Genomic DNA, 56,112 nt, shown 5'->3' with positions numbered 1-56,112 from the left:
GTGATCTTCGGCTTCTTCCTCGGCATCGCCGGCACGACGTTCGCGGTCGGCATCCCGATGGTGAAGGCCTGGTACGAGAAGCCGAGGCAGGGGTTCGCGACCGGCCTGTTCGGTGCGGGCATGGGCGGCACCGCGCTGTCGTCGTTCTTCACGCCCCGCTTCGTCGACTGGTTCGGCTACATGGTGACGCACGTGATCATCGCGGCCGCGCTGCTGGTCACGGCGGTGCTGTGCTGGGTCGTGATGCGGGACTCGCCGCGCTGGACGCCGTCGACGCAGGCGGCGACACCGAAGCTGGTCGCGGCGCTGAAGGAGCCCGTGACCTGGCAGATGTCGCTTCTGTACGCGATCGCGTTCGGCGGCTTCGTCGCGTTCTCGACCTACCTGCCGACGTACCTCGGAGACGTGGTGACCTACGGGTACGACCTCACGGCAGCCGGTGAGCGTACGGCGGGCTTCGCGATCGCCGCCGTGGTTGCGCGCCCGATCGGCGGCACGCTGTCGGACAAGTTCGGACCTCGCCTGATCACTCTGGTCTCGCTCGGGGGCACAGCCGTGATGGCGGTCGTGCTGGCGCTGCGACCGGAGCCCGAGTGGCCGGCAGGGATCTCGTTCGTCCTGATGGCGATGTTCCTCGGCCTCGGTGCGGGCTCAGTGTTCACGTGGGTCGCGCTGCGGGCGCCGGCGGACAAGACGGGCTCGGTGACGGGCATCGTCGGAGCAGCCGGTGGGCTCGGCGGATTCTTCCCGCCGCTGGTCATGGGCGCGACGTACAACGAGGACGACCGGACCTACACGACCGGTCTCCTGCTGCTCTGCGTCACGGCCGCGCTGGTGTTCCTCTACACGTTGTTCGGGCTGCGCGAGCGCCCAGGCGGACGCCGCAAGGCCACCTGACGCTCGTAGGCGGCGCGGCCCCGTGCCGTCGGTGGGCCAGCGTCTTCCGCACCGCCGAAAGGCGACCCGCGAGGGCTAGGCGCTGCGGACCTGCTCGAGGATCACCCGCGTCACCAGCTCCGGCTCGTCGATCATCGGCACGTGACCCGCGCCGGGGAGCGGGACGTGGGTGACGTTCGGCAGCAGCGTGCGGGCACGCGTGGCCTGCGACGGGAGGAGGATGCGGTCCTTGGTGCCCCACGCGATCGTCGCGGGCACCGTCGGGTGCGTGCGGTACGCGTAGCGGGCGCCGGCCCTCAGCACGCGGTTGAACGCGGTGCACTCTCGCAGCGCGCGAAGGTCGGCGAGGAACGCGTCCGGGGCGAGGCGCCGCCCGTGCGTGTGCAGGCTCGCCATCGCGAGACCCCGCGCCCAGCGCCGTCGCGCGATCTGCTGCGCCACGGCGGACGGCATGAACGCCGAGAGGCGGATCGACATGAGCACCGCGAACGCCCACAGCCGCCCTCCCTCGGTCCAGAAGCCCGCGGGGGAGAGGGCTGTCGCGCTGCGGACCGAGCCTCGCGCCGCCAGCTCCAGCGCGATCGCGCCGCCGAGCGAGTTGCCGACGACGTGCGGTCGGTCGATCCCGAGCTCGGCGAAGAACGTCTCGAGCGCGTCGGCAAGGTGGTCCATGCGGTCGCGTCCGTGCCGGGGTAGCTGGCCTGAGGCGCCGAAGCCCGGGAGGTCGAGGACGATGACGTCGTGGTGCGCGGCGAGCCGGTCGGACACGGGGTTCCACGCCTCTTTGCGGTGGCCGATGCCGTGGATGAGCACGAGGGGATCGCCCGTCCCCTTCCGGCTGTAGACGATCTCGCCCATCTCTCTCTCCCGTCACTCCTGATGTGACATGCAGCATGTCATGTCTCGCCGGATCGTAGCCCACCTCGCCGCGCTCGGAGAAGGGTTGACAACCCTGACAGTGCTACTGTCACAATCGGGGCGTGACCCACACCACGTCGTTCCCGGACACCCCGGCCCGCGGTCCGCTCGCCGGCCTTCGCGTCGTCGAGATCGCGGGCATCGGCCCCGGCCCGTTCGCGGCGATGCTGCTCGCCGACCTCGGCGCCGACGTGCTGCGCGTCGACCGGGTGACCCCGGGAGGCCTCGCCGTCGTTCCGCAGGACAAGGACGTCCTCGCGCGGGGCCGTCGCTCGGTCGCGGTCGACCTCAAGCGTCCCGAGGGCGTCGCCGTCCTGCTCGACCTCGTGGAGCGAGCTGACGTGCTGATCGAGGGCTTCCGCCCCGGTGTCGCGGAGCGTCTCGGCTTCGGGCCCGACGCGTGCCTCGCCCGCAACCCGCGTCTCGTCTACGGACGGATGACCGGCTGGGGGCAGGACGGTCCGCTCGCCACCAGCGCCGGGCACGACGTCAACTACATCTCCGTCGCGGGCGCGCTCGACCCGATCGGCCGCGCGGGCGGTCCGCCACAGATCCCGATGAACCTCGTCGGCGACTTCGCCGGCGGCTCGCTCTATCTCGTCGTCGGGGTCCTCGCCGCCCTCGTCGAGGCCCGCGACTCGGGCCACGGCCAGGTCGTCGACGCCGCGATCGTCGACGGCACCGCCCACCTGCTCTCGATGATCACGAACCTCCAGCAGGTCGGCGCCTGGAGCGACGCCCGCGGCACCAACCTGCTCGACAGCGGCTCCCCGTTCTACGACGTGTACGAGACGGCCGACGGGCTGTGGATGTCGGTCGGCGCCCTGGAGCCGCAGTTCTACGACGAGATGGTCAAGCTGCTCGAGCTCGACACGGTGCCTGGCCAACCGCTGCCCGATCGCTACGACCTCGCGGCCTGGCCGCAGCTGCGCGAGCGACTCGCGGCGCGCTTCGCCGAGCGGACGCAGGCCGAGTGGGCCGAGCTGTTCGCCGGGACGGACGCCTGCGTCGCTCCGGTCGTGCCGATGCGCGACGCCCCGCAGCACCCTCACCTCGTCGCCCGCGGGACCTACGTCGAGCACGAGGGCGTCGTCCAGGCGGCGCCCGCGCCCCGCTTCTCGCGCACGCCCGCGACGCTGGGCCGTACCCCCTCCAAGTCCGGCGCCGACACGCGTGAGGCGCTCGCGGCCTGGGGGATCGACGACGTCGACGCCCTCATCGCCTCCGGCGCCGTCGTCCAGCGCGAGGACAAGTAGACGTCATCCCCGCCGGTCGAGCCCTGTCGAGACCCCGCACTTCGAGGAGCACCATGCAGCGCAACATCTTCACCGCTGACCACGACGCGTTCCGTGACGCGTTCCGGACGTTCGTCGACAAGGAGATCCGCCCGCACCACGACCAGTGGGAGAAGGACGGCATCGTCTCGCGCGACATGTGGCTCGCCGCGGGCAAGCAGGGTTTCCTCGGCTTCATGATGCCGGAGGAGTACGGGGGCGGCGGTGTCACCGACTTCCGCTACAACGCCATCGTCGAGGAGGAGCTGGCGCACGCGAGCGCGACGGGCGTCGGCTTCGCGCTGCACAACGATCTCGTGTCGGGCTACCTCCTGTCGTACGCGACCGACGAGCAGAAGGCGCGCTGGCTCCCGAAGTTCTGCACGGGCGAGACGATCACCGCCATCGCGATGACCGAGCCCGGCACCGGCTCCGACCTGCAGTCGATCGCGACCACGGCAATCGACCAGGGCGACCACTACCTGGTCAACGGCCAGAAGACGTTCATCTCCAACGGCATCCTCGCCGACCTCGTGATCGTCGCGGTCAAGACCGACCCGAGCGCCGGCGCTCGGGGCTTGTCGCTGATCGTGCTCGAGCGCGGCATGGAGGGCTTCGAGCGCGGACGCAACCTCGAGAAGCTCGGCCTGAAAGCACAGGACACCGCCGAGCTGTTCTTCACGAACGTCAAGGTGCCCAAGGAGAACCTGCTCGGCGAGGAGGGCAAAGGCTTCATCTATCTGATGGAGAAGCTGCCGCAGGAGCGCCTCACGCTCTCGGTCACCGCCGCCGCCGCGTGCCGTGCGGTGATCGACATGACGCTCGAGTACGTCAAAGAGCGCAAGGCGTTCGGACGTCCGATCGGCTCCTTCCAGAACAGCCGCTTCGTGCTCGCCGAGCTCGAGACCGAGGCGCAGATCGCCCAGGTCTTCGTCGACCGCTCGATCATGGAGCTCAACGCTGGCACGCTCTCGGTCTCCGACGCGGCGATGGGCAAGTGGTGGACGACTGAGCTGCAGAAGAAGACGGTCGACAAGTGCCTGCAGCTGTTCGGCGGGTACGGGTTCATGTCGGAGTACCCGATCTCCAAGGCGTACGCGGACACGCGCATCCAGACGATCTACGGCGGCACGACCGAGATCATGAAGGAGATCATCGGCCGCACGATGGGGATCTGACGCGGCCGTACGGATGGTGTGGCTTTCGGGGTCGCTTGCGGCTCGCGGACCCGACAGGATGGCGCCATGAGCGAATCTCCTCAGAAGACCGGCACGATCCTCGTCGGCAGCGACGGCTCCGCAGGCGCTCGGCGCGCGCTCCACTGGGCGATGACCGAGGCGGATCTGCGCGGCGCGGCCGTACGGGTCGTGGTCACCGTCGACTCCACGCGCTCCTCGGTCGAGACGATCGCCGACGGTGAGCGGATCGCCGCCGAGACGGCCGAGGTGGCCGCGCTCCACGACGGCGACGCCGAGGTGACCGTCGGGGTGCACGAGGGCATGCCGGTCGACGTGCTGCTCTCGGAGGCGGCCGGCGCGCAGATGCTCGTCATCGGGAGCCACGGCACGTCCTCGATCCGGCACAACGCGCTCGGCTCGGTCAGCGACGTGCTCGCCCGTACCGCGCCGTGCCCCGTCGTGATCCTGCCCATGGGTGCTGCCTGACGGATCGCGGGAAGCGCGGCCGGGACGTCATACGGATCGAGGGCTGGAACCCCCGATCCGTATGACCTAGCGGCGAGGGCTGGGGGACGCCGAGTTCCGGTGGGCGCCGGTCTGAGTCGCGCGGTCTAAGGTGCGGACATGTCCCAGTCAACGTCTGAGCGGATGACGGTCGAGCAGCTCGCCGACCGGGTCGGCATGACTGTCCGTACGATCCGCTTCTACGCGGGCCGTGGGCTCATCCCTCCGCCCGTACGAGAGGGCCGCAACGGTTTCTATGGGCCCGACCACCTGGCCCGCCTCGAACTGGTGCGCGAGCTCCAGGCGCACGGCTTCACGCTCTCGGCGATCGAGGGCTACCTGGAGCGGCTCCCTGCGACGGCCTCGCCCGCCGACGTCGCCCTCCAGCGGACGATGCTCGCCCCGTGGTTGTCGGACCTCCCCGAGACCGTTGCGCGCGAGGTCCTCGAGGCCCGCGCCGGTCGCCCGCTCAGCGACGACGACGTCGAGCTGCTCGTCGCGCTGCGCGTCGTCGAGCCCACCCCGGACGAGGACGTCTTCCGGGTCTCACCTGCGCACCTGTCGGTCGGGGTGGCGATGATCGACCTCGGGCTCCCGCTCGACGCGGCGGTCGAGGCCGAGCGTCTCTTCGAGTCCCACGCCCGTGACATCGCCCAGGAGCTGACCGACATCTTCCGCCAGAAGGTTCTGCCGCACTATCGCGCGAGCGGCGAGTCCGCCGAGGCGATCACCGCGATGGTCGAGCGCTTCAAGCCGCTGACCGTGCAGGCGTTGGTCACCGCGTACGAGAGTGCGGTCAACGAGACCAAGCGCGAGACGGTGCGTCGCCGCACGTAGGGTGTCGGCGCAACCATCTGCATGGGTCGTTCGTCGTTGAGGAGGCGTCATGTCCGGGGTGCCCCGCTGGTTCGCCGAGGCGGTCGCGACGCCGTACGACGAGCGTGAGGTCAAGGTCGAGGGAGCTCGGATCACGTACCGGGCATGGGGGAGGGCCGGGGCGCCGGTCGTCGTCCTCGTGCACGGCGGTGCAGCGCACGCCGGCTGGTGGGACCACGTCGCCCCGTTCCTGACCGCCGCCCACCGCGTGGTCGCGCTCGACCTGTCGGGGCACGGCGAGTCCGACAGGCGAGCCTCGTACGACCTGGAGACGTACGCCGCTGAGGTGCTCGCGGTCGCCGACGCCGAGGCGGCGGGCTCGGGCGAGAAGCCCTGCGTGATCGGGCACAGCATGGGTGGCTTCGTCGTGCTGACCGCCGCGCGCGAGCACGGCGTGCGTCTCGCGGGAGTCTGTGCGATCGACTCACCGGTCCAGCAGATGTCTCCCGAGGCACGTGCCTGGCGGGCGTCCGGCAGGCACGCCCCAGGCAACAAGGTCTATCCGTCGCGCGAGGCCGTCGTTGCACGCTTCCGGCCCCTCCCCGAAGACGGTCCGGCGCTGCCGTACGTTCGCGACCACCTGGCGCCGGCCTCCGTCCGCGAGGTCGAGGGCGGCTGGACCTGGAAGTTCGATCCGAACGTGTTCTTCGGCGCCCAGATGGAGCCCGAGGACCTGGCGAAGACCGTGTGCCCAACCGCGCTGATCCGGGGTGAGCGGGGGCTCGCGACCACGGACATCACGTCGACCGTCGCCGAGCGTCTGGGCGGGCATGTTCCGGTCACGGTGGTCCCAGATGCGGGGCACCACATCATGCTCGACCAGCCGGTCGCGCTGATCACGGCGCTCCAGAGCCTCATCGGCGAGTGGAGCCGTCCGGCCCGTCCCTGAGTGGCCTCCCGGCGTCTTGGCACCGTGACAGTCGTGCTGTCATAGTGGTGTGGGTATCATTGACTTACTCGTTACTCGCAAGTAACTTTCTTTGGACACCTACTTTGCCGGGTCGTCAACGAACGAAGGACCGCCATGACTGAGGCATTCATCTACGACGCGATCCGCACCCCGCGCGGGCGCGGCAAGAAGACCGGATCCCTGCACGAGGTGAAGCCCATCAGCCTCGTGACCGGCCTCCTCGAGGAGGTCCAGAAGCGCAATCCGACGCTGGACGCCGGACAGGTCGAGGACGTCGTCCTCGGCTGTGTCACGCCCGTCGGTGACCAGGGCGCCGACATCGCGAAGACCGCCGCGCTCGCTGCCGGCCTCCCCGACACCGTCGCCGGTGTCCAGCTCAACCGCTTCTGCGCCTCGGGTCTCGAGGCCGTCAACCAGGCCGCGCAGCGTGTGCGCTCCGGCTGGGAAGACCTGATCCTCGCCGGCGGTGTCGAGTCCATGAGCCGCGTGCCGATGGCCTCCGACGGCGGCGCCTGGGCAATGGATCCGCAGACCGCGTTCGACACCGACTTCGTGCCGCAGGGCATCGGCGCCGACCTCATCGCGACGATCGAGGGCTTCACTCGTACCGACGTCGACACGTACGCGGCCGAGTCGCAGGCGCGTGCCGCCAAGGCGATCGCCAACGGCTACTTCGCCAAGTCCGTCGTCCCGGTGACGGACATCAACGGCCTCACGATCCTCGACCACGACGAGTTCGTCCGCCCCGGCACGACCGCCGAGTCGCTGGCCAGCCTGGCGCCGTCGTTCGAGGCGATCGGCAACTTCGGCGGGTTCGACGCCGTCGCGCTCGAGAAGTACCACGAGGTCGAGAAGATCAACCACGTCCACCACGCCGGCAACAGCTCGGGCATCGTGGACGGCGCGGCGATCGTCGTCATCGGCAACGAGGAGGCAGGCAAGCGCAACGGCCTGACCCCGCGTGCGCGCATCCTGGCGACCGCCGTCTCCGGCTCCGAGCCGACGATCATGCTCACCGGCCCCGCGCCGGCGACCCGCAAGGCGCTGGCCAAGGCCGGCCTCGAGGCGAGCGACATCGACCTGTTCGAGATGAACGAGGCGTTCGCCGCGGTTGTCCTGCGCTTCATGAAGGACATGTCGGTCCCGCACGACATCGTCAACGTCAACGGCGGCGCGATCGCTCTCGGTCACCCGCTCGGCGCGACCGGCGCAATGATTATCGGCACTCTCGTCGACGAGCTCGAGCGTCGCGACCAGCGCTACGGCGTCGCGACCCTGTGCGTCGGTGGCGGCATGGGCATCGCCACTGTCGTCGAGCGTCTCTGACCCCCTCGCCCACCGACTCACACACGGAGCAGATTCACATGACTGACAACACTGTGCCGTCGGCGGCCGAGGCCGTCCGTTACGAGCGTGGCGAGGACGGCATCGTCACCCTGGTCCTCGACGACCCGAACCAGAGCGCCAACACGATGAACGCGGCATACCAGTCCTCGATGGCCAAGGCCGTCGAGCGGCTCGTCGCCGAGAAGGACGACGTCGTCGGCGTCATCGTCGCCAGCGCCAAGAGCACCTTCTTCGCCGGCGGCGACCTCAAGCTCATGACGCAGATGACCCCGGCCGACGCCGAGGCCGTCTTCACCGAGGTCGAGTCGATGAAGGCGACGCTGCGCACGCTCGAGACGCTCGGCAAGCCCGTCGTCGCCGCGATCAACGGCGCCGCCCTCGGTGGCGGTCTCGAGATCGCGCTGGCCACGCACCACCGCGTCGCGGTCGACGGCCGCTACGAGATCGGCTTGCCCGAGGTCACCCTCGGCCTGCTGCCCGCCGGTGGCGGCGTGACTCGTACGGTGCGCATGTTCGGCCTCCAGAAGGCGCTCATGGAGGTGCTCCTCCAGGGCCCGCGCATGAAGCCGGCCCGTGCCAAGGAGACCGGCCTGGTCGACGCGCTCGTCGCGACGCAGGACGAGCTGATCCCCGCCGCCAAGGCGTGGATCCTCGCGCACAAGGACGACGCCGACGCGTTCACGCAGGCGTGGGACAAGAAGGGCTACCGGATGCCGGGCGGCACGCCGTCCTCGCCGAAGCTCGCGCAGTTCCTCCCCGCGTTCCCGTCGAACCTGCGAAAGCAGACCAAGGGCGCGCCGATGAAGGCGCCGCGCAACATCATGGCGGCCGCCGTCGAGGGTGCGCAGGTCGACTTCGACACCGCATCGCGGATCGAGTCGCGCTACTTCGTGGACCTGGTCACCGGCCAGCAGTTCAAGAACATGACGCAGGCGTTCTTCTTCGACCTCAACGCCATCAACGCCGGCGGCTCACGTCCGGCGGGCATCGACAAGACGAAGGCCACCAAGCTCGCCATCCTCGGCGCGGGCATGATGGGCGCCGGCGTGGCATACGTGTCCGCTCGCGCGGGCATCGAGGTCGTGCTCAAGGACGTCACGATCGAGGCCGCCGAGAAGGGCAAGGCTTACAGCACCAATCTTCTCGACAAGCAGGTCGAGAAGGGCCGCCTGACCGCGGAGAAGCGTGACGAGATCCTCGCGCGCATCCACCCGACCGCCGACTACGCCGACCTCGAGGGCTGCGACTTCGTCATCGAGGCCGTCTTCGAGTCGGTCGACCTCAAGAAGCAGGTCTTCGGCGATCTCGAGCCCGTCGTGAAGTCGGACGCGCTGCTCGGCTCCAACACGTCGACGCTGCCGATCACGATCCTCGCCGACGGCGTGAAGCGTCCCGAGGACTTCATCGGGATCCACTTCTTCTCGCCGGTCGACAAGATGCCGCTGGTCGAGATCATCGTGGGCGAGAAGACTTCGGACGAGGCCATCGCGCGCTCGCTCGACTACGTCAAGCAGATCAAGAAGACCCCGATCGTCGTCAACGACAGCCGCGGGTTCTTCACCAGCCGCGTCTTCGGCACCCTCACGATGGAGGGCGCCGAGATGCTCGCCGAGGGCCTCGACCCGGTCGCGATCGAGCGCGCCGCGACGACCAAGGGCTTCCCGGCCCCGCCGCTGGCGATGATCGACGAGGTCACGCTCACCCTCCCGCAGAAGATCAACGCGGAGGCCAAGGCTGCCGCCGAGGGCGAGGGCAAGGCGTTCCCGGACAGCCCCGCGATGGACGTCATCAACGCGCTGGTCTCGCAGGATCGCAAGGGCAAGGCCGCCGGCGCCGGGTTCTACGAGTACCCGGCCGACGCCAAGAAGCACCTCTGGTCGGGTCTGTCGCAGTTCCGCAAGGACGGCGCCGAGATCCCGTGGGAGGACATGCAGGAGCGCTACACGTTCATCATGGCCATCGAGACGGTCCGCTGCCTCGAGGAGGGCGTGCTCCGTACGGTCGCCGACGCCAACATCGGCTCGATCTTCGGCATCGGCTTCCCCCCGCTGTACGGCGGCGCGCTGCAGTACATCAACGGGTACGAGGCTGCTGACGGCCGGATCGGCGTCGAGGCGTTCACCGAGCGTGCGCAGGAGCTCGCTGCGTCGTACGGCGAGCGCTTCAGCCCGCCGGCGCTGCTGCTCGAGAAGGCGTCGAAGGGCGAGAAGTTCGCCTGATCAGCTGACCGCCACAGGGCCCCGGGACCGCACGGTCCCGGGGCCTTCGTGCGCCCGTCCGTGCTTGGTACGCCAGGTGAGGAGCAGAGCAAGGGCGAGCAGCAGCTCGATGAGGTCGCCGCCGAAGTACATGAGGTTGCCCGCCGCCCGCATCTCCGCGACCGGCTCGCGGACCTGCACCAGAAGACCGGCGTAAAGCAGCTGCGCGACCAAGGCGTGGACGAGGATCGCCAGCCCGAGAACCACGAGCCGTACGGGCACGGACGCCCGCCGCGGTGCCGGGTCGGGGCCCGCGATGACCCAGGCGAAGAGCAGGCCCGCCAGCACCATGTGGAGGTGCACGAGACCGTGCACGAGCCCGTTGCGGGTGCTCAGGTCGTACAACGGGGTGAAGTAGAGCAGGACGAGCCCGCCGCTGCTAAGGGCGAGGGCGACGACGGGACAGGTGAGGAGACCGACCGGCCGGGAGCGGAGCATCCGCCCCACCCGCACAGCGCCGCGATGGGGCAGGGCCCTGAGGAGAAGGGTGACCGGAGCGGCGAGGACGAGAAGCAGCGGGGCGAGCATGGCGATGAGAAGGTGCTGGGCGGCATGGCCGGCGAAGCTCGCGTCGGCATAGCGGTCGAACCCCGGGGACAGGGCGACCAGGAGGACCGCCGACCCTGCGACGAACGAGACGGTCCGCATGCTCGCCCACCCGCGGCGGCCTCCCTCGGCGACGGCAGCCACGACGTAGGCGAGGGCGAGGACCGTCACGACCGCGAGCGGACCGAACGTCGTGACCGCCTGGAGGACCTGACGACCGGCCCCCTCCTCGTCCGAGGGGTCGTGCGCACGCACGCTCGCCCCCAGCGTCCCGGTCCACGGCATCCCGCTCACCTGCATCATGTCCGGTCGGCCGCGCCTCGAGCGCCGGTGTCAGAGAACGTGGCGCCGCGCTGGAGCAGCCACCCGACGAGCACCAGAATCGCGCCCAGGGCGAGGAATCCGAGGTCCCACTCGAGCTCGTGGGGTCCGCTCCGCACGTGGTGGATCCCGAGGAGGTGGTGGTTCACGGTCCCCTCGACGAGGTTGAAGACGCCGAACCCGACGAGCACCCAGCCCCACAGCGCACGCGAGGCCCACACGCGCCCCCGCGAGTGCTGGACCCGCGAGTAGAGGAGGGCGAGGCCGGTCAGGACCAGCAGCCAGGTGGTGGCATGGAAGATGCCGTCCCAGAGGGTGTTGATCTCCAGTCCGTGCACCGTGTCGGCCGGGTACGGAGGGAGGTCGATGTTCGCGGTGCCCGTCGACGTGAGCATGTGGTGCCACTGCAAGATCTGGTGCAGGAGGATCCCGTCGACGAACCCTCCGAGCCCGGCCCCGAGGACCATCCCCGGCAGGACGAGCGACGGAGGACGGTCTGCCGGGATCTGTCGCGCGTCGCGCGAGCTGGTGGACGTGGTCATCGAGAACTCTCTCCTCCGTCGGCGGCACCCGATCTGGTACCCGGGCGAGGTGCGGCCATGCCCGGCGACCACTCCACAGAGCCCCGGGACCGTACGGTCCCGGGGCTCCGTGCGTCGTTGTGGAAGGATGCGGGACGTGTCAGATCACGACCCCGCTCCCGAGGACGAGTCCGTCGTCGACCCGCGGTCGTCGTCGGCGACCTCCACGACGAGCATCGAGGCATGGGCGAAGGTCTTCGACCTGATGTCGGACCCGACGCGTCTGCGCCTGCTGCTGCGCATCCACTTCGCCGGCCCGATCAGAGTCTCCGACCTCGCCGACCAGACCGGCATCCGCGAGGGCACCGTCTCTCAGGCGCTGCGGGTCCTGCGCGCTGCCGAGGCCGTCTCGACCGAACGCGACGGGCGCAGCATCTACTACTCGCTCGCCGACCCGGTCATCCATGACCTCCTCCACCGCCTCGTCGGCGACGACCCGCACGCGCGCTGAACCAACCACGTCGACCGGCGAGCCCGTGCCCTCAGGCCGGTATACCCTCAGCGGCATGTCTGATCTCACCCAGTCTCGCCCCCTGCGTGAGGAGGTCCGCGACGAGCTCCGCTCGCGCATCACCAGCGGCGCGTACGCTCCCGGCTTCCGCCTCGTCGAACGCACCATCGCCAGCGAGCTCGGCGTCTCGCGCGTGCCGGTCCGTGAGGCGCTCCACGCGCTCGTGCTCGAGGGCTTCGCCGAGGACCGCCTGACCCGAGGCATCGCCGTGCGCAGCTACGACGCCGCGCAGATCGCCGATCTGGCGCAGGTCGGCGGGGCGCTCGAGGCGGTGCTCGTGCGCAGGCTCGCGACCTACGCACGGCCGTCGGATCTCGAGCCGCTTCGCGAAGTGCTCGCCGAGGCAGCAGCTTCCATCGCCGCGGGCGACGTGCCTGCGGCCGTCGTTGCCAATGCACGCTTCCACGAGGTTCTCGAGGAGCTCGGCCGCGGGACCATCGTGGGCGAGGTGCTGGTGACGATTGGTGAACGGCGGCGCTGGCTCATGCGCCAGCACACCGATCCGGCGCCCATCCACGCCGAGCACGCGGCCCTGTACGACGCGCTGGTCGCGGCCGACGTCGAGGGTGCGGTCGCCCTCGTCGTGGCGCACGCGCGCGGCGCCGTTATGCACGCCGTGACCACCCAGGATGCTTCTATGTCGTGTCAAGCCGCTGACGCGAGGACCTCCGGCACCGGGTGAGCGGCGGCCAGGGTCCGGAAGATCTGCCGCCCGACGTAGCGCTTGAGGCAGCGCCTGATCTCCTTGGTCCTCTTGCCCTCGGCCAAGCGCCGCTCGATGTAGGCCCGCGTGTTGGGGTCGGTCCGCATCCGGGTCAGAACGATGGTGTTCAACGCTCGGTTGAGTTGGCGATCGCCGCCGCGGTTGAGGCGATGGCGGACTGTGTTCCCTGACGACGCTGGGATCGGCGCGGCGCCCGCGATCTGCGCGAAGGCCGCCTCGCTGCGGATCCGGCCGGGGTGGGACCAGACCGTCAGCACGACCGCAGCGGTGATCGCTCCGACTCCGTGCTGCTCGAGAAGTTCGGGTGCTTCGACAGCTACGAGGTTCGTGATGGTGGCGCGGTTCTCGGCCAGTTCCTCGTCGAGGCTCACGACTCGCTTGGCCAGACGGACGGCCTCAGCTCGTGCGGTCGCGACACCGAAGGGCTCCTCGCGGCGTCGCCAGCCCGCGATCGTGGCGATCTGTTGCGAGGTCAGGGACTTGCGGGCGTCGATGCCAAGGTCGTGGCTGCGCACGAGCGCGGTCGCGCGTTGATGCACCGGACCCGCTCGACGTTGATGTGGTCGCGCGCGACGGTCAGCACGCGCAGCGCCATGTGTGCCTCGCCGGCGCGGCGGTCACGCAGCATCGTCAACGGCATGACGAGGGAGGACCGATTCAATCGCGTAAACGGCGTACGGGACAGTCAGCGCGAGAGGTGGAGCTCAGTCTGTGTTCGCAGGCTCTGCGGTAGCGGGCTCGAGACATTTGCGCACCGCAGTCCTGGCTCGCGCGTAAGGCTCCGGATCGTTGTGCAGGAGAGATGCGGCATTGGCAGTCTCCAGAAAGGCGATCAGCTCGAACGCGAGTTGGTCGGCGTCCGTGTCGTCAGGGAGTTCGCCGAGCTGGCGGGCGTCGTGGATGGTGCGTGTGACCAGGTTGCTCCAGTCCAGACTGGCAGCGGCCACGGTGTCGCGTACCCGGCCAGATCGAGCGTCGTACTCGGCAGCAACGGCGAAGAAGAAGCACCCGCCAGGGAATGTCCGTCGTTCTGAATAGCTCAGCCAGTTCTCGCACAGTCGGCGCACCCGCCCCACGCCCGGCGGCACGGCCAATGCGGGCTGGATAACCTCCTCGAGGTACACGCCTGCCGCGGCGCGGATCGTGGCGAGCTGCAGTTCCTCCTTTGAGCCGAAGTAGCCGAACAGTCCGCTCTTGCTCACGCCGAGGTCCGTGGCGAGCCGGCCGATCGACAGCCCGTCCAACCCGTCTTGGGAGGCGAGGTCTGCCGCCCTGCGCAGGATCGCAGTCCGCGCTTGGTCATTTCGCGGTCGCCCCACCTTCTCCACCTCCTTGCGCACGAACGTTCGGTAAATGATACCCGACGCCTCTCCTGTCTGTGTTAGCGTGCGTTTCTAGTACGAACGTTCGTGCTTGGAAAGGATCATTGTGACGAGGCAAAGAACCGCGGACGTCCGCGACCTGGACCGCCAGGCGTTGGCGCTGGCCAGTGGAGTGATCGCGCAGGTCCAGGGCGCAGATCTTGTGCGACCCACACCCTGCGCTTCCTGGAACCTGGCTGAACTACTACGACACATTGTTGGCGAGAATCGCGGCTTCGCCGCCAACGCCATGAGTGCACCGGTAGACCGATCCATATGGGACAGCGGCGACCTCCGCACCGACGCGTATCGCGCCTTCCAGGACTCTGCGGACGCGGTCACGGAGGCGTTCGCCGCCCCGGACGCCTACGACCGTCAGGTCGAAGTGCGCGAGTTCGGCATCTTCCGGGGCCGGGTCGCTCTGAGCATGCACTTCGTGGACGTCCTCGTTCACGGATGGGATGTCGCCGCGACCATCGGTGCGCCCTACCATCCCGACCCGGAGTTGACCGCCGCTGCGCTGACGATCGCGCGCCAGTGGCCGGATACACCGAGCTCCCGCGGTCCCGGTGCCGCGTTCAGCCCTCAGGTCCCGGTGTCCACCGATGCCGCCGACTTCGAGCGACTGCTTGGGCTCCTGGGCCGCTCCCCACTGTGGACTCGACCATTTTGAGAACCCGGTGGACGCCCGGCCCAGCCGCCAGCACCACAGGCCCAGTGCTGATCAGCGTCACCGACTTCCAGGCCAGTCGCCACCTCGACTTGCCTGGCATCTACCAGGCCGGCTTCACGCTGCGCCGATCCTGGCCCCTCCATGCGGGCGCGGTCGGCATGTGGCTATGGACAGCCCCCCTGCAGGCCAGGTGCGGCTCGGTGTCGATCTGGCAGGACGAGGAGGCCCTGCACCGGTTCGTGGCCTGGCCTGACCACGTCACGATCATGCGCCGCTATCGCGGACGGGGAAAGGTCAGGTCTGCCACCTGGGCCGGCACCCAGCCTGACCCCGCTATCTGGGTCCAGGCGCGGTCATACCTGGCCGGCGGCGAACCCGGCACAGCAAGCCACGGCCAGTAGGGCGGTCGGGTCCAGCATGTCAACTACCCGCCATCTGAGACAGAACCGTCATAGCTGCGGCGGGATCAGCGATACGAGACGAGAGAGCACATGCAAGAAGAATTGATGACCGGGGACGGCTGCCACGAAGTCCTGCGCGTCCTAGCCGACCGCGTGCGCCACGGAAGCCGTCCCGGCGAACGCCAGGACGGCCAACGGGTAGCGCTGGCCATCGAGGGCGGCGGCATGCGCGGCACAATCTCCGCCGGGATGGCCCTAGCCCTGCACGAGATGGGGGCGGCGCACGCCTTCGACGCCGTCTACGGCGCCTCTGCGGGCGCGATCACTGGAGCGTGGCTGCTGAGCGGAGCCCCTGAGAACCTGACCGGATGGGCTGAACCGGCGTATGTGACAGCGATGATCCGTCCGTCCAACGTTTGGCGCGGCCGGCCGATGGTCGATGTGCAGAACCTCGTCGAGTACCTCTATTGCGAGGTGGCCCGAATGGACTTCAACGCCATCCTGGCCAACCCCGTCGAGTACCACCCACTGGCGACCGACTTCCACACTGGCCAAGCCACTGATCTACGCCCTCATCTGACCAGTCCGGCCGAACTGCGACTGGCCCTGCGCGCCAGCGCTGCACTGCCCTTCCTCGCCGGTCCACCGATTGAGCTAGCAGGCCGGCGCTTCTCTGATGCCGGCCTCTCCGAGTCCATCCCCTACCGCACCGCCCTCGCCCAGGGCGCCAGTCACGTTCTGGTTCTGCGGTCCCGGCCAGCGCCGCCACTCGCCGCCGGTAAATCTGACCCCGGCCCACGCACGCGCCCGTCATACAGGGCGCGCCTAACCTCCGCGACCGCGCTGCGGATCTATCCCGACCCCGTGCGGCACAGCTTCCTAGCACGGGACCGCCGCCTTCTGGAAGACGAAGCGTTGCTCGCGCAATACGACCAAGCCGTGCTGCCGGGGGGGCCAACATCCGTCGACCGGCGGACCAAGGCCAAATCCGCAGTGCTGTCCGTGCGCCCCGGACCGGACTCGCCGCGAGTCGGGCGCCTCACTCGCGACGCGAAGATCCTCAAAGCCGCGTTCGAAGCCGGGCGGACGGCGATAGAGCGTACGCTAGACCCTCTCAGCCTGCAGACGGGTCTGCCCCCTGCCGAGTGAACCCTTCCTTGGTCTGACGCGAGGCACTGCAGACCGGTCAAGATGCGGTGGCGAAGAACTCCGTCATTCCGGCATAGGGTGAGTCCCCAGGAGTGGTGGAAGTAGCTGGCCCAGCCTGGGATCGGAACTCTCTACCGCCACACGGGCCGTCCGTCCACCGCAAAGGTTGGCCTGTTGGTCGGCCCGGCACGGCACGCCACGTCGATACCCAAGGTCATCGTCATCTCTCGTGCTCCCGTCAGTCATTGGTTCGGATCAGAAATGACTGAGCGGCACGGCCACGGTCCAGACATTCTCTAAGCAGAAGTCTCGCGACCCTGTGGGGTCACGGACTCCAAGTTCCCGAACAGGACCACCGCATCGACCGGACACCAGTCCGCGGGCGACTCACTCAGCGGTCAGAGATCACACCGTGTCCCGGTCGGTGGCCCGGAGCACACCCGCGAACCTTGCTGCCAACCAAAATGTCGGTGGCTCCACTCATGCTGGTGATGAGAGGAGGTGGCGACATGGCCAGCAGCAAGCCGAGAAAGGCCGCGCTGTCGAAGGCGGGCAAGACCCTCGCGTCCGACGGATCGTCCAAGGGCGCAAAATCGAAGGCCGGTAGCACCCTCGGTAAGGGCTGATACCGGAGCGGCCACTCTCCCGCTCGACTGGGGAGAGCGTCCGTCTGCCTGCGTCTTTTCGGGCCCTAGCGGCTGCTGGGTCGGGGCCGAGGACGGCGGGTTGGGGGGTATCCGCTTGGGCTCTCGGTCGGTGGCGGGGGACCTCGACGAGCCGGACCTCGAGGGCGCCCTTGCGGGCGCCGAGCCGCTGCAAGGCGGCGTCGTTTCGGCATCGGGTTGAGCACCAGACGGGACGTCGGCCGACGCCGCGGTAGCCGACGGCTCGGCCGAGCTTAGGTGCGCGGACCTGCGCCATGCAGTAGGGCATCGATGATGCGGGCGGCGAGGGTGTCAGTGTCGATGTCGGTATCGTCCGGGCTTCCGCGCAGGGATTCCCCGAGGAGCGCGTAGTAGACCCGCCGCACCCAGTCGAGGTCAGCCGTCTCGTCGATGAGCTTGTCCGCCCGGGCTCGTTCCAGCACTGTGATGCAACGCTGGCCGATGTCCTCGTGAAGGGCCGCCGCTTCGCTGTCGGGATGGGCAGGTAGTCCCAGCGCGAACGCCCAGGCGCCTTTCACCTCGAGCACATTGGCCGTGATCCGGTGCAATGCCACCAGGGGAGGGGCGGTGTCGGGCCGGCCGTCCTCCACGGCTTGGACGAGCTGGCGGGCGGCCGAAGATGCCAAGGCATCGATCAGTGCCTGCCGATGGGCGAACCGCCGGTGGATCGTTGTCCTGGCCACCCCCGCCGCAGTCGCGATCTGCTCCATCGACGCGCCGGGATCCGTGGAGAGCACGCGTTCGGCTGCCTCCAAAATTGCGCGCACACTGCGCTCCGCGTCCGCCCGCAACGGCCGTGCCGCTGTCTCACCCATGGCGCCTCCCACCTATCTGCTCAGCCCCAAAACGACACGGAACTGCGCTGCTCCCGAACTAACTGCATCGTCAGTGTTGCATTTACGGTCATTATGAGCAACGCTTGTGTCTTAGTTTACTGCCACTCAAGGAGAAATCCATGCACAGTACAGCGCTCATCACCGGGGCTTCATCCGGACTCGGGGCAGAGTTCGCCGCACAACTCGCCGCCCGCGGACACGACCTGATCCTGGTGGCGCGTTCCGAGGGCAGGCTCACCGCTCTCGCAGAGCGCCTCGCCGCGGAGCACGACATCCGGGCCCACGTCCTAGTCCAGGACCTCTCCGACCCCGATGCGGCCCGGCAGATCGCTGGTCAGCTTTCCGCCCGTGACCTCCGCGTCGACCTGCTGGTCAACAACGCCGGCTTCGGCACTTGCGGTCGCTTTGAGGAGATCGCCGCAGAGCGTGACCACGATCAGCTGATGGTCAACGTCGTCGCGCTCGTAGACCTCACCCACGCGCTGCTCCCCGACATGCTGGAGCGCGGCACGGGAGCAGTCTTGAACGTCGCTTCCACCGCGGGGTTTCAGCCCTCCCCCTACTTCGCCGTCTACGGGGCGGCCAAGGGCTTCGTGCTGAACTTCGGGCTGGCCCTGCGCCAGGAGTACCGCGGTCGCGGCATTCGCGTACTTACTCTGTGCCCCGGCCCGGTCGACACCCCCTTCTTCGAGGCCATCGGCACCCGCAAGGCGGCCGTCAACGGCTCGATGACCACGCCCGAACCGGTTGTACGCGCCGCTCTACGCGCGCTCGACCGGGACCGGGGATACGTCACTCCCGGACTCGGCAATGCTCTGTCCGCGCATCTGCTGCCGCGCCGGCCGCGCACCCTGGTTGCCGCCATGGCCGAGCGCGTTACCCGTCAAGTACTCAGCCCCGCGGCGGGCACCGCCCCGCACCCGAAGGAGTACGCGGCATGAATTCTTCCAACGCTCCCGCTGCGGGTGCCGCCGCCGCGATGCTGCTCGTTGGCTCCTCGACGGCCGTCTCTGCGACGATTGCTGCGCCCCCATGTCCGATGAAACGCACGCCGATGCCGAGGCCGCAAGTCGGACGCTAGCGGTCTGAACCGCCCGTGACGTTCTGCTCCTTCTAGCGCTGGCCGCCACCGGCCTGGCGGGCTTCAACATCTTCCTGGTCGAAGCCACCCGGCACGCGAGCCCCGCAATGATCGGCACCGTGGTCGGCGCACTCCCCATCGTCCTAGCACTCGTCGGGCCGTTGACCGAACGCCGCCGACCGGCCGCGCGCACCGTTAGCGCCGCGGTTGTCGTGACCCTAGGCGCTGTCGTCGCCGCGGTCACAACGCGCACGGGTGACCGGCGCTAACCCTGCCAGCCAGCCCCAGGCCGACCGTCACCAAGACTTACAGGCGGTTCAAACCGCTAGCGTCCGACTTGCGGCCTCGGCATCGGCGTGCGTTTCATCGGACATGGGGGCGCAGCAGTCGTCGTTCGCCGCGCAGATCTTCCGACGCATGCCGGTGGGTCGACGTCCGCACACCGAGGAGGGCCTCAAGCGCACCATCGGGCTCGTCCAGCTGGTCGGGTTCGGCGTCGGCGCGACGGTCGGTACGGGCATCTTCTTCGTCCTGACCGAGGCCGTTCCGAATGCCGGGCCAGGTGTCGTCGTGTCGTTCGTGATCGCCGCGGTCACGGCGGGACTCACTGCGCTCTGCTATGCCGAGCTCGCTGGCAGCGTCCCCGTGTCGGGATCGTCGTACTCCTACGCGTACGCCACCCTCGGCGAGGTCGTCGCGATGGTCGTCGCGGCGTGCCTGCTGCTCGAGTACGGCGTGTCTGCGTCCGCGGTGGCGGTCGGCTGGTCGGAGTACCTCAACCAGCTCCTCGACAACCTCTTCGGCGTCCAGATCCCGCACGACCTGTCGTACGCGCCCGAGGCCGGCGGCGTCGTCAACCTGCCCGCGATGGTCCTCGTCGTCCTGTGCGCGCTGCTGCTGATCCGTGGCGCGAGCGAGTCCGCGACCGTCAACACGATCATGGTCGGCATCAAGGTGGCCGTGCTCCTCCTGTTCATCGCGATCGCGGCGACGGGCTGGAACAGCAACAACCTCGCCGACTTCGCCCCGTTCGGTGTCGCAGGGATCCAGGCGGCGTCGGCGACCATCTTCTTCTCCTACATCGGACTCGACGCCGTGTCGACGGCCGGGGACGAGGTGAAGGACCCGGCACGCACGATGCCGAAGGCGATCATCATCTCGCTGATCATCGTGTCCACCCTGTACGTCGCCGTGGCGCTCACCGCCGTCGCCGCACAGCCGTGGCAGGACTTCGAGGGGCAGCAGGCAGGGCTGGCGCAGATCCTGGAGAACGTCACCGGCTCGACCTGGCCGAGCACGGTGCTTGCCGCGGGCGCGGTCATCTCGATCTTCAGCATCACCCTCGTCGTCATGTACGGGCAGACGCGCATCCTCTTCACGATGGGCCGTGACCGGATGCTGCCTCCGATCTTCGCCCGGGTGAACCCCCGGACGCTCACCCCGATCCCCAACACGATCATCGTCGCCACCGTCGTCGCGCTCATCGCGGGCTTCATCCCGCTCAACTGGTTGCTCGACACGGTGAGCATCGGGACGCTCGTCGCCTTCATGGTGGTCTCGCTCGGTGTCATCATCTTGCGCCGGCGCGCACCCGACCTCGAGCGCACGTTCAAGGTGCCGCTGTATCCCGTGCTGCCGCTGCTGTCGATCGCCGCGTGCATCTACGTGCTCACGGGGCTCGCACTCGTGACGTGGGTGGTGTTCCTCATCTGGGTGGCGGTCGCGCTCGCGTTCTACTTCTCGTACGGGTTCCGGCGCTCGACGCTGCGCACCGGAGCCGGCGACGAGGAGGCGACGTCGTGACCGTCGTGGCGGGGATCGGCCCCGACGGGCGAGGCATGCACGCCGTCCACCTGGCCGGCCGGATCGCGGCGTCCACCGAGGAGGACCTGCTCCTGTGCTGCGTGGTCTCCGACGCGTGGGGCCGGGGGAGTGCGGCGTCCGGTGCGGATGCCGACTGGCGGCGCCACCTGGAGGGGATGGCAACCGAGGCGATGGCCGAGGCGCGGACGATCCCGCCGCCTGAGGTGCGGGTCGACGCCGTCGTCCGTACCGCGCGGTCGGTGCCTCGCGAGCTGGTGACCGCGTCCGAACGCGCAGACGCGTCGGTGCTCGTCGTCGGATCGGCGGGCGACGCGCTCATGGGCCACGTCGCGCTCGGCAACGTCAGCACCTGGCTGCTCCACCGGGCATCGCTTCCCGTCGCGCTCTCCCCGCGCTCGTTCTGGTCAGAGCCGACCGACCGGCTCGAACGCCTCGTCCTCGCCGTCGACTCCGACGCCGCCGTGGATTCCGCCCTCGACGCGACGACGCTGCTGGCGCGGCGCGCAGGCGTCGGTCTCGGGCTCGTGACCTTCGGCGTACGACGCCTGCCGGCGCTGCCGGACGGAGGAGGGCGCCGGGCGGACGACGCGGTGTACGAGGCGTGGCGCGAGCAGATCGACGCCTTCCAGGCGCGTGCCGCGTCGCTCGTGGAGGAGACCGGAGTGCCGGTCACCGACAGGATCGTCGCGGTCGCCGACTCGTGGCGCGGCGCCGTGAACAAGGTGCACTGGCGCGAGGGGGACATGCTGGTGATGACGTCGAGCCGCGATGGTCCGGTCCGCCGGATCTTCCTCGGATCGAACGCACCGCGCATCATGGGTCACGTGCCCGTGCCCGTCCTCACGCTTCCCCGGAGGTAGCAGTGCCCGTCATCGACCGCCGCGTCGTCCTCCCGGCGCCGGCCGCACAGGTGTGGGCACGTGCCACGACCGTCGAAGGGATCGCGTACGAGCTCGCGCCCTGGTTGTCGATGACGGTGCCGCCCGGTCTGCGCGGCAAGACTCTCGCCGATCGCGACGACGTCCTGACCTTCGCCCGCGCGTGACGGTCAGGCGCCGGCGAGTCCGCGGCGGAAGCGCGCTCGTCGCGCGGCGCGGCGTGCCACGTCGTCGGCCGCCCACAGCTGCGTGAGCTCGTCCTCGACGACCTCGCTGACCCGGCGGCAGAACGCCTCCGGCTCCTGCGCGGCATCGGGCGACTCGGCGATGACGCGGTCGACGGTCCCGTCCTCGACGAGTGCGGCGGCGCCGACGCGCTGGGCGCGTGCCATCTCCGCTGCCCGGTCGGGGACGCGGTGCACGATCGCGCTCGCACCCTCCGGCGGCAGCGGTGACAGCCACGCGTGCTGCGCGGCCACGACGCGGTCGGCGGGCAGCAGCGCGAGCGCGCCGCCGCCGGTGCCCTGGCCGAGCAGAACGGTCAGAGTCGGGACGGGGAGTGTCACCATGTCCGCGAGGCTGCGCGCGATCTCGCCGGCGAGCCCACCCTGCTCGGCGTCGACGGACAGCGCAGCGCCGGGGGTGTCGATCACGCTGACGAGCGGGAGCCCGAGCTCGGCGGCCAGCCGCATGCCGCGGCGTGCCTCACGCAGGGCGTCCGGGCCGAGCGGCCGGTCGGCGGTCTGCGCGCGCCGGTCCTGACCGAGGAGCACGGCGGGCGACGCCCCGAAGCGGGCGAGCGCGAGCACCAGCCCGTGGCCCGCCTCGCCCTGGCCGGTGCCGTTGAGCGGGACGACGTCGCTCGCGCCGTGGCGCAGGAGGGCGCGGACCCCCGGGCGATCGTCGCTGCGCGAAGCGAGGACGGACTCCCACGGATCCGAGCCGACCCCACTGGTCGAGTAGTCCGAGCCGCTAGGCGAGGACGTATCGAGACCCGGAGCAGTCGGCCGTGGCGACTGCAGGATGCGCAGCGTCCGGTCCACGATCCCGGCCAGCTCCTCCGGCGGGAGCACCGCGTCGACGATGCCGTGCGCGTACAGGTTCTCCGACGTCTGCACGCCCTCGGGGAACGGCTCCCCGTACAGCGCCTCGTATACGCGCGGCCCGAGGAACCCCAGCAGCGCACCCGGCTCCGCGACCGTGATGTGGCCCAGCGATCCCCACGACGCCATGACGCCGCCGGTGGTGGGGTTGCGCAGATACACCAGGTACGGGAGGCCAGCGTCCTTGTGCGCGCAGATCGCCGCGGTGATCTGGACCATCCGGACGAACGCCGGGGTGCCCTCCTGCATCCGCGTCCCGCCCGAGACCGGCGCGGCGAGCAGGGGGAGTCCCTCGGCGGTCGCCCGCTCCACGGCGACCGTGAGCCGTTCGGCCGCATCGACGCCGATCGACCCGGCGAGGAACCCGAACTCGCCGACGAGCACCGCCACCCGGCGCCCGTGGATCGTGCCCTCGCCGGTCACGACGGACTCGTCGGTGCCGGAGCGCTCCTGTGCACGGGCGAGGTCCGCGGCGTAGTCGGGCGCCACCTCGCCTCGGACGACCGGCGTGTCCCAGGACCCGAAGGACCCGTCGTCGAGCACGAGGTCGATCAGCGCCTGCGCGCTCAACCGGGTGCTCACGCCGTCGCCTCCGACGCGCCGCGCGCGTCGTCCGCCTCGCAGGCGTCGAGCCACGCGGCGACCGATGCGTTGTGCTGTCCAAGTCGCGGGGGAGCCAGGTGCGTCTCACGCGCGCCGGCATACGGGTTGTCGTCGAGCCGCAGTGCAGGGCCCGGCAGCGAGACGGAGCCGAGGCTCTCGTGCTCGACGTCGATGAGCAGCCCCTGCGAGCGGGTCTGGTCCCACGCATAGACGTCGTCGAGCGTGCGCACCTTGCCGGCGGGGACGCCCGCGTTGGCCAGCCGAGCCAGCCACACCTCGGCACCCTCGTCGGCGAAACGCTCCTCGATCAGCGCGGTCAGTCCCTCACGCCCGCGGACCCGGTCGGGGTTGGTCGCGTACGGCGCGGCGGCGGGGTCGAGCCCGATCAACGGTGCGAACCGCGTCCACAGCCCTTCGCTGCCGACTGCGATCTGCACGGGCGAGTCGGCCGTACGGAACAGCCCGTACGGAGCGATCGACGGGTGGTGGTTGCCCATCCCGCGCGGCACCTCGCCGGCGACCGTCCACCGGGTGCCCTGGAAGGCGTGAACGCCGACGATGCTCGCGAGCAGGCTCGTCCGCACGACCCGCCCCCGGCCGGTGGCGTGGCGCTCGTGCAGCGCGGCGACCACCCCGTACGCGGCGTTCATCCCGGCGAGCAGGTCGCCGATCGGGACCCCGACCTTGGTCGGCTCCTCGGGCGACGGGCCGGTGATGCTCATCAGCCCGGCCTCGCCCTGCGCGATCTGGTCATACCCGGCGCGCCCACCCTCCGGCCCGTCGTGCCCGAACCCGGTGATCGAGCAGATCACCAGTCGGGGGTTGAGCTCGTGGAGACGCTCCTCGGAGAAGCCGAGGCGTGCGAGGACACCGGGTCGGAAGTTCTCCAGCAGCACGTCGGCCTGTCGTACGAGCCGCGTCAGCAGCTCCTTGCCGGCGTCGCTCTTGAGGTCGGCGGTCACCGACTCCTTGTTGCGGTTGCACGACAGGAAGTACGTCGACTCCTCGTCTCCGGGCTCACCCACGAACGGCGGTCCCCAGCCACGGGTGTCGTCTCCGGTCGGCGACTCGACCTTGACGACCCGGGCGCCGAGGTCGCCGAGCATCATCGCGGCGTGCGGGCCGGCGAGGGCGCGGGTGAGGTCGAGGACGACGATGTCGGTCAGCATGCGGTGCTCCTGGTCGTGCGGGCGTGGCGGGTACGGCGGTGGTGTAGGTCGTCGGTCAGGGGCGGTGGGCGACGGTGAGCTCCCAGGTCTGGGTGAACCAGACGTCGTCGTCGCGCTGCGTCGGCGCGAATCCGGTGGGCTCGCCGCCGGCGAGCTCGTCGGCGAACGCCTGCCGCACGTGGACGGCACGGTCGGGCGGTGTGAGGGACTGCGCAAGCCACGGCTCGAGTGGTCGCTCGTACGTCCGCTGGTCGGTGCGGTCGACCACGGCGCCGAGGTCGCGCAGCCAGGCCGCGACCTCACCGAGCACGGGGGTGCGCAGATGGGAGTCGTCGCGCCAGGTCTCGATCGCGTCCTGACGGGCGGCGAGCGTCGGGTCGGTCGACGACGCGAGGTCGTGCACGACGACACGACCGCCCGGCCGGCAGGCCTCGACCATCGTGCGCAGGACGGCCAGCGGATCGGGGACGTGGTGGAGGGAGAACCGGGTCACGCCGAGATCGACGCTCCCTGCGGGGACGACCGGGATGTCGCGTCGCCGAGGACGAAGGTGATGTTCGTGAGGCCTTCGGCGGCGGCCGCCGCGCGTCCGCGCGCGAGCATGGCCGGGGTGCTGTCCACGCAGGTGACGTGGGCGACGTGCGGCGCAAGTGCCCGCCCGACGAGCCCGGTGCCCGACGCGAGGTCGAGGCACTGGTCGCCCGCATGGGGCTGAGCCGCCTCGACGACCCAGTCGAGCGCAGAGGTGAACGCCGCGTTGAGCGTGGGCTCCTCGAACGTGTCGGCCTGGGCGGTGAAGGACGCCCGGAGGCGGGCGGCGTGGTCGCCGCCCGCCTCGGGCTCGTCTCCGGACACCGTTTTGCTCACGTCGTCGGGAGCACGAGGATTGCCCAGGTCAGCAGGGGAGCGATCACGACGATGGACATGCCCCACTGCATGAGGCGCTTGAACACCATCTCGCGCTGGCTCTCGTCGGAGTTCGCGACGATCAGGGCGCCGTTGGTCGAGAAGGGGCTGCAGTCGACGACCGAGCTCGAGATCGCGAGCGCGGCGATGAGTCCGATCGCGCTGACCTGGTCGGTGAGCAGGAAGGGGACCGCCAGCGGGATCAGGGCGCCGATGATGCCCGTGGTCGAGGCGAACGCCGAGACGACTGCACCGATGAAGCAGATCAGCAGTGCTGCGATGAGGGGTGCGCCGACCTCGGCGACGCGGTCGCCCAGCCAGGTCACGACGCCGTGGTTCTGCAGGAGGTTGACATAGGTGACGATGCCGCCGACCAGGAGGATCGTGCCCCAGCTGATCTTCTCGACCGCGCCACGTGCCGACGGCGGGAAGAGCAGGGTGAGGACCACCGCGACGGTGAGCGCCGTGAAGCCGACATCGAGGTCGAACGCGAGCGCGCCCACGATGAGTGCGACCAGACCGAGGAGGGTGCTCGAACGCTCGAGGTTGAGGCGGGTGTCGTCGTCGAGGTCGTCGAGGTCGTCGGTGCGACCGAGGCCCTGCTCGATGGCGGAGCCGGGCGTCCCCGTAACCGCGCCACGGGTCGCCGCGCTGCTCGCGGCCTCGGCGGTCGCGCCGACGTCGACGAGCGCGCGCTCGTCCTTGCCACGGCGGATCAGCTCACGACCGCCGAAGACCACGTAGGTGATCGCGGCGACGAGCGTGGCGGCAGTCATCGCGGCCAGGAAGAGGAAGGTCGGGCTGCCCTCGAGGTCGTTGGAGTCGACGACGCCGTTGGTGATGCTGCCGAAGATGCCGATCGGCGAGAAGCTGCCGCCGGTCGCGCCCTGGACCACCATCATGCCCATCATCACCGGGTGGATGCGGTAGCGGTGCGCGAAGCCCATCGCCACCGGTGCGACGATCGCGACCGCGGCGGGGCTGACGGCGCCGATGCCGGTGACGACCGCGCAGACGAAGAACATCGCCCACGGAACGAGCGCGACCCGTCCGCGGACGGCGCGGACGGCGCCGTGGACGATCCAGTCGACGGTGCCGTTGTTCTTGGCGAGCGCAAACAGGTAGGTGACGCCGACCAGGATGACGAACAACTCGCCCGGGAATCCGGCGATGATCGCGTCCGTGTCGTCGCCGAAGACGCTGAGGCCCACGATGAAGGCGGCCACGAGCGCGAGCGCACCCATGTTGATGCTGCGGACGGTCGCGATCAGGAAGACCAGCGCGAGCGCGGCCAGCGCGACGATTTCGGTGGACACGGGGTCCCCTTCCAGGTGTGTGCTACGTCATGTGGTGCAGACCACAGGTTCAGTGGCCTAGCCTCTGGTCCACTGGTGCAAATGTCAAGTACGCTCCCCTCATGAGCCAGGGCGACGATCAGCGCGGGCCCCGTCCCGTGCAGCGTCCGAGGCTGTACGAGCACCTCGCGCAGCACATCGCGGACTTCATCGACGCGCAGGGCCTGGTGCCAGGTGACCGGCTCCCCTCGGAGCGTCAGCTGGCGCGCGACCTCGGGGTCAGCCGCGCCACGCTCGCGCAGGCGCTCGCCGCCCTCGAGACCCAGGGACGGGTCGAGGTCCGGCACGGCGTGGGCGCCCTCGTCCGGAAGGCACCGGTCGCCGAGGATCTCCCCGGCCGGATTGCTGCCCACCCTCGCTCGGAGGTGGCGGCCGCCCGCGAGGCGGTCATGGGCGGGGTCGCTCGTGCGGCGGCGAGCCACCCGCAGAAGGCGATGCGGATCGCGATGCTCGGCGACGACGGCACCGTCCCGACGTTCGACGAGGTCTGGCGGTGCGTACGCCGTCTGGCGGGCAACAGCCTCCTCGGCGAGCTGGAGGACATGCTCGCCGTCCAGTGTCCTGACCCCGAGGAGACGCCGATGCTCCGATCGCTGCTCGACGATCTCGCGGTCGCCGTCGTCCGAGGTGATCCTGAAGCCGCGGCCGCGGCGTGCACGGGCATCCTTTCGACGCCGGCCGAGCCGGGGGAGACCGGCGAGGCGTTCACGACCTGATCAGCCCGGCCCCTCCGGAGACGCCGTGACTCAGGTCGTCCCGCGGACGACGAGGCTCGTCGGCAGGACGAGGCTGCGCGCCTCGTCGTTCTCCGGGTCGGCCAGAGCCGCCAGGAGCATCTCGGCCATCTCGCGGCCGAGGACGTCGGCCGGCTGGTTGATGGTCGTCAGCGGCGGGTCGCTCATCGCCGCCATCGGCGAGTCGTCGAAGCCGACCACGGCGACGTCGGCAGGCACCGCGCTCCCCGCCTCGCGCAGTGCGCGCAGGGCGCCGAGCGCCATCGGGTCGGATGCGGCGAACACCGCGTCGACGTCCGGGTGGCGCGCGAGCAGGCGACGCATCGCCTGCCACCCGCCGGGCTCGGTGAAGTCACCCTGTTCGATCAGGCTCGGGTCGTATGCGATCCCGCCGGCCTCGAGCGCCTCGCGGTAGCCGCGCAAGCGGTCGCGTCCGGCCTGCATGTCGGGCGGTCCTGCGATCGTCGCCACCCGTTGCCGCCCGCGCTCGAGCAGATGACGCAGGGCCGCGCGTGCGCCGCCGACGTTGTCGACGTCCACATAGCTGGCGCCCTCGACGCCCGGCGGCCGGCCGCCGTGCACGAGCATCAGCCCGCGGTCACGCAGCTGCTGCGGAAGGTCGTCGCCCTCGTGCTGCGAGAGCAGCAGCGCACCGTCGACGTGCTGCGGGCTCAGGTAGGCGGCGGGCTCGTCGCGTCGCTCGGCCGGTCCGTGCACGAGCACGAGCACGAGCTGGCGGTCGCGCTCGTCCATCACTTGTGAGATCCCGCGGACGACACCGGCGAAGAACGGCTCGCTGAACAGGCGCTCCTCGGGCTCGGAGATCACCAGGGCGATCGCGCCCGTACGGCGGGTGACCAGCGAGCGCGCGGCCTGGTTGGGGACGTAGCCGAGCTCGGCGACCGCCTTCATCACCGCGTCGCGGGTCTGTGGCGCGACCGAGGGGGAGCCGTTGATGACGCGGGACGCGGTGCCACGCCCGACGCCGGCGAGCGCGGCGACCTGCTCGAGCGTCGGGCGCTTGCCAGCCTCCGGCCCACCCGTCATGCGCCCAGTATCCCGTCCCGGTGGGCCGCAAGGAGTGCGGCATACCAGCGCGCGCTGTCCTTGGGGGTCCGCACCTGCGTGTCGTAGTCGACGTGCACCAGCCCGAACCGCTTCGCGTAGCCCTCGGCCCACTCGAAGTTGTCCACCAGCGACCACGCGAAGTAGCCCGCGACCGCGACACCGTCGGCGGACAGGCGTGCCATCGCCTCGAGATGCTCCCGGAGGTACGCGAGCCGCTCCGGGTCGTGGACCTGGCCGTCGGCGGAGACGACGTCCTCGTACGCGGAGCCGTTCTCGGTCAGATAGATCGGGATCGCCGGGTAGTCGTCGTGCACGCGGCGGACCACGTCGTACAGGCCGTCCGGGTCGACCTCCCAGCCCATGGCTGTCGTCGGCAGTCCGCGCTTGCGGAACTCCACCGTCGCCGCGCCCGGGTGCGCGCCCGGAGCGACCACGTGACGCGTGTAGTAGTTGACGCCGAGGAAGTCCAGCGGCGCCGCGATCACGTCGGTGTCTCCGCCCCGGACGAACTCCAGCGCCGACATCGGCCGGACGTCCTCGACGACGTCGGCCGGGTATCCGCGGCCGAACACCGGGTCGAGGAACCACCGGTTGCACAGTCCGTCGACGCGTCGCACGGCATCGTCGTACGCCGCGCGGTCAGGGCCGTCATAGCCCTCGGGGAGCGCAGGCGAGGTCGGATAGAGGTTGACCGTGAGGCCGAGCGGCGTCTCGGGCGCGATCGCGCGGATCGCCTGTGCGGCCAGGCCGTGCCCGAGCAGCAGGTGGTGCGACGCGGCGAGCGCGGTCGCCCCGTCGGCACGACCCGGCGCGTGCACGCCGTTGCCGTAGCCGAGGAACGCTGAGCACCATGGTTCGTTCAGCGTGATCAGGCCGTGGAGGCGGTCGCCGAGGGCGTCGGCGACGACTCCGGCGTACTCGGCGAACCGCGCCGCCGTGTCGCGTGCCGGCCAACCGCCCGCCTGCTCGAGCGCGAGCGGCAGGTCCCAGTGGTAGAGGGTCGCCCACGGTGCGACGCCCCGGTCCAGCAGGGTGTCGACCAGCCGGTCGTAGAAGTCGATCCCCTTCGGGTTGACCGGTCCGGCGCCGCCGGGCTGAACGCGCGGCCACGAGACGGAGAACCGGTACGCCCCGAGGCCGAGGTCGCTCATCAGGTCCACGTCGGTGGGCATCCGGTGGTAGTGGTCGACGGCGACCTCGCCCGTGTCGCCGTTCGCGACGCGGCCGGGCTGCGCGGAGAACGCGTCCCAGATCGACGGGGTACGGCCGTCCTCCGCGACGGCACCTTCGATCTGGTAGGCCGCGGTGGCGGCGCCGAAGGTGAAGCCGGACGGGAACGACGCTGCGAGCGTGGTGAGGGGATCGGTGACGACGTCGGTCATCCCTTGAGCCCACCTTCCATGATTCCGCCGACGATGCGGCGACCGAAGAGGATGAAGACCAGGACCAGCGGGACGGTCGCGAGCAGCGTGCCCGCCATCACCAGCGCCTGATCGGTGTAGTAGCCGCCCGACAGCCGCGACAGCGCCACCTGGACGGTCGGGTTCTCGGGGGAGAGCGTGAGGTAGGGCCACATGAAGTCGTTCCAGCGCTCCATGAACGTGAGCAGCCCCAGGACCGCGACGGCAGGGCGCATCGCAGGGAAGACGACCTGCGCGAAGATCCGCAGGGTCGAGGCGCCGTCGACGCGCGCGGCCTCGATCAGCTCGTCTGGGATCGCCTGGCTGACGTACTGGCGCATGAAGAACACGCCGAAGCCGGTGACGAGGAAGGGCAGGACCGCCGACCACAGGCTGCCGGCGAGGCCGAGCCAGCCCATCAGCATGTAGAGGGGGACCAGGCCGAGCTGGACCGGGACCATCATCGTGCCGATCACCGCGAGCAGGAAGACGTTCTTGCCGCGGAAGCGGAGCTTGGCGAACGCGAACCCCGCGAGCGAGGAGAGCGTCACCACGGTGATCGTCGCGACGAGCGAGACCATCAGCGAGTTGAGCAGCGACTGCGCGAACATCACGTCGGGGTTCGCGAAGACGCGGGTGGCGTTCTCGCCGAGCTGGTCGCCGGGCGTGAGCGGTGGCGGGGTGGAGGTGATGTCGCTGTTGGGCCGCGACGCCATCACGACCATGTAGTAGAGCGGTGCCACGGAGGCGAGGATGACGAACGTCAGGACCAGGTAGGTCAGCGGCGACGCCTTGCCGAGGGCGCGGCGACGGCGTCGTCGGACGGGCTTTGGTTCGTCCAGGACCGGGAGGATCCTGTCCACCGGGATGAGGGGTGTGGTCATACGAGGCTCCTCAGTCGACCGAGCGGATGCGGCGTACGAGCAGGGAGTTCACGAGCGAGACGACGACGATGATCGCGAACAGGATCCAGGCGACCGTGGCGGCGTACCCGAACCGTTGACCCGTGAATGCCTGCTCCACGACGTACATCGCGCTCGTCTGGAACTGGCGGGTGTCGCCCCCGGTGATCGCGTTGGCGCCGGGGTTGAACAGCAGCGGCTCGGTGAAGAGCTGGATGCCACCGATGGTCGCAACCGTCACGACGAACATCAGTGTCGGGCGCAGCATCGGGATGGTGATCGAGCGGAACTGCCGCAGGGCCGACGCGCCGTCGAGCCGTGCGGACTCGTACAGCTCCTTGGGGACGGCCTGGAGCGCGGCCAGCAGGATGAGGGCGTTGTAGCCCGTCCACCGCCAGTCGACCATCGTGGCGATCGCCAGCCACGAGGGCAGACGCTCCTGGTTCCAGGCGATCGGCTCGACGCCGACGAGCCCGATGAGCCAGTTGATGATCCCGAAGTCGCGGGAGAACATCATCGTGAAGATGATCCCGACCGCGGCGATCGAGGTTGCCGTCGGGACGATCACGCCGATCCGCCAGAAGGTGAGCGCACGCAGGCTGGTGTTGAGCACCTGCGCGAGCGCGAGCGCAGCGAGGATCTGCGGGACGGTCGCGATCACGAAGATCGCGAAGGTGTTGAGCAAGCTGTTCCAGAAGTACTCGTCACCGACCAGCTCGGTGTAGTTGGCGAACCCGACCCACCCCTCGTTGCCGCCCAGCAGGCTCCAGTCGTGCAGCGACACCCAGAGCGTGTAGCCGAGCGGGAAGAGCCCGAAGATGCCGAAGAGCACGAAGAACGGGGCGATGAATACGTAGGGCGCGCCGCTGATGTCGAACCGAGCGAGCCGGTCGCGCAGGTGCATGGAGTGCTCCTGAGGTCGAGGGGGCGGACAGAGGTGGCGTCGTGGCGCCCGCGTCGCGGTAGGGGTCGCGGCGCGGGCACCACGGGCTCGGAGGTCTCGAGACCAGGTCGTACGACCTAGCCTGCGGCCTTCTCGGCATCGCTGACCGCCGTCGACCAGGCCTCAGACGAGCTGCGCTGGCCGTTCTCGACCGACCGCATCGCGTTCTCGACCGCATCGCGGACGGGCTGGTTCTTCGCGCCGAGGAAGACCGGCTCGAGGTTGGCGGCGCCGGCGACGAACAGCTGTCCGACCGGTGCGTCGCTGAAGTACGGGTTCGTGGCCTCCTGAAGCGCAGGATCCTCGTACAGGTTCGGGTTGGACGGCAGGTTGCCGACCTCCTTGAACGCGGCGAGCTGGCCGTCGGCGCTGCTGAGGAACTTCACGAGCTCGATCGCGACGTCCTGGTTCTCGCTGGCCTCGGGCACGGCGAGCCACGATCCGCCCCAGTTGCCGCTGCCGCCCGGCACGGTGGCGATGTCCCACTTGCCAGCGTTCTCCTCGCCGGCCTGGTCCTTGATGTAGCCCGTCATCCAGGCGGGGCAGGCGATCGTGGCGAAGTCGCCGTTCTTGAACCCGGCGTTCCACTCCGGCGAGAACGACTTGAGCTCGGCGGAGATGCCCTTCTCGTCCATCTCGAGAGCCTTGTCCCACGCGGCCTTGACGGCGGGGTTGCTCTCGATCACGAGCTCGCCATCGCGGTCGAAGTAGGTGTGGTCGGCGCCCTGCATGAGGATCGAGTTGTACGTGTTGGTGGCGCTGTCGATGAACTTCGCCTTGGCGTCGCCGATCCCGTCCTGGAACTTCTCGCCGGTCGCGATGAACGCGTCCCAGGTCGGCCAGAGCGCAGCCACCGCCTCGCGGTCGGTGGGCAGTCCGGCCTTCTCGAACAGGTCGCGGCGGTAGCACATCGCAAGCCCGCCGACGTCCGTCCCGAGACCGATGGTGGTCTCGCCGTCGGCCGTGGTGGCGCCCTCGAACTTCCAGGGCAGGTACTGGTCGGTGAGGTCGTTCGCGCCGTGGTCCTGCAGGTTGACGAACTTGTCGGCGCTCGCGAGGAAGTTGACCGCCTGACCCTCCTCGATGGCCACCACGTCGCCCGCGCCGGTCCCCGCAGCGATGCGCTGGGTGAGTGCGGTGTTGTACTTCCCGAGGTCGCCCTCGGCGGTCTCGACGATCTTGACGCCCGGGTGCTCCTTCTCGAACTGCTTGTAGAGCTCGGTGTATCCGAACTTCCCGAACAGGTTCACGCGAAGCGTGACGTCTTCTCCGGACTCGTTGTCCGAGTCCGAGCCGCCACATGCGGTGGCGAGCATCGACAAGCTGGCGAGCGCGGCTGCCCCAGCCAGCCAGCGCGAACGGCGTGTGTGTGACACGGTGACCCTCTCCTTCGCCGCTCCCGCCGGTGGGAGCGCTCCCATGCACTGTGGCCTGGCTCACACCTTAGGGTCAAGAGCGTTGGGAGCGCTCCCATACGTCGTTACGCAACCGTGATCACTCCCCGCCGTCCTCACACTTTCCGTTGGCCCCAACGGAAAGTGTGTGCCCCACCGGAACCGTCCGGTGGGGCACGCGCGCTTCGTTGGCCCCAACGGAAAGTGGAGGGGCGCGGGGCGGTCGGGGCGGGAGGTAAGCGCTCGCTCGGTACGCTCGGCCGCATGACCGTACGTACGGGCGATCGCGTCCTTGTCACCGGTGCCGCCTCCGGGCTCGGCCTCGCGCTCGCGACCAGGCTCGCCGAGCGGGGCTGCCGCGTCCTCGCCACCGACGTCCACCCCGAGACTCCCGACGCCGTCTCCGCCCTCGGCGACCGCGTCACGTACCGGCCCCTCGACGTCCGCAGCGACGCCGACTGGGATGCCGCCCGCGCGTGGGTCGAGGACACCTGGAAGGGCATCGACCTCGTCGTCAACAACGCCGGCGTCGCGTCGGGCGGGAGGATCGAGCTCACGACCACCGACGAGTGGGACTGGATCACTCAGATCAACCTGCTCGGCGTCGCCCGCGGCTGCCGGACCTTCGCGCCGATGCTCAAGGCGCAGCGCACCGGACACCTCGTGAACACCGCCTCGGCGGCAGGGCTGGTCCATCCGCCGCGCATGAGCGAGTACAACGCGGTGAAGGCGGGGGTGGTCGCGCTGAGCGAGACGCTGCGGTGGGAGCTCGAGCCGTACGGGGTCGCGGTCTCGGTGATCTGCCCGACGTTCTTCAAGACCAACCTCGCCGACTCGATCCGCAGCGCCGACCCGACCGCCGAGGCGTCCGCCCGCACGCTCATCGACGGCTCGAAGCGCAGCGCCGACACCGTGGCACGCGAGGTGCTGAAGCAGCTCGACGCAGGTAAGCACCTGATCCTGCCCGACCGTGAGGCCCGCGCGGCGTACGCGGTGAAGCGGTTCGCACCGTGGCTGTACGCCGCCGCGATGCGTCGCGCCGCGCGCAAGGCCGCTGCGGACGAGGCAGCCGTCGGCGGTGCCCGCACCACGGGCGCGCAGGTGGTCCGGTGAGCGCGATCTACCTGGTCCGGCACGGGCAGGCGTCGTTCGGCGCCGACGACTACGACCAGCTGTCCGAGCGTGGCTACGCGCAGGCGACGGCACTCGGTCAGTCCTGGGAAGCCTCGGCGTTCCTTCCCACGCACGGGGTCGCAGGCTCAATGAAGAGGCACGCGCAGACGGCGATCGCCGCGCTCGACGCCGCGGGTCCGTCCGACGGCTACGACGTGGACGGAGGCTGGGACGAGTTCCCGCACGAGTCGGTCGTGGAGGCGTACGCCCCGGGGTTCGTGAGCGAGGACCCCAAGGAGTTCCAGAGGATCTTCGTCTCGGCGGTCGGGCGCTGGGCGGGGGGCGAGCACGACGACGAGTACCTCGAGCCGTACGCCCACTTCACGGCCCGGGTCCTCGGCGCCTTCGACCGTCTCGCCGACTCCCTCGGCAGCGGCGAGAGCGCCGTCGTGTTCACCTCCGGTGGACCGCTCGCCGTCGTCGCCGCGCACCTGCTCGCCGGTGACGCGCCGGAGTGGACCCCGCAGGCGCATGCCCTCTGGCCGCGGCTCAACACGGTCACGATCAACGCGGGCGTGACGACCGTCGTCACCGGATCGTCGGGTCGGACGCTGCTGTCGTTCAACGAGCACACCCACCTACCTCCCGACCTCGTCACCTACCGCTGACTGGAGCGACATGCGCAAGACGATCCTCATCACCGGCGCCAGCTCCGGCCTCGGAGCCGGCATGGCCCGCGTCTGGGCCGCCAAGGGCCACGACCTCGCCCTCACCGCACGCCGCCTCGACCGTCTGGAAGCGCTCAAGGCCGAGCTCGAGGCCGCACACCCGACGATCCGGGTCGTCGTCCATGCGCTCGACGTCACCGACCACGAGCAGGTCTTCGCCGTCATCAAGCGCGCCGCCGATGACCTCGGCGGGCTCGACCGCGTCGTCGTCAACGCCGGGCTCGGCAAGGGCGCCCGGATCGGGACCGGGAAGTTCGAGGCCAACCGCGAGACCGCCGAGACCAACTTCGTCGCTGCGCTGGCGCAGTGCGAGGCGGCGATGGAGCACTTCTACGAGCGGCGCTCCGGCCACCTCGTGGTGGTTTCCTCGGTGTCGGCGATGCGCGGGATGCCGAGCTCGATGACGACGTACGCCGCGACGAAGGCCGGCATCGCGCTCCTCGCCGAGGGCATCCGCTCGGACCTGGTGAACCGCAAGGGCCACGACATCGCCGTCACGACCGTGTTCCCTGGCTATATCGCGTCGGAGATGAACGACAAGGTCGAGCAGAAGCCGAAGGGCATGGTCGACACGGAGACCGGCTCGCGTGCCCTCGTCGCCGCGATCGACAGCGAGAAGCCCGAACGCATCGTGCCGGCGTGGCCGTGGCGTCCGGTTGCGTTCCTGATCCGCCACCTGCCTCTCGGGATCGTCCGCCGCATGGTCTGAGCCAGGGTGGGTACGCCTCGGGTGAATCGACCGAGGGGGAGACCGTGCGTGCCACGCTGCTCAACTGCTCGCTGAAGAGATCGCCCGAACCGTCGCACACCCAGATGCTCGCCGAGTCCGTCGTCGCGGCGATGAAGGGGTGGGGCGTCGAGACGACGTCGTACCGCCTCGTGGACCTGCGGCTCGCGCACGGGGTCGCGACCGACCTCGGTGCGGGCGACGACTGGCCGAGAGTGCACGCCCGCGATCACGACGAGCCAGATCCTGATCGTCGCGACGCCGACGTGGGTCGGGCATCCGAGCTCGCTCGCCCAGCAGGCGATCGAGCGGATGGACGCGATGATCGCCGAGACCGACGAGGACGGCCGCCCGATCGCGTACGACCGGGTGGCGGGCGTCGTCGTCACCGGCAACGAGGACGGCGCGCACCACGTGATCTCCGAGATCGCCGGCGCGCTCGTCGACATCGGGTTCACGATCCCCGGCCAGGCCTGGACGTACTGGAACCGTGGCCCCGGGCCGGGCCCGTCCTTCAGCGAGACTTCGGAAGGCCACGCCTGGTCATACGCGACCGGTCGGACGATGGCCTCGAACCTCGTCTCGGTCGCGAAGGCGCTGGCCGACCGGCCGATGCCCGTCACCGTTGGTTGAGCCTGTCGAAACCGCGCCTGCCGTTGGTTGAGTCTGTCGAAACCGCGCCCACCGTTGGTTGAGCCTGTCGAAACCGCGCCTGCCGTTGGTTGAGCCTGTCGAAACCGCCATGCTTCGATGGACCCATGACCGACACCCCGGACCCCTCCGACAACTCGGCCCGCGCGATCGCCGCCGCCGAGGCGCTCGGCCTCGCGCACACCGTCACGCGGCACGGACGCGTGCGCTCGCTGGAGGAGGCCGCGGCCGCACGAGGGATCGCCCCGCGCGCCCTGGTCAAGACGCTGGTGGTCCGCGTGCGCGAGGGCGACTACCGCTTCGTCATGGTGCCGGGCGACCGCGAGTTCTCGTGGCCCAAGCTGCGTGCGTTGCTGGGCGTCAACCGCGTCTCGATGCCCGACGCGGACACGGCGCAGGCGGTCACCGGCTTCGAGCGAGGGACGATCACGCCGCTCGGGAGCACGACGGCGTGGCCGGTCGTGATGGATGCGGGCATCTCGGGTGAGATCTCGGTCGGCGGTGGCGGCCACGGTGTCGGGCTCACCGTGGACGCCGACGCGCTGGCCGACGTCCTCGGCGCGCAGCGCGCCGACATCAGCGTGTAGCGTCGTCGCCCTCGTCGTCGGGGTTCGCAGCGTCGACGAGCACGTCGACGTTCGCGCGGGGGAACCCGGCGAGACCGGCGAGGACGCCGAGCGGCACTTCGGCGGCCATAGGGTTGTCCGTGAGCGCCGCGCCCCCTCCGAACGCCCTCGCGAGGAGCGGTCCACCGACCGGGTCGGCACTCCACTCCGCGACCGTCGACTCGGCGCTCAGTGGGGTCCGGACCCGCGTCCCCTCCACCGTGACCGTGACGCTGCGCCGCAGGTCTGCCGACGAGGCGCCGATCGACACGGTGAACGTGCCGGGCTCGACCACCCACCGGCGCAGGACGGGGTGCCAGTACGCGAACGCGCGCGGGCCGAGCTCCAGCACGACCCGCTGCGACGCGCCGGGGTCGAGCGTGACCCGGGCGAACCCCTTGAGCTCACGCTCGGGCCGTGCGACGGGCGACTCGAGGTCGCTGACGTAGACCTGCACGACCTCCGTACCCGTACGCGAGCCTGTGTTCGTGACGGTCACCGACACCGTCGCCCGCACCTCGTCGCCCTCGCCGGCGACGTCGACGGCCAGGTCGCCCTGGGCGAACGTCGTGTAGCCGAGGCCGTGGCCGAACGGGTACGCCGGCGGGATGTGCTTCACGTCGTAGTACCGGTAGCCGACGAAGACACCTTCGCCGTAGCGGGAGTGGCCGAGGTGACCGGGGAAGTCGAGGTAGGCCGGGGTGTCCTCGAGGCGGAACGGGATCGTCTCGGCCAGCCGTCCGGTGGGCTCGGCGCGGCCGGAGAGCAGGTCGGCGATCGCGGAGCCGACGGCCTGACCGGCGAGCCATGCCTCGAGCAGGGCAGGCACCTCGCGCGACCACGCGACGGGGGTGATGATGCCTCCGTTGGCGAGCACCACCACGACCCGCGGGTTGGCGGCGACGAGCTCCTGGACCAGCTCGACCTGGGCGGGCGGCAGATCCAGGTGCGTGCGGTCGTACCCCTCCGACTCGTACGACTCGGGCAGCCCCAGCAGACACACGACCGTACGATCGGCGCGCGCGGCCTCGACGGCGGCCGCCCGCAGCGTCCGGTCCTCCTCGGGCGTGCCGTCGAGGGTGTAGCCCGGCTCGAAGGGGAGGTCGTCGCCCCACGTCGCGCGCAGCGCGTCCAGCGGGACGTCGACCTGCGTCGGGTTGACCCGTGAGGATCCCGAGCCTTGGAAGCGCGGGGTGCGGGCGAGCTCGCCGACGACGAGCACGTCGGCCGACTCGCTCAGCGGCAGCAGGGGAGCACCACCGACGGGGTCGTTCTTGAGCAGCACCGACCCTGCGACTGCGGCCTCGCGAGCGAGCTCGTGATGGGAGAGGCGGGCCTCCTCGGAGAAGGTGTTCTTTTCGTCGGGATCGTCGTCCCCGGCTGCCGCCCCCGCGCGCGCGACCAGCGCCAGCACCCGGCGTACGGCCTCGTCGACCACGGACTCCGAGAGCGTCCCGGCGTGGACGGCGTCCACGACCGTGTCATCGTCCCCGAACGGCGGCATCGCCAGGTCGGTGCCGCCCCGCAGCGCCGCCGCCCGGTCGTGCACGGCGCCCCAGTCGGAGACCACGACGCCGTCGAAGCCCCAGGTGTCGCGCAGCACGTCGCGCAGCAGCCACGCGTTCTCGGTGGCGTACGTGCCGTTGATCTTGTTGTACGAGGCCATCACCGTCCACGGGTCGCCGGCGGTGACGACGCGCTCGAACGCGGCCAGGTAGATCTCGTGCAGCGTCCTCTCGTCCACGTCGGCCGACAGCCGCATGCGGTCGGTCTCGGCGTTGTTGGCCGCGAAGTGCTTCACCGAGGCGCCGACGCCCTGGGTCTGCAGGCCGCGGACGAACGCGAGGCCGAGCTCGCCGGACAGGTACGGATCCTCCGAGAGGTACTCGAAGTTGCGTCCGCACAGCGGTGAGCGCTTGATGTTCACGCCGGGCGCGAGGACGACCGAGACGCCTTCGGCACGCGCCTCGCGGGCGATCGCGGCCGCGACGCGCTCGACGAGGTCGGGGTCCCAGGAGGACCCCAGCGTCGTCGCCGTCGGGAAGCAGGTGGCGGGCACGCTCTGGCCCATCCCGAGCGAGAGTCCGCTCTCGCCCGCCTGCTTGCGGAGCCCGGTCGGCCCGTCGGCCAGCATGATCGCCGCGACGCCGGCCTCCTCGACCGGCTGCGTGTGCCAGAAGTCGCTCCCCGAGGTGAGCGAGGCCTTCTGCTCCAGGGTCAGTCGCGCGACAGGGTCTCCTGTGCGCACGGAATCGTCCCCCGACATCGTCCCCCCGATCGACGTGTGAACCTGTCGGTGACTGTAACCACGCGACGGGGTTCGCGCAGATCACCCGGTCTCACCAGCGGTTGCTGGCCTCCTCGGCCCATCCCACGAGCCCGTCGAGCGCCAGGGTGGTGCCGTCGTCGGCGCGCGCCGTGCCCGCCCACGTCCCGAACGCCTGGTGGGTGGAGTTGCCGAGGACCACGAGCTCGGTGCGCGCCTCGCGGACGTGCTCGGGGACAAAGGTCGCGTCCACGCCGTCGCCGGTGACCCGCCACGGTGCACGCCAGTCGTCGCGGTCGTACGACCAGGTGAGCGTGGCTCCGATCTTGTGGACGATGCCGTCGACGACGATCGCGTTCTCGGTCGACCCGGTGCCGTCGGTCCACCGGCCGCCGAACTGGACGGCATTGCCGCCGGGACCGGATCCGGCGCCCCAGTTCCAGGTCATCCGGTACGGCCAGACGCCGCGCCCGTGGTCGAGCACGGCGTACGCGTCGGTGAGCGGGTGAGCGACACCGTCGATCCCGAGCGTGCCGCGTACGGGGCGGGCGAGGTCTTTGACCGTGTACTGGAACCGGCGCGTGCTCCACGGCACGACCACGCCCATCGACTCGTGACCCTCCGGCTGCTCGACCGTGAGTGTGAGCGTGATCTGCGGCGAGGTGGCACGGATCGTCGTCGGACCCGTCGTGCCGGCGGTGGGCTGGTCGATGTCGACCGTCAGGTCCTTCGCGACCACCGCGACGCGTCCGCTGCCGGCCCGGTCGGGCAGGGCGACGCCGCGCCCGAGCGGGACGGTGACGTCGTGACGCCACTCCTGGCCGCTGCGGCGGTCCAGGACGTACAGGCCGTGCACGGCGGCGTAGTCGAGCGACGACACCTGGATGCCGATCACGTGGGTGGGGGAGACCACCCCCCAGTACTCCCAGCGCTTCGTACGCCCCCAGCCGCGGAGGTTCGCGCGGTGCAAGGGCCGTCGCGTCCAGCCGACGGCGTCGGGGTTCAGGCGGCCGTCGGGGCCGCAGAGGTCGACGGGGCTGGTGATCTCACGCTCGGGCATGGCGTCACGGTAGTGCGCGGGTCACGCTCACCGGATCGCCGACCTGAAGCGTCCCGATCGTGGTCGGGACCATGCGGACACCGAACCACGTGACCCCGTCCCACTTTCGCGTGCGCGACAGCGTCCGGATCGGTTCCTTGCCGCGTACGAGCGTCCGCGGGTCGATCAGCGTGATCGCGCAGCGGTCGCAGAGCTCGGCGAAGCGGAACGGGACGTCGCCGAGCGTGACCGTACGCCAGCCGTCCTCCTCGAACGGGGCGAGCTCGTCGGGGTCGGCCTCCACGACGACGTTGGGGCGAAACCGGCGCATGGAGAGCGGATTCGGGTCCGGGGTCTCGGCGACCCACGCGTTGAGCTGGTCGAGCGAGGACGTGGTGGTGAGGAGGATCGGTGCGGTGTCGGCGAGCGTCAACGGCTCGCCGCTCGTCCCTCCGTGGGTCGCCGACATCGGGCGGAGGGTGGGGTCCTCCTGCCACACGAGCCGAGCCGCGGTGCCGATCGCCTTGGAGATCCACGTCTCGGCATCCTCGCCCGCGTACCGCAGGGCGTCCTGGCGGGAGATGCCGACGGGGATGTCGACACCGTGCACCGGTCGAGGCGCGAGGAGGTCGGGGAGGCCGCCGGAACGCAGGAGGAGACCGTCGACCGTCGGGGTGGCGTGCACGGCGAGGATCCGGGGGTGGGCGAGGGCGTCGACCTTGCGGCCGTCCGGTCCGATCACGAGCCACCGCCGGTCGCCGGCTAGACCCCACGGTTCGACCGTCGCGCGGTCCACGTCGTGAGGGGCGGTGGACTTGACGGGATAGAGGTGCAGGGACGCGATGCGCACGGGGTCAGCGTAGGGGCGCAGCGGGCTGCGCCTCGACCGCATTCCTGGGCGGGTGGGCCTTTCGCAGAAAAAGACAGGGTTGACTGTTTGTTAGTTGCGGAGCGATGATGAGGGCGTGACCGCGACCACACGCACGACGCAGGGCGAGCGCAGCCGTCTCATGCGCCAGCGGCTGCTGGAGGCGACCGTCGACTCGCTCGTCGAGCTCGGCTGGTCGGGCACCAGCACGACCGTCGTCTCGCAGCGCGCGGGCGTCTCGCGCGGAGCGCAGCTGCACCACTTCCCGAGCAAGCAGGCCCTCGTCATCGCTGCCGTTGACCACCTGACCGAGCGGCGCCGCGACGACCTCGCCGCAGCCGTGCGAGGGCTGCCGGCCCAAGGTCGTACGCGGGCGGTGCTCGACGTGCTCGCCGCACAGTTCGTCTCGCCGGTCTTCTTCGCGGCGCTCGAGCTGTGGGTCGCCGCCCGCACCGACGACGAGCTGCGGGCCGCAGTCGGCCCGTTGGAGCGCCGCGTCGGCCGCGAGACCCACGCCTACGCGGTCGACCTGCTCGGCATCGACGACAACCGGGGCCGCAACCGGCAGCTCGTCCAAGCCACCCTCGACCTCATGCGCGGGCTCGGGCTCGCCGCCTCTCTCTCGGATGACACCGCACGCCGCACGTCGATCCTCGACGCGTGGGCGATCACCCTCGACACGGAGCTGGAACGCTGATGAGCACCGACACCTCGCCCGACCCGACGCCCGACGCGGCCCGCCACGCGGTCCTCGAGGCCGTCCTCGCCGACCTCCACGCGGAGAGCCAGCAGCTCGACGCGATCGTCGCCGACCTGGACGACGCCGGATGGGCCACCGCGACGCCCGCGCCGGGCTGGGACGTCGCGCACCAGATCGCACACCTGCACTGGACCGACAGCGCCTCGCTCGCGGCGATCGAGGGCGGCGAGGCGTTCGCGACACTGATCAAGAACGCGGTCGAGAACCCGACCGGCTACGTCGACGCCGAGGCCGACCGGCTCGCCGCGCTCGCGCCGCAGGAGCTGCTCGCCACATGGCGCGACGGGCGCCGACAGCTGGCCGACGCTCTCCGGGCGGTGCCCGCGGGCGAGAAGATCGCCTGGTTCGGCCCGCCGATGAGCCCGGCCTCAATGGCGACCGCACGGCTGATGGAGACCTGGGCGCACGGACGTGACGTCGCGGAGGCCTTCGGCATCGAGCTGCCGCGCACCGCCCGCGCGAAGCACGTCGCGAACCTCGGTTTCCGTACCCGCGCCTTCGCCTATCTCGTCCGCGGTCGCGACATCCCCTCGACACCGGTCCGTGTCGAGCTTGTCGGCACCGACGGCGAGACGTGGGCGTGGGGGCCGGAGGACGCCGAGGACCGCGTCACCGGCGACGGCTACGACTTCGCGCTGCTCGCGACGCGCCGTCGTACCCGCGACGACGTCGACGTGGTCGCCCACGGTGCCGCCGCCGACGAGTGGCTCGACATCGTGCAGGCCTTCGCGGGGCTCCCGGGTCCCGACCCGGTGCCGGTGGGGTCTCGACAGGCTCGACCGGCGGAAGGTGCGGCTCGACCGGCGGAGGGGTCTCGACAGGCTCGACCGGCGGAGGGGTCGGCATGATCCGCATCGGCAACTGCTCGGGCTTCTACGGCGACCGTCTCGCGGCGATGCGCGAGATGCTCACCGAGGGTGACCTCGACTACCTCACGGGCGACTACCTCGCCGAGCTCACGATGCTCATCCTCGGCCGCGACCGCCTCAAGGACCCTTCGCTCGGCTACGCCAAGACGTTCGTCCGCCAGATGACCGAGTGCATGGGCCTGGCCAAGGAGCGCGGTGTCCGCATCGTCACCAACGCCGGCGGTCTCAACCCCGCAGGGCTCGCCGACAAGCTGCGCGAGATCGCTGCCGAGCAGGGGCTCGAGATCGTCGTCGCCCATGTCGAGGGCGACGACCTGCGTCCGCGCGCCGACGAGCTCGGCCTCGTCGGACACGGCGGACAGCCGCCGATCACCGCCAACGCCTATCTCGGCGCGTTCGGCATCGCCGCGGCGCTCGAGGCCGGCGCGGACGTCGTCGTGACCGGTCGTGTCACCGACGCGTCGGTTGTCGTCGGGCCTGCCATCCACGCGTACGGGTGGGGGCGTGAGGACTACGACGCGCTCGCCGGCGCCGTGGTCGCCGGGCACGTCGTCGAGTGCGGGGCGCAGGCGACGGGCGGCAACTTCTCCGGGTTCGCGACGCTCGACCCCAAGGTCCTGCTGCACCCCGGCTTCCCGATCGCGGAGGTCGCGTCGGACGGCAGCAGCGTCATCACCAAGCACGAGGGGACCGGGGGCGTGGTCACCGTCGACACCGTCACGGCCCAGCTCGTGTACGAGATCGGCGGGCCCGCGTACGCCGGACCAGACGTCGTCACCCATCTGGACTCGATCGTCCTCACGCAGGACGGCGAGGACAGGGTGGCCGTCTCCGGTGTACGCGGGTCCGCTCCGCCGGCGACCACGAAGGTCGCGCTCAACTCCTTCGGCGGGTTCCGCAACACCGTCGAGCTCGTGCTGACCGGCCTCGACATCGAGGAGAAGGCCGCGCTGGTGCGCCTCCAGGTCGAGGACGCGCTCGCGCAGTCGCCGGCCGGGATGCCGGACGAGGTCGTCTGGGACCTCGACCGCACGGACGTCGCAGACCCCCGGACCCAGGGGCAGGCGACGGCGCTGCTGCGCTGCCACGTGAAGGCGATGTCCCCCGACCCGGTCGGACGCGCGTTCTCGTCCGCGGCCGTCGAGCTCGCACTGGCCTCGTACCCGGGGTTCACCGTGACGCGACCGCCCGCAGCCGGGACCCCGTACGGGGTCTACACCCCAGCGTACGTGCCGCAGGAGCTCGTGCCGCACACCGTCGTGCTCGCCGACGGCACGCGAATCGACGTGCCACCACCGGCGGGCCTCGAGACGTCGTCGCCGGGTGTCGATACGTCCTTGCCTAGCGGCTCGGACTACTCGACCAACGGAGCCCGTAGCGAGACCACCCAAGCCGTCGCCCTCGGCCGGGTCGTGCATGCGCGCAGCGGCGACAAGGGGGGCGACGCCAACGTCGGCGTCTGGGTCCGCAGCGACGTCGCCGACCCCGACGCCGCGTACGCGTGGCTTGTCGACCTGCTCGACGCTGACACGTTCGTGACGCTGATCCCCGAGGCTGCGGGTCTCGACCTCGAGATCCACTCGCTGCCCAACCTCCGCGCGGTCAACGTCGTCGCCCACGGCTTCCTCGGCGACGGCGTGGCCGCCTCCACCCGGTTCGACCCGCAGGCCAAGGCGCTCGGCGAGTGGCTTCGCGCCCGTGTGGTCGACGTTCCTGAGGAGCTCCTGCGATGACCGCTGCCCCGTACGACGCCTGGTCGACGCCCGAGCGCACGGCGCTGCGCGACGCGGTCACGCGCTTCACGACCCACGAGATCGTCCCGAACCTGGCCGGGTGGGAGGACGACGGCGAGATCCCGCGCGAGCTGCACAAGAAGGCGGCGGCCGCCGGGTTCCTCGGCATCGGCTTCCCCGAGGACGTCGGTGGACAGGGCGGTGACGTCGTCGACATCTCCGTGCTCACCGAGGCGGTCATCGAGTCGGGAGGATCGTCGGGCCTGATGGCCGCGCTGTTCACCCACGGCATCGCACTGCCTCACATCGTGTCCGCGCACCTCTCAGCGCCGTCCGAGCGCAGCGCGGCGCTCGTCGACCGCTACGTCCGCCCGACGCTCGCAGGGGAGATGATCGGCGCGCTCGGCGTGACCGAGCCGAGCGGTGGCTCCGACGTCGCGAACCTGCGCACACGCGCCGCGCGTGAAGGCGACGGGTACGTCGTCAACGGCGCCAAGACCTTCATCACCTCCGGTGTTCGCGCCGACTTCGTGACGACGGCCGTCCGGACCGGTGGCGACGGGTTCGGCGGCATCTCGCTGCTCGTCGTCGACAAGGGCACTCCCGGCTTCACAGTGCAGCGCCCGCTGCGCAAGATGGGCTGGCACTGCTCTGACACCGCCGAGCTGGCGTTCGACGATGCCCGTGTCCCTGCCGAGAACCTTGTCGGTGAGGAGAACGGCGGCTTCGTCCTCGTCATGCAGCAGTTCGTCAATGAGCGCCTCAGCTTGGCGGTGCAGTCGTACGCGACCGCGCAGCGCGCACTCGACCTCGCGGTCGCGTACGCGAAGGAGCGCGAGACGTTTGGTCGTCCGCTCGCGAGCCGCCAGGTGATCCGCCACAAGCTGGTCGAGATGCACCGCGCGACGACGACGGCACGGGCGTACACGCGCCAGGTCGTCGAGCGTGCCGCCGCCGCGTCCGCGGGCGCGGACGTCGACCCGATGCGCCTGGCCGCCGACGCCGCGATCGCCAAGAACGACGCCGTCGCGGCCTGCGCGTTCGTGGTGGACGAGGCAGTGCAGATTCACGGTGGCATGGGATACATGCGCGAGTCCGAGATCGATCGCCACTACCGCGACGCGCGCATCCTCGGCATCGGGGGCGGCGCGACCGAGGTCATGAACGACCTGGTCGCCAAGATCCTGGGGTTCTGATGGAGAGGTCTCGACACGCTCGACCGCCGGGAAGGGGGCATCCTGCCGACGGTGACTGGTCGCCGTTGCGCAGCGCCCGCATGAGCCGACAGCGGCTCGTGGGCGAGCCGTTCGCCTCGCCGGTCGACGTGGTCGAGTGGCTGGGCGCGGTGCAGGCGCAGGAGTACGTCGACGCCGGCTGGGCGCTGTCGCAGCGCAGCGAGGATGCTCCCACCGCGGGCGAGGTCGAGGCGCTGGTCGCGTCCGGCGAGATCCTGCGGACGCACGTGCTGCGTCCGACGTGGCACTTCGTCCGGCCGGCCGATGCCCGCTGGATGCTGGAGCTCACGGGTCCGCGGGTGGTCCGCACGATGGCATCGGCATGGCGCGCGACCGGCCTCGACGAGCCGGATGAGCGTGCGAGGGTGCTCGATGCCGTCGCAGAGGTCCTCGGTGACGGCGAGCACCTCACCCGCAAGCAGCTCGCCGAGCGGCTCGAGGCGAGTGGCGTCGACACGACCAAACGGATCAGCTTCATCACGCTCGCCGCGGAGCTGGAGCGGGTCGCGATCAGCGGGGCACCGCAGGGCAAGCAGCAGACGTTCGCGGCGTTCGACGACCGGGTGCCGGCGTCGGACCCGCTGGAGCACGACGAGGCGGTGGCCCGTCTGGCGGAGCGCTACCTGCGCAGCCACGGGCCGGCGACGCCGCACGACCTGTCGTGGTGGGGCGGCATCACGGTCACCGACGCGCGTCGCGGGTACGAGGCGGCGGGCGCGGCGTCGTACGAGGTCGAGGGGCTGACGTACTACGAGCTGCCGGGTCTCGAGACGTCCTCGACCGGCGGGGAGGGCATCAGCCATCTGCTTCCTCCGTACGACGAGTACCTCATCTCGTACAAGAACCGCCAGGCCGTCGACGCCAGCGAGGACTACGTCCGCGAGCCGATCGAAGGCCTCTTCTTCTGGGGCCTCGCCCTCGACGAGGGGCGCGTCGTCGGCGGCTGGAAGTGGTCCCGCCCCACGCGCAAGGACGACCCGGTGCGGCTCACCCTCACGCTCCTCACCCCCACGACCTCGGCCGTCCGCGACAGGTTCGCGGTGCAGGCCGATCGCTTCTCCCGATACCTCGACATCCCCGTCGAGCTGACCATGGAGGCACCACGATGACGACGACGGTGGACACCGCGTCACCCACGTACACCGACAACCGCGAGGCGTTGCTCGAGAAGATCGACGACCTCGCCGAGCAGCATGCGAAGGCGCTCGCGGGCGGCGGTGAGAAGTACGTCGCCCGCCACCACAAGCGTGGCAAGCTCCTCGCGCGCGAGCGCATCGAGCTGCTGATCGACGAAGGCGCACCGTTCCTCGAGCTGTCGACGCTCGCGGCGTGGGGGACCGACTTCCCCGTGGGCGGCTCGCTCGTCGCCGGCATCGGCGTTGTCGAGGGCGTCGAGTGCATGATCATCGCGAACGACCCGACCGTGAAGGGCGGCTCCAGCAATCCGCTCACGGTCAAGAAGGGCCTGCGCGCTGCGCAGATCGCGGCCGAGAACCGGCTCCCGACGATCAACCTCGTCGAGTCCGGCGGCGCCGACCTGCCGACCCAGAAGGACATCTTCATCCCCGGCGGCGCGACGTTCCGCAACATCACCAGGTCGAGCGCCGCGCGCGTCCCGACGGTCGCGCTGGTGTTCGGCAACTCGACCGCCGGTGGTGCGTACGTCCCGGGCATGAGCGACTACGTCGTGATGGTCAAGGAGGGCGCGAAGGTCTTCCTCGGCGGGCCGCCGCTGGTTAAGATGGCGACCGGCGAGGAGTCCGACGACGAGTCGCTCGGCGGTGCCGAGATGCACGCCCGCGTCTCGGGTCTCGCTGACTATCTCGCGGTCGACGAGTACGACGCGATCCGCCTCGGCCGTCAGATCGTCCGCCGCCTGAACTGGCGCAAGCAGGGCCCGGCACCGAAGGCCTCGTACGCGGAGCCGGCCTTCGACCCCGAGGAGCTGCTCGGCATCGTCCCGAGCGACCTCAAGGTCCCGTTCGACCCGCGCGAGGTGATCGCCCGCATCGTTGATGGGCCCAGTGTGGACGGCGGAACGGGGTTCGACGAGTTCAAGCCGCTCTACGGCACGTCGCTCGTGACCGGGTTCGCGCAGATCCACGGCTACCCGATCGGCATCCTCGCCAACGCCCAGGGCGTGCTGTTCAGCGAGGAGGCGCAGAAGGCGACGCAGTTCATCCAGCTCGCCAACCAGATCGACACGCCACTGCTGTTCCTGCACAACACGACCGGCTACATGGTCGGCGCCGAGTACGAGCAGGGCGGCATCATCAAGCACGGCGCGCAGATGATCAACGCCGTCTCCAACTCGACGGTGCCGCACATCTCCGTCGTCATGGGCGCCTCGTACGGGGCCGGCCACTACGGCATGAGCGGGCGCGCGTACGACCCGCGCTTCATGTTCAGCTGGCCCAACGCGAAGTCGGCGGTGATGGGCCCGGCGCAGCTCGCCGGCGTGATCTCGATCGTCGCGCGCGGTGCCGCCGAGGCGAAGGGCATGCCGTACGACGAGGACGGCGACAAGCAGATGCGCGCCTTCGTCGAGAAGCAGATCGAGGAGCAGTCGCTGGCGTACTTCACCTCCGGGCTCCTCTATGACGACGGCGTGATCGACCCGCGCGACACCCGCACCGTGCTCGGCATCTGCCTGAGCGCGATCGCGACCGCGCCGATCGAAGGGGCCCGTGGCTACGGGGTGTTCCGGCTGTGACCGGCGCACGCCCCGTCCGCGATTCGGGCAATTCGGCACGCAATCGAGCGGCGAAAACAGTGGGGAACCGCCCAAATCGGGGACGAGACGGAGGAGAAGCATGATTCAGAAGGTGCTCGTCGCCAATCGCGGCGAGATCGCGCGCCGGGTCTTCGCGACCTGCCGTGCGCTCGGCATTGCGACGGTCGCGGTGCACTCGGACGCCGATGCGGACGCGCCGTTCGTGAAGGACGCAGACACGGCGGTCCGGCTGCCCGGCAACGCGCCCGGCGAGACGTACCTGCGCGGTGACCTCGTCATCGCCGCCGCACGCGCGACCGGTGCGGACGCGATCCACCCCGGGTATGGGTTCTTGTCGGAGAACGCGGAGTTTGCGGCAGCGGTCCGCGACGCGGGTCTGACGTGGATCGGCCCGGACCCGGACGCGATCGCCGCGATGGGCTCGAAGGTCCGCTCCAAGGAGCTGATGGCCGAGGCGGGCGGTCCGGTCGCCGGGCTGCTGGAGCCCGAGGCGATGACGACCTCCGACCTGCCGCTCGTGGTCAAGGCGTCCTCGGGTGGCGGCGGCCGCGGCATGCGTGTCGTCCGCGACCTCGACGTGCTGCCGGCGGCCCTCGAGCAGGCGGCGGCCGAGGCGGGCTCCGCGTTCGGTGACGCCACCGTGTTCGTCGAGCACTACCTCGAGCACGCGCGCCACGTCGAGGTCCAGGTGATGGCCGACGTGCACGGCACCTGCTGGGTGCTCGGCGACCGCGACTGCTCGCTGCAGCGGCGCCACCAGAAGGTCGTCGAGGAGGCGCCGGCGCCCGGTCTCTCGCAGGCGACCCGCGCGACGCTGCACGACGCGGCACGCGCGCTGGTCAAACAGGTCGGCTACACCGGTGCCGGCACGGTCGAGTTCCTGGTCGCCGAGCGCGGCGCCGACCAGCCCGCGCTCGTCTCCTTCCTGGAGATGAACACCCGCCTGCAGGTCGAGCACCCCGTCACCGAGGCCGTCACGGGCCTCGACCTCGTGGCGCTCCAGATCGCCGTCGCTGAAGGGCGCGCGCTGCACGAGGCCACCGGACTCACCGAGCCGCCGACGTCCCGAGGCCATGCGATCGAGGTCCGCGTCTATGCAGAGGACCCGGCCGACGGCTTCGCGCCGCAGACCGGCACCGTACGAGCCTTCGACGTCCCCGGGGCCACCGTCCGCTTCGGCGCGCTCACCGGTTCGGGCCTGCGTCTCGATTCCGGCGTCGAGAGCGGCAGCGACGTCGGCATCCACTACGACGCGATGCTCGCCAAGCTCGTCGCGTACGGGCCCGACCGCGCGTCGGCGACCCGCATGCTGCGCGGCGCCCTCGACCGTACGACGGTGCACGGGGTCGCCACCAACCTCGATCTGCTGCGCGGCATCCTTGGCGCCCCCGAGTTTGCCGACGCGGCGGCGCTGAGCACCTTGCTGCTCGAGGAGAAGCTCGACGCCTGGTCGCAGGCCCGCGGCGACGACGCCGCCAAGCGCCGGTATGCGGTCGCTGCCGCGCTCGCGTCGGCCACCGCGGCAGCGAAGGCGGCGCCGGTGCTCTCGCGCATCCCGGCCGGGTTCCGCAACGTGCCGTCGCAGCCGATCACCGCGACGTACGCCGTCGCCGGCGAGGAGCTCGCCGTCGCGTACGCGTCGCGGCGCGGGCGGCTCGTCCCGGTCGGCGTGGACGAGGCGACGACTGCGGTGCACGTCGGCACGGACCGCGTGGTGCTGGTCTATGACGGCGTCGAGGAGACGTACGAGATCCGTCTCGGCGGGGGCGTCGTCGACGTGGACGGTCCGCAGGGCCCGCTCGACCTCGTGGTCGTGCCGCGCTTCACCGACCCCGCCGACCAGGTGGCCGAAGGGTCGCTGCTCGCGCCGATGCCCGGGTCCGTCGTGTCGGTCGCCGTGGAGCAGGGGCAGCCGGTCGCGAAGGGCGACGTCGTCCTCGTGCTCGAGGCCATGAAGATGCAGCACACCATCACCGCGCCGACCGACGGCGTCGTCGCCGAGCTCGCGGTCACCGCGGGGAGCCAGGTCGAGTCCGGCGCCGTCCTCGCGGTGATCGACGACGCGGCCGCCCAGGAGAACGTCGAAGGAGAACCCGCATGACCACCACCGCATTCGCTGAGTCCGAGGAGCGCCAGGCGCTTCGCAAGGCCGTCTCCGACCTGGGCCGCAAGTATGGGCGCGACTACTTCAACACCGCCTACCGGGAGGGTCGCAAGACCACGGAGCTCTGGGAGGAGGCCGGCAAGCTCGGCTACCTCGGTGTCGCAGTCCCGGAGGAGTACGGGGGCGGTGGCGGCGAGATCGGTGACCTCGCCGCCGTGTGCGAGGAGCTGGCCGCGGCCGGCTGCCCGCTGCTGCTCATGGTCGTCTCGCCGGCGATCGTCGGCACGATCATCGCCCAGTACGGGACGGACGACCAGAAGCAGCGCTGGCTGCCCGGGCTCGCGGACGGGACGAGCACGTTCGCGTTCTCGATCACCGAGCCGGATGCCGGGTCGAACTCGCACAAGATCACCACGACCGCGTACCGGCAGGAAGACGGTGGCTGGCGCCTGACCGGTGGCAAGACCTTCATCTCCGGAGTCGACGAGGCGAGCCACGTCCTGGTCGTCGCCCGTACGGAGGACCACAAGACCGGCAACCTCAAGCCGGCGCTGTTCCTCGTGCCGACGGACACGCCGGGCTTCACGTGGCAGGAGATCCCGATGGGGATCGTCAGCCCGGAGAAGCAGTTCACGCTGTTCTTCGACGACGTCGTCCTGCCGCAGGACGCCCTCATCGGCAGCGAGGACGCCGGGATCGAGCAGCTCTTTGCCGGGCTCAACCCAGAGCGGATCATGGCGGCGTCCTTCGCCACGGGCACGGCGCGGCTCGCGCTCGAGCTCGCGACCGAGTACGCGAAGACCCGCCAGGTGTGGAAGGCGCCGATCGGTGCGCACCAGGCGGTCGCTCACCCGCTCGCGCAGACCCACATCGAGATCGAGCTGGCACGCCTCATGACGCAGAAGGCGGCCGCGCTCTATGCGGTCGGTGACCACATGGGCGCGGGCGAGGCGGCGAACATGGCGAAATACGCCGCCGGCGAGGTCGTGTGCGCGGCGGTGGACCGGGCCATCCAGACACACGGTGGCAACGGGCTCGCCGAGGAGTACGGGCTCGTGCAGATGCTGGCGGGGTCGCGCCTGTCGCGGATCGCGCCCGTGAGCCGTGAGATGGTGCTCAACTTCATCGCGCAGTTCTCGCTCGGCCTGCCGAAGTCGTACTGATGCCCGCGTCCGTCCCGTCCGGCCCCCACGTCGAAGGAGTCACCGCATGACCGAGCTCGTCCGCCTCGAGGTCGCCGACCAGGTCGCCACGATCACCCTGGACAGCCAGCACAACCGCAACGCCCTGTCGGCGCAGCTCGTCACGGAGCTCGTCGGGCACCTCGAGACCGCGGCCGCGGATCCCGACGCGCTCGTCGTCGTGATCGCGGCGGCCGGGCCGGTGTTCTGCTCCGGCGCCGACCTGTCCGAGGCGGCAGGTGGCGGCATGGTCGAGGGGGCGAAGGGCCTGGTTGCCCTGCAGCGCCTCATCGTCACCCTGCCGAAGCCCGTCGTCGTACGCCTGCACGGTCCGGTCCGCGCCGGCGGGCTGGGGATCGTGGGTGCGGCCGACGTCGTCGTCTGCGCCGACGACGTGACGTTCGCGTTCACCGAGGTACGCCTGGCGCTCGCGCCTGCCGTGATCTCGCTGACGACGCTCGAGCGTATGACGCCTCGCGCGGCGGCGCGGACCTTCCTGACGGGGGCGAAGTTCTCTGCGGCCCAGGCTGTGGAGTACGGACTCGTCACGGAGGCGGTCGCTCCCGATGCGCTCGACGCGGCGCTCGGCGAGATCCTCGACGGGCTCCGCAAGGCGTACCCGCAGGGTCTGCGCGAGACGAAGGCGCTCCTCAACGCCGACCTCGTCGCGCGGATCGACCGGCTGGGGGACGAGGTCGCCGAGCAGTCGGGCCGCCTTTTCGGGTCGGACGAGGCACGCACGGCGATGCTGGCGTTCCTCAATCGCAAGAAGAGCTGATGCCACGACACCCGTGGGCACGACCGGTCCCCCGTCCGGTCGTGCCCACGGGTGTGCCCGGGGTCAGGCTGCACGCCTGAGAGCAGATTATTAGAACACACGTACGATAGTCAAGAGGCTACGATCCGTCTGTGCAGGAGCTCAGTCGACGCCGCGTCCTCGCCGCGCTCGGCCTGCCCGTGCTCGCCGGGCTTTTCGGCTGCGTCCCGCGCGGATGGGACGCGCTGGACGAGACCGCGCTGACGATCGCGACGGGCAACCCCGGTGGCGTCTTCGTCCGCTACGGCCGTGCGCTGACGACGGTGATCGCGCGTGACCTCGACGGAGTGCGAGCTCGCACCCGGACCACCAACGCCTCGCTGGAGAACCTTCGCCTCGTCGCCGAGGGCGCGTGCGACGCCGGGTTCTCCCTCGGTGATGCAGCGGCCCACGCGGTCGCCCCCGCCGCGCCCGGCGGTGCAGCCCGGTCGTACGACCTCGTCGCACTGGCCCGGATGTACGACAGCTTCGTCCACCTCGTCGTCCGCGAGGACTCGCCGTACCGCCAGGTCTCGGACCTCGCGCGCGCCCGGATCGGCATCGGCGCCCACGGTTCCGGAACGCAGGTGATCGCGTCCCGCGTCCTCGAGGTCCACGACGTCCGCAGTCCCGGGGCGAGGTTCGTCGACGCCGCGCTCGAAACCTCGGCCGATGCGCTGAGGGCCGGCCGGATCGACGCCTTCTTCTTCGTGAGCGGGCTGCCCAACCAGGCGATCGCCGCGCTCGCCCGCGAGACGCCCGTCCGGCTCCTCGACCTCGGTGACGTCGTCGAGCCGATGGTGGCCGCGTTCGGCCCCCAGTACGTACGGGCGCCGATCCCGCCGTCGGCGTACGGCCTGCGCGAGGCGGTGAGCACGCTCAGCGTGAAGAACTACCTCGTCGCGAACCCGGCCCTGACCGAGCCCGTGGCGTACGCGGTGACACGGATCGTGTTCGAGCGGCAGGACGAGATCGAGCGGCTCGAGCCAGGAGTCGGGCAGCCGACGCTCGGTGCGGCGATCTTCACCGCGCCGCTGGAGCTGCACCCCGGCGCGCTGCGCTACTACCGGGAGCGGGGCTCCTGAGGGTCACCCTCACCTCGAAGCCGCCGCCGGGCGGACGTCCGACCGCGAAGGTCCCCCCGAGCTGGACCACGTGGGCACGGACGATGGCGAGCCCGAGGCCGGTCCCGTGCACGTTCTGGTGCTGCGCGCCCCGGAAGAACCGGGCTCCGACCTTCGCAAGGTCCTCGTCGCGCACTCCGGGGCCATTGTCGCGGACGCGGATCTCGACGGCTGCAGTCTCCGTGGCGTCGGCAGCCCTGATCGTGACCTCCCCGACCGTCACCTCGACGGGCGAGCCCAACGCGAACTTCGTCGCGTTGTCGAGTGTCGCGTCGAGGACGACATCGACGACCTCGACGGTCGCGAGGGCGAGGATCCGGTCCGGCGCGCCGACCGTCAGGCCGGGCACCGCCTGCTCCCAGATCCGGCAGCGGGCGCGGACGGCGGCGGCGACGTCCACCTCCGTCACCGGTGGTGGCTCGGCGCCGATCTGACCCAGGTCGAGCAGCGAGTCCACGATCCGCGTGAGGCGGTCGGTCTCGGCGAGGACGAGGTCGAGCTGTGCCGCGTCCTCGGGCTCGGCGTCGGCGCTGAGGGTCTCGACGCGCAACCGCAGCGCCGTCAGCGGGTTGCCGAGCTGGTGGGAGGCGTCCGCGACGAGGTCGCTCTGCTGGCGCTGCGCGACCTGGACGTGGTTGGCCATGGCGTTGAAGGAGGTCGCGAGCCGGCGCAGCTCGGGCGGACCGGCACTCGCGGGGACGCGCGTCGCCAGGTCGCCGTGCGCGACGCGGCGGGCGGCCTCGTCGAGGTCGTCGACCGGTCGGAGGATCCAACGCACGAGCGGGACGGCGACACCCGCGGCGGCGACGAGAAGGACGGCGAGGCCGGCGACGACCAGCAGGGCGAGCCGAGCGGCGACGTCGTCGCGCACCCCCTCCGTCGGCGCCTCCATAAGAACCGCCCCGAGGACGTGCGCGTCGCGTCCGATGGGGGAGGCGAGCACGAAGGTGTCGTCCGACCACGGCCAGACCGGGGCCGGCTTCTCGGCGCTGTTGCCCGCGAGCGCGCGGGTCACCTGGCGAGGGACGGACGCGGGTTCGAGGTCGCCCGAGGACGCGGCGATCGTACGGCGGTCGGCGTCGACCACGACGACGCGCGCCCCGTGCACCTCCTCGTACCGGTCGAGCTCGGAGCGCAGCGACGACACCGACCCCGTCTCGAGCGCGTTGGCCGCGACCACGGCGAAGCGGTTGAGGTCGGCCTGCCGCGTCACGAAGAGCTCCTGCGTACGGTCCGACGCGTAGGTGCTGATCAGCGGCCCGAGGAGCGCGGCGAGCAGGATCGACAGAGCCAGCGTCGAGAGGGCGAGGAGGCGGCGGCGCACGCGATCACCCGGTGTCGCGGAGGCGGTAGCCGGTCCCTCGTACGGTCTCGACGAGTTCGGCGCGCCTGAGCTTGGCGCGCAGGCTCGCGACGTGGACGTCGAGGGTGCGTGAGCCGCCGACCCAGGTGGTGTGCCAGATCCGCTCCATCAGCGCCGCGCGCGTGACGACGTGACCGGCGTTCTGGGCGAGGACGAGCAGCAGAGCGAACTCCTTGGGAGAGAGGTCGAGCAGCGCCCCGTCGTACGTCGCCCGCTGCTCCTGCGGCTCCAGCACCAGGTGTGCGACCCGGATGTCGCCGATGACCAGCCCACGCCCGCTCCTGCGCATGACGGCGTCGATCCGGGCCAGCAGGACCTGCGTGCTGTACGGCTTGGTGACGTAGTCGTCGACGCCCGACTGGAGCGCGGCGACCACCGACGACTCGCCACGCCGGGCGGTGACGGCGATGATCGGCACCTCGCTCGCGGCACGGATCCGTCGGGCCAGTGCGAGCCCGTCGGAGTCGGGCAGGCCCATGTCGAGCAGGACGAGCGAGGCGTCGCCGTGCTTGCACCAGCCCTCTTCGGCGTCGGCGGCCCGGTCGACCGCCAGCCCGACGCGGTGGAGCGCTGCGCCGAGGGCGCCGGCGACCGCGTCGTCGTCCTCGACGAGCAGCACGCGCACTACGGACCTCCTTGGCGACGGGGGAACGTCAGGGCGTTGTGATCCACGCCACCGGTACGTTAACCGGCGCGCCCTCGGGAGGGCGACGGAGTGCCCCGATCAAGCACGTTGTGCTTCGACCCGACGACCCTGTCCGGGAAGGAATTACAGAGCTGTGAGCATGGTCAGCCGCGTTGACACTCTGGGTTCGATAATGTCCGGCCACACGGGCCGGCCACACGGGCCGGCCACACGGGCCGGCCACACGGGCCGGCCACACGGGCCGGCCACACGGGCCGGCCACACGGGCCGGCCACACGGG

Annotated in this window: 54 protein-coding genes (1 of these 54 only partly in view); 33 read left to right on the top strand and 21 right to left on the bottom strand. The window is 70.5% G+C overall.

Translation table 11 applies throughout. The features are described from left to right. Positions 1 to 897 carry the 3' portion of an MFS transporter gene (locus tag ACFSDF_RS07150; protein ID WP_167007020.1) on the top strand. The gene continues 333 nt to the left of window position 1, outside the view, so 897 of the gene's 1,230 nt are visible here — the last part of the coding sequence; the start codon falls outside the window, past its left edge; the stop codon is at positions 895 to 897. Between the two features lie 75 nt (positions 898 to 972). On the opposite strand, the gene ACFSDF_RS07145 is transcribed toward ACFSDF_RS07150, so the two are convergent. After that, positions 973 to 1,755, bottom strand: coding sequence for an alpha/beta fold hydrolase (locus ACFSDF_RS07145; RefSeq protein ID WP_167007017.1), 783 nt, complete (start codon positions 1,753 to 1,755; stop codon positions 973 to 975). A gap of 122 nt (positions 1,756 to 1,877) precedes the next feature. Between ACFSDF_RS07145 and ACFSDF_RS07140 the strand changes: the two genes are divergently transcribed. The 7 genes from ACFSDF_RS07140 to ACFSDF_RS07110 all read left to right on the top strand — a co-directional run bounded on the left by ACFSDF_RS07140 (position 1,878) and on the right by ACFSDF_RS07110 (position 10,123). Continuing rightward, positions 1,878 to 3,071: a CaiB/BaiF CoA transferase family protein gene (locus ACFSDF_RS07140; RefSeq protein WP_167007015.1), complete on the top strand. Its 1,194-nt coding sequence runs from the start codon at positions 1,878 to 1,880 to the stop codon at positions 3,069 to 3,071. A gap of 53 nt (positions 3,072 to 3,124) precedes the next feature. Further along, positions 3,125 to 4,267 (top strand): acyl-CoA dehydrogenase family protein, encoded by a 1,143-nt coding sequence (locus tag ACFSDF_RS07135; protein ID WP_167007012.1) that lies wholly within the window; start codon positions 3,125 to 3,127, stop codon positions 4,265 to 4,267. 66 nt (positions 4,268 to 4,333) lie between these two features. After that, the gene (locus ACFSDF_RS07130; protein ID WP_167007009.1) at positions 4,334 to 4,753 is read left to right on the top strand and encodes a universal stress protein; all 420 of its coding nucleotides are present in this window, start codon (positions 4,334 to 4,336) and stop codon (positions 4,751 to 4,753) included. A 138-nt stretch (positions 4,754 to 4,891) separates the two neighbouring features. Further along, the gene (locus ACFSDF_RS07125; protein ID WP_167007006.1) at positions 4,892 to 5,608 is read left to right on the top strand and encodes a MerR family transcriptional regulator; all 717 of its coding nucleotides are present in this window, start codon (positions 4,892 to 4,894) and stop codon (positions 5,606 to 5,608) included. Positions 5,609 to 5,657: 49 nt separating this feature from the next. Then, entirely contained in the window at positions 5,658 to 6,536 is an 879-nt protein-coding gene (locus ACFSDF_RS07120; RefSeq protein WP_377156872.1) for an alpha/beta fold hydrolase, read from the top strand. A gap of 135 nt (positions 6,537 to 6,671) precedes the next feature. Further along, positions 6,672 to 7,883 carry an acetyl-CoA C-acetyltransferase gene (locus ACFSDF_RS07115; RefSeq protein ID WP_167007000.1) on the top strand — a complete coding sequence of 404 codons (1,212 nt, stop codon included), beginning with the start codon at positions 6,672 to 6,674 and terminating at the stop codon, positions 7,881 to 7,883. A 38-nt stretch (positions 7,884 to 7,921) separates the two neighbouring features. Beyond that, positions 7,922 to 10,123 (top strand): 3-hydroxyacyl-CoA dehydrogenase NAD-binding domain-containing protein, encoded by a 2,202-nt coding sequence (locus ACFSDF_RS07110; protein WP_377156869.1) that lies wholly within the window; start codon positions 7,922 to 7,924, stop codon positions 10,121 to 10,123. Here the strand turns inward: ACFSDF_RS07110 and ACFSDF_RS07105 are convergent, their stop codons facing one another. Both ACFSDF_RS07105 and ACFSDF_RS07100 read right to left on the bottom strand, forming a co-directional pair. Beyond that, positions 10,124 to 10,993 (bottom strand): cytochrome c oxidase assembly protein, encoded by an 870-nt coding sequence (locus ACFSDF_RS07105; RefSeq protein WP_167007252.1) that lies wholly within the window; start codon positions 10,991 to 10,993, stop codon positions 10,124 to 10,126. Between the two features lie 14 nt (positions 10,994 to 11,007). Beyond that, the gene (locus ACFSDF_RS07100; RefSeq protein ID WP_167251172.1) at positions 11,008 to 11,571 is read right to left on the bottom strand and encodes a DUF2243 domain-containing protein; all 564 of its coding nucleotides are present in this window, start codon (positions 11,569 to 11,571) and stop codon (positions 11,008 to 11,010) included. A gap of 136 nt (positions 11,572 to 11,707) precedes the next feature. On the opposite strand from ACFSDF_RS07100, the gene ACFSDF_RS07095 reads away from it, so the two are divergent. Both ACFSDF_RS07095 and ACFSDF_RS07090 read left to right on the top strand, forming a co-directional pair. Then, the gene (locus ACFSDF_RS07095; protein WP_208322468.1) at positions 11,708 to 12,061 is read left to right on the top strand and encodes an ArsR/SmtB family transcription factor; all 354 of its coding nucleotides are present in this window, start codon (positions 11,708 to 11,710) and stop codon (positions 12,059 to 12,061) included. A 55-nt stretch (positions 12,062 to 12,116) separates the two neighbouring features. Next, the gene (locus ACFSDF_RS07090) at positions 12,117 to 12,803 is read left to right on the top strand and encodes a GntR family transcriptional regulator (RefSeq protein WP_167006989.1); all 687 of its coding nucleotides are present in this window, start codon (positions 12,117 to 12,119) and stop codon (positions 12,801 to 12,803) included. On the opposite strand, the gene ACFSDF_RS07085 is transcribed toward ACFSDF_RS07090, so the two are convergent. Next, positions 12,767 to 13,384, bottom strand: coding sequence for a transposase (locus ACFSDF_RS07085; protein ID WP_167006986.1), 618 nt, complete (start codon positions 13,382 to 13,384; stop codon positions 12,767 to 12,769). The two genes, ACFSDF_RS07090 and ACFSDF_RS07085, sit on opposite strands and share 37 nt — an antisense overlap. A 165-nt stretch (positions 13,385 to 13,549) precedes the next feature. Next, positions 13,550 to 14,185, bottom strand: coding sequence for a TetR/AcrR family transcriptional regulator (locus tag ACFSDF_RS07080; protein WP_243843064.1), 636 nt, complete (start codon positions 14,183 to 14,185; stop codon positions 13,550 to 13,552). A gap of 88 nt (positions 14,186 to 14,273) precedes the next feature. Here ACFSDF_RS07080 and ACFSDF_RS07075 point away from each other — a divergent pair, with 88 nt between their 5' ends. The 3 genes from ACFSDF_RS07075 to ACFSDF_RS07065 all read left to right on the top strand — a co-directional run bounded on the left by ACFSDF_RS07075 (position 14,274) and on the right by ACFSDF_RS07065 (position 16,429). Continuing rightward, positions 14,274 to 14,879: a TIGR03086 family metal-binding protein gene (locus ACFSDF_RS07075; protein ID WP_167007247.1), complete on the top strand. Its 606-nt coding sequence runs from the start codon at positions 14,274 to 14,276 to the stop codon at positions 14,877 to 14,879. A gap of 44 nt (positions 14,880 to 14,923) precedes the next feature. Further along, entirely contained in the window at positions 14,924 to 15,280 is a 357-nt protein-coding gene (locus tag ACFSDF_RS07070) for a hypothetical protein (protein ID WP_208322466.1), read from the top strand. A gap of 105 nt (positions 15,281 to 15,385) precedes the next feature. After that, complete coding sequence (locus ACFSDF_RS07065; RefSeq protein WP_167007244.1) at positions 15,386 to 16,429, top strand: patatin-like phospholipase family protein; 1,044 nt, start codon at positions 15,386 to 15,388, stop codon at positions 16,427 to 16,429. An 898-nt stretch (positions 16,430 to 17,327) separates the two neighbouring features. On the opposite strand, the gene ACFSDF_RS07060 is transcribed toward ACFSDF_RS07065, so the two are convergent. Next, entirely contained in the window at positions 17,328 to 17,909 is a 582-nt protein-coding gene (locus ACFSDF_RS07060) for a TetR/AcrR family transcriptional regulator (RefSeq protein ID WP_167006980.1), read from the bottom strand. Positions 17,910 to 18,049: 140 nt separating this feature from the next. Between ACFSDF_RS07060 and ACFSDF_RS07055 the strand changes: the two genes are divergently transcribed. The 4 genes from ACFSDF_RS07055 to ACFSDF_RS07040 all read left to right on the top strand — a co-directional run bounded on the left by ACFSDF_RS07055 (position 18,050) and on the right by ACFSDF_RS07040 (position 21,880). Continuing rightward, on the top strand, positions 18,050 to 18,871 hold the full coding sequence (locus ACFSDF_RS07055; RefSeq protein WP_167251175.1) for an SDR family NAD(P)-dependent oxidoreductase: 822 nt from the start codon (positions 18,050 to 18,052) through the stop codon (positions 18,869 to 18,871). Between the two features lie 512 nt (positions 18,872 to 19,383). Further along, a complete protein-coding gene (locus ACFSDF_RS07050; protein WP_377156864.1) occupies positions 19,384 to 20,814 on the top strand; it encodes an amino acid permease in 1,431 nt (476 codons plus the stop codon). After that, a complete protein-coding gene (locus tag ACFSDF_RS07045) occupies positions 20,811 to 21,695 on the top strand; it encodes a universal stress protein (RefSeq protein WP_167006970.1) in 885 nt (294 codons plus the stop codon). The genes ACFSDF_RS07050 and ACFSDF_RS07045 overlap by 4 nt, the downstream gene beginning before the upstream one ends. A 2-nt stretch (positions 21,696 to 21,697) precedes the next feature. Beyond that, entirely contained in the window at positions 21,698 to 21,880 is a 183-nt protein-coding gene (locus tag ACFSDF_RS07040) for a hypothetical protein (protein ID WP_167006967.1), read from the top strand. A 3-nt stretch (positions 21,881 to 21,883) separates the two neighbouring features. Here the strand turns inward: ACFSDF_RS07040 and ACFSDF_RS07035 are convergent, their stop codons facing one another. From ACFSDF_RS07035 to ACFSDF_RS07015, 5 genes are read right to left on the bottom strand one after another with little or no spacing between them, the layout of a single operon-like run. Continuing rightward, positions 21,884 to 23,398 (bottom strand): carboxyl transferase domain-containing protein, encoded by a 1,515-nt coding sequence (locus ACFSDF_RS07035; protein ID WP_167006963.1) that lies wholly within the window; start codon positions 23,396 to 23,398, stop codon positions 21,884 to 21,886. Then, entirely contained in the window at positions 23,395 to 24,588 is a 1,194-nt protein-coding gene (locus ACFSDF_RS07030; RefSeq protein WP_377156861.1) for a CaiB/BaiF CoA transferase family protein, read from the bottom strand. Before ACFSDF_RS07030 ends, ACFSDF_RS07035 begins: the two co-directional genes overlap by 4 nt. Before the next feature lie 55 nt (positions 24,589 to 24,643). Further along, positions 24,644 to 25,081, bottom strand: a complete 438-nt coding sequence (locus ACFSDF_RS07025; protein WP_377156859.1) for a class I SAM-dependent methyltransferase — start codon at positions 25,079 to 25,081, stop codon at positions 24,644 to 24,646. Next, the gene (locus ACFSDF_RS07020) at positions 25,078 to 25,455 is read right to left on the bottom strand and encodes a class I SAM-dependent methyltransferase (protein WP_377156858.1); all 378 of its coding nucleotides are present in this window, start codon (positions 25,453 to 25,455) and stop codon (positions 25,078 to 25,080) included. The genes ACFSDF_RS07025 and ACFSDF_RS07020 overlap by 4 nt, the downstream gene beginning before the upstream one ends. After that, entirely contained in the window at positions 25,452 to 26,810 is a 1,359-nt protein-coding gene (locus ACFSDF_RS07015; protein WP_167006954.1) for an SLC13 family permease, read from the bottom strand. The genes ACFSDF_RS07020 and ACFSDF_RS07015 overlap by 4 nt, the downstream gene beginning before the upstream one ends. Before the next feature lie 101 nt (positions 26,811 to 26,911). On the opposite strand from ACFSDF_RS07015, the gene ACFSDF_RS07010 reads away from it, so the two are divergent. Beyond that, positions 26,912 to 27,565 carry a FadR/GntR family transcriptional regulator gene (locus ACFSDF_RS07010; protein ID WP_167006951.1) on the top strand — a complete coding sequence of 218 codons (654 nt, stop codon included), beginning with the start codon at positions 26,912 to 26,914 and terminating at the stop codon, positions 27,563 to 27,565. Positions 27,566 to 27,595: 30 nt separating this feature from the next. Here the strand turns inward: ACFSDF_RS07010 and ACFSDF_RS07005 are convergent, their stop codons facing one another. The 5 genes from ACFSDF_RS07005 to ACFSDF_RS06985 form a co-directional block, all read right to left on the bottom strand. After that, on the bottom strand, positions 27,596 to 28,630 hold the full coding sequence (locus ACFSDF_RS07005; RefSeq protein WP_167006948.1) for a LacI family DNA-binding transcriptional regulator: 1,035 nt from the start codon (positions 28,628 to 28,630) through the stop codon (positions 27,596 to 27,598). Next, positions 28,627 to 30,033, bottom strand: coding sequence for a GH1 family beta-glucosidase (locus ACFSDF_RS07000; protein WP_167006945.1), 1,407 nt, complete (start codon positions 30,031 to 30,033; stop codon positions 28,627 to 28,629). Before ACFSDF_RS07000 ends, ACFSDF_RS07005 begins: the two co-directional genes overlap by 4 nt. Continuing rightward, positions 30,030 to 30,935 carry a carbohydrate ABC transporter permease gene (locus ACFSDF_RS06995; RefSeq protein ID WP_167006944.1) on the bottom strand — a complete coding sequence of 302 codons (906 nt, stop codon included), beginning with the start codon at positions 30,933 to 30,935 and terminating at the stop codon, positions 30,030 to 30,032. The genes ACFSDF_RS07000 and ACFSDF_RS06995 overlap by 4 nt, the downstream gene beginning before the upstream one ends. A gap of 10 nt (positions 30,936 to 30,945) precedes the next feature. After that, positions 30,946 to 31,857 (bottom strand): carbohydrate ABC transporter permease, encoded by a 912-nt coding sequence (locus ACFSDF_RS06990; protein WP_167006940.1) that lies wholly within the window; start codon positions 31,855 to 31,857, stop codon positions 30,946 to 30,948. Between the two features lie 116 nt (positions 31,858 to 31,973). Further along, a complete protein-coding gene (locus ACFSDF_RS06985) occupies positions 31,974 to 33,272 on the bottom strand; it encodes an ABC transporter substrate-binding protein (protein ID WP_243843063.1) in 1,299 nt (432 codons plus the stop codon). A gap of 282 nt (positions 33,273 to 33,554) precedes the next feature. On the opposite strand from ACFSDF_RS06985, the gene ACFSDF_RS06980 reads away from it, so the two are divergent. The 5 genes from ACFSDF_RS06980 (at position 33,555) to ACFSDF_RS06960 (ending at position 37,096) form a co-directional block, all read left to right on the top strand. After that, positions 33,555 to 34,403, top strand: coding sequence for an SDR family NAD(P)-dependent oxidoreductase (locus ACFSDF_RS06980; protein WP_167006933.1), 849 nt, complete (start codon positions 33,555 to 33,557; stop codon positions 34,401 to 34,403). Next, positions 34,400 to 35,071 carry a histidine phosphatase family protein gene (locus tag ACFSDF_RS06975; protein ID WP_167006931.1) on the top strand — a complete coding sequence of 224 codons (672 nt, stop codon included), beginning with the start codon at positions 34,400 to 34,402 and terminating at the stop codon, positions 35,069 to 35,071. The genes ACFSDF_RS06980 and ACFSDF_RS06975 overlap by 4 nt, the downstream gene beginning before the upstream one ends. 10 nt (positions 35,072 to 35,081) lie before the next feature. Next, positions 35,082 to 35,840, top strand: a complete 759-nt coding sequence (locus tag ACFSDF_RS06970; protein ID WP_167006928.1) for an SDR family oxidoreductase — start codon at positions 35,082 to 35,084, stop codon at positions 35,838 to 35,840. A gap of 210 nt (positions 35,841 to 36,050) precedes the next feature. Next, positions 36,051 to 36,491 carry a flavodoxin family protein gene (locus tag ACFSDF_RS06965; RefSeq protein ID WP_208322464.1) on the top strand — a complete coding sequence of 147 codons (441 nt, stop codon included), beginning with the start codon at positions 36,051 to 36,053 and terminating at the stop codon, positions 36,489 to 36,491. A gap of 125 nt (positions 36,492 to 36,616) precedes the next feature. After that, a complete protein-coding gene (locus ACFSDF_RS06960; RefSeq protein WP_377156852.1) occupies positions 36,617 to 37,096 on the top strand; it encodes an aminoacyl-tRNA deacylase in 480 nt (159 codons plus the stop codon). Here the strand turns inward: ACFSDF_RS06960 and ACFSDF_RS06955 are convergent. The 3 genes from ACFSDF_RS06955 to ACFSDF_RS06945 all read right to left on the bottom strand — a co-directional run bounded on the left by ACFSDF_RS06955 (position 37,086) and on the right by ACFSDF_RS06945 (position 41,269). Then, the gene (locus ACFSDF_RS06955) at positions 37,086 to 39,362 is read right to left on the bottom strand and encodes a glycoside hydrolase family 3 C-terminal domain-containing protein (RefSeq protein ID WP_377156850.1); all 2,277 of its coding nucleotides are present in this window, start codon (positions 39,360 to 39,362) and stop codon (positions 37,086 to 37,088) included. The genes ACFSDF_RS06960 and ACFSDF_RS06955 overlap by 11 nt on opposite strands. Before the next feature lie 91 nt (positions 39,363 to 39,453). After that, complete coding sequence (locus ACFSDF_RS06950) at positions 39,454 to 40,440, bottom strand: DUF2804 domain-containing protein (protein ID WP_377156848.1); 987 nt, start codon at positions 40,438 to 40,440, stop codon at positions 39,454 to 39,456. Between the two features lie 4 nt (positions 40,441 to 40,444). Then, entirely contained in the window at positions 40,445 to 41,269 is an 825-nt protein-coding gene (locus ACFSDF_RS06945; protein ID WP_167006916.1) for an MOSC domain-containing protein, read from the bottom strand. A gap of 115 nt (positions 41,270 to 41,384) precedes the next feature. Between ACFSDF_RS06945 and ACFSDF_RS06940 the strand changes: the two genes are divergently transcribed. The 10 genes from ACFSDF_RS06940 (at position 41,385) to ACFSDF_RS06895 (ending at position 53,784) form a co-directional block, all read left to right on the top strand. Continuing rightward, complete coding sequence (locus tag ACFSDF_RS06940) at positions 41,385 to 41,984, top strand: TetR/AcrR family transcriptional regulator (RefSeq protein WP_167006913.1); 600 nt, start codon at positions 41,385 to 41,387, stop codon at positions 41,982 to 41,984. Further along, on the top strand, positions 41,984 to 42,895 hold the full coding sequence (locus ACFSDF_RS06935) for a TIGR03084 family metal-binding protein (RefSeq protein ID WP_167251204.1): 912 nt from the start codon (positions 41,984 to 41,986) through the stop codon (positions 42,893 to 42,895). The genes ACFSDF_RS06940 and ACFSDF_RS06935 overlap by 1 nt, the downstream gene beginning before the upstream one ends. Beyond that, positions 42,892 to 44,649, top strand: coding sequence for an acyclic terpene utilization AtuA family protein (locus ACFSDF_RS06930; RefSeq protein ID WP_167251206.1), 1,758 nt, complete (start codon positions 42,892 to 42,894; stop codon positions 44,647 to 44,649). Before ACFSDF_RS06935 ends, ACFSDF_RS06930 begins: the two co-directional genes overlap by 4 nt. Continuing rightward, complete coding sequence (locus ACFSDF_RS06925; protein WP_167251208.1) at positions 44,646 to 45,845, top strand: acyl-CoA dehydrogenase family protein; 1,200 nt, start codon at positions 44,646 to 44,648, stop codon at positions 45,843 to 45,845. Before ACFSDF_RS06930 ends, ACFSDF_RS06925 begins: the two co-directional genes overlap by 4 nt. 80 nt (positions 45,846 to 45,925) lie before the next feature. Continuing rightward, complete coding sequence (locus ACFSDF_RS06920) at positions 45,926 to 46,993, top strand: winged helix DNA-binding domain-containing protein (protein WP_377156844.1); 1,068 nt, start codon at positions 45,926 to 45,928, stop codon at positions 46,991 to 46,993. Beyond that, positions 46,990 to 48,597: an acyl-CoA carboxylase subunit beta gene (locus ACFSDF_RS06915; RefSeq protein WP_208322463.1), complete on the top strand. Its 1,608-nt coding sequence runs from the start codon at positions 46,990 to 46,992 to the stop codon at positions 48,595 to 48,597. The genes ACFSDF_RS06920 and ACFSDF_RS06915 overlap by 4 nt, the downstream gene beginning before the upstream one ends. A gap of 100 nt (positions 48,598 to 48,697) precedes the next feature. Continuing rightward, positions 48,698 to 50,719, top strand: a complete 2,022-nt coding sequence (locus ACFSDF_RS06910; protein ID WP_377156842.1) for an ATP-binding protein — start codon at positions 48,698 to 48,700, stop codon at positions 50,717 to 50,719. After that, positions 50,716 to 51,885 carry an acyl-CoA dehydrogenase family protein gene (locus tag ACFSDF_RS06905; protein ID WP_167006896.1) on the top strand — a complete coding sequence of 390 codons (1,170 nt, stop codon included), beginning with the start codon at positions 50,716 to 50,718 and terminating at the stop codon, positions 51,883 to 51,885. The genes ACFSDF_RS06910 and ACFSDF_RS06905 overlap by 4 nt, the downstream gene beginning before the upstream one ends. A 46-nt stretch (positions 51,886 to 51,931) precedes the next feature. Further along, positions 51,932 to 52,681: an enoyl-CoA hydratase-related protein gene (locus ACFSDF_RS06900; protein ID WP_167251214.1), complete on the top strand. Its 750-nt coding sequence runs from the start codon at positions 51,932 to 51,934 to the stop codon at positions 52,679 to 52,681. 131 nt (positions 52,682 to 52,812) lie between these two features. Continuing rightward, positions 52,813 to 53,784, top strand: a complete 972-nt coding sequence (locus ACFSDF_RS06895; RefSeq protein ID WP_377156839.1) for a TAXI family TRAP transporter solute-binding subunit — start codon at positions 52,813 to 52,815, stop codon at positions 53,782 to 53,784. On the opposite strand, the gene ACFSDF_RS06890 is transcribed toward ACFSDF_RS06895, so the two are convergent. Both ACFSDF_RS06890 and ACFSDF_RS06885 read right to left on the bottom strand, forming a co-directional pair. Next, on the bottom strand, positions 53,723 to 55,147 hold the full coding sequence (locus tag ACFSDF_RS06890; protein WP_377156837.1) for a sensor histidine kinase: 1,425 nt from the start codon (positions 55,145 to 55,147) through the stop codon (positions 53,723 to 53,725). The genes ACFSDF_RS06895 and ACFSDF_RS06890 overlap by 62 nt on opposite strands. 4 nt (positions 55,148 to 55,151) lie before the next feature. Continuing rightward, a complete protein-coding gene (locus ACFSDF_RS06885) occupies positions 55,152 to 55,811 on the bottom strand; it encodes a response regulator transcription factor (protein WP_377156835.1) in 660 nt (219 codons plus the stop codon). Positions 55,812 to 56,112 lie beyond the last annotated feature (301 nt).

The organism is Mumia zhuanghuii, assembly GCF_042681565.1.
In the GTDB taxonomy this organism is placed as follows: domain Bacteria; phylum Actinomycetota; class Actinomycetes; order Propionibacteriales; family Nocardioidaceae; genus Mumia.
This window is presented reverse-complemented; position numbering and strand designations above follow the sequence as displayed.

Excerpts from the sequence above, each read along its gene's own strand:
- ACFSDF_RS07135 (WP_167007012.1), top strand. The coding sequence starts at position 3,125 with ATGCAGCGCAACATCTTCACCGCTGACCACGACGCGTTCCGTGACGCG.
- ACFSDF_RS07050 (WP_377156864.1), top strand. The coding sequence starts at position 19,384 with ATGGGGGCGCAGCAGTCGTCGTTCGCCGCGCAGATCTTCCGACGCATG.
- ACFSDF_RS06995 (WP_167006944.1), bottom strand. The coding sequence starts at position 30,935 with ATGACCACACCCCTCATCCCGGTGGACAGGATCCTCCCGGTCCTGGAC.
- ACFSDF_RS07115 (WP_167007000.1), top strand. The coding sequence starts at position 6,672 with ATGACTGAGGCATTCATCTACGACGCGATCCGCACCCCGCGCGGGCGC.
- ACFSDF_RS07105 (WP_167007252.1), bottom strand. The coding sequence starts at position 10,993 with ATGCCGTGGACCGGGACGCTGGGGGCGAGCGTGCGTGCGCACGACCCC.
- ACFSDF_RS07055 (WP_167251175.1), top strand. The coding sequence starts at position 18,050 with ATGCACAGTACAGCGCTCATCACCGGGGCTTCATCCGGACTCGGGGCA.
- ACFSDF_RS07060 (WP_167006980.1), bottom strand. The coding sequence starts at position 17,909 with ATGGGTGAGACAGCGGCACGGCCGTTGCGGGCGGACGCGGAGCGCAGT.
- ACFSDF_RS06935 (WP_167251204.1), top strand. The coding sequence starts at position 41,984 with ATGAGCACCGACACCTCGCCCGACCCGACGCCCGACGCGGCCCGCCAC.
- ACFSDF_RS06925 (WP_167251208.1), top strand. The coding sequence starts at position 44,646 with ATGACCGCTGCCCCGTACGACGCCTGGTCGACGCCCGAGCGCACGGCG.
- ACFSDF_RS07030 (WP_377156861.1), bottom strand. The coding sequence starts at position 24,588 with ATGCTGACCGACATCGTCGTCCTCGACCTCACCCGCGCCCTCGCCGGC.
- ACFSDF_RS06900 (WP_167251214.1), top strand. The coding sequence starts at position 51,932 with ATGACCGAGCTCGTCCGCCTCGAGGTCGCCGACCAGGTCGCCACGATC.
- ACFSDF_RS06920 (WP_377156844.1), top strand. The coding sequence starts at position 45,926 with ATGAGCCGACAGCGGCTCGTGGGCGAGCCGTTCGCCTCGCCGGTCGAC.
- ACFSDF_RS07000 (WP_167006945.1), bottom strand. The coding sequence starts at position 30,033 with ATGACCGACGTCGTCACCGATCCCCTCACCACGCTCGCAGCGTCGTTC.
- ACFSDF_RS06980 (WP_167006933.1), top strand. The coding sequence starts at position 33,555 with ATGACCGTACGTACGGGCGATCGCGTCCTTGTCACCGGTGCCGCCTCC.
- ACFSDF_RS07110 (WP_377156869.1), top strand. The coding sequence starts at position 7,922 with ATGACTGACAACACTGTGCCGTCGGCGGCCGAGGCCGTCCGTTACGAG.
- ACFSDF_RS07090 (WP_167006989.1), top strand. The coding sequence starts at position 12,117 with ATGTCTGATCTCACCCAGTCTCGCCCCCTGCGTGAGGAGGTCCGCGAC.
- ACFSDF_RS07145 (WP_167007017.1), bottom strand. The coding sequence starts at position 1,755 with ATGGGCGAGATCGTCTACAGCCGGAAGGGGACGGGCGATCCCCTCGTG.
- ACFSDF_RS07100 (WP_167251172.1), bottom strand. The coding sequence starts at position 11,571 with ATGACCACGTCCACCAGCTCGCGCGACGCGCGACAGATCCCGGCAGAC.
- ACFSDF_RS07010 (WP_167006951.1), top strand. The coding sequence starts at position 26,912 with ATGAGCCAGGGCGACGATCAGCGCGGGCCCCGTCCCGTGCAGCGTCCG.
- ACFSDF_RS06970 (WP_167006928.1), top strand. The coding sequence starts at position 35,082 with ATGCGCAAGACGATCCTCATCACCGGCGCCAGCTCCGGCCTCGGAGCC.
- ACFSDF_RS07065 (WP_167007244.1), top strand. The coding sequence starts at position 15,386 with ATGACCGGGGACGGCTGCCACGAAGTCCTGCGCGTCCTAGCCGACCGC.
- ACFSDF_RS07120 (WP_377156872.1), top strand. The coding sequence starts at position 5,658 with ATGTCCGGGGTGCCCCGCTGGTTCGCCGAGGCGGTCGCGACGCCGTAC.
- ACFSDF_RS07125 (WP_167007006.1), top strand. The coding sequence starts at position 4,892 with ATGTCCCAGTCAACGTCTGAGCGGATGACGGTCGAGCAGCTCGCCGAC.
- ACFSDF_RS06990 (WP_167006940.1), bottom strand. The coding sequence starts at position 31,857 with ATGCACCTGCGCGACCGGCTCGCTCGGTTCGACATCAGCGGCGCGCCC.
- ACFSDF_RS07130 (WP_167007009.1), top strand. The coding sequence starts at position 4,334 with ATGAGCGAATCTCCTCAGAAGACCGGCACGATCCTCGTCGGCAGCGAC.
- ACFSDF_RS06910 (WP_377156842.1), top strand. The coding sequence starts at position 48,698 with ATGATTCAGAAGGTGCTCGTCGCCAATCGCGGCGAGATCGCGCGCCGG.
- ACFSDF_RS06915 (WP_208322463.1), top strand. The coding sequence starts at position 46,990 with ATGACGACGACGGTGGACACCGCGTCACCCACGTACACCGACAACCGC.
- ACFSDF_RS06930 (WP_167251206.1), top strand. The coding sequence starts at position 42,892 with ATGATCCGCATCGGCAACTGCTCGGGCTTCTACGGCGACCGTCTCGCG.
- ACFSDF_RS06950 (WP_377156848.1), bottom strand. The coding sequence starts at position 40,440 with ATGCCCGAGCGTGAGATCACCAGCCCCGTCGACCTCTGCGGCCCCGAC.
- ACFSDF_RS06960 (WP_377156852.1), top strand. The coding sequence starts at position 36,617 with ATGACCGACACCCCGGACCCCTCCGACAACTCGGCCCGCGCGATCGCC.
- ACFSDF_RS07005 (WP_167006948.1), bottom strand. The coding sequence starts at position 28,630 with ATGACGGGTGGGCCGGAGGCTGGCAAGCGCCCGACGCTCGAGCAGGTC.
- ACFSDF_RS06905 (WP_167006896.1), top strand. The coding sequence starts at position 50,716 with ATGACCACCACCGCATTCGCTGAGTCCGAGGAGCGCCAGGCGCTTCGC.